The organism is Rhodopseudomonas pentothenatexigens (assembly GCF_900218015.1).
Classification (GTDB): Bacteria; Pseudomonadota; Alphaproteobacteria; order Rhizobiales; family Xanthobacteraceae; genus Rhodopseudomonas; species Rhodopseudomonas pentothenatexigens.
In genome coordinates this window covers 113,271-169,161 of record NZ_UFQQ01000013.1, presented here as the reverse complement: position 1 = coordinate 169,161, position 55,891 = coordinate 113,271, and the positions used below count along the sequence as shown (strand labels likewise).

Here is a 55,891-nt window from a genome sequence, read left to right as displayed (position 1 = left end):
GCGGCCGGGCGGCGTCCGCACCTTCCCGCTGCTGTCGCTCGGCGGCGGCGTGCTGTACTGGCTCGATCCGACCCGTCTGGTCGCCTTCACCGGCGGGCTGCTGGTGCTCGGCATCTGGCTGTCGATCTTCTACACCGTCCACCTGCGTGAGCGCGACGACCAGGGGGAGCGCAACGCCGGGCTGGTGGTGCTGCTGCTCAACATCCACGCCTACCTGCTCGGCGCGGTGACGCTGGCACTGCCGCACTGGGTCGCGGTCGGCGTCACCGTGACGGCGGTGATGCTGCTGACCAGCCGGGACTGGCTGCACCGGCTGGTGCGCAAGATCGACGCCCGCGAGATCACCACCGCGGCGCAATTTCTGATTCTCAGCGGCGTGGTGCTGCCGCTGCTGCCGGCCGAGCCGGTGACCTCGCTGACCAGCATCACGCCGCGCCAGGCGTGGCTGGCCCTGACCCTGATATCGGCGCTGTCCTATGCCAGCTATCTGGCGCAGCGCTATTGGCACCATGCCGCGCGGGCGCTGTGGATGCCGGCGCTGGGCGGACTGTATTCGTCGACCGCCACCACGGTGGTGCTGGCGCGCCAGGCCCGCTCCGACGCGTTCTCCCGCCGCGACGCGCTGGCCGGGATCACGCTGGCGACCGGCGTGATGTATCTGCGGGTGCTGGCAACGATCGCGGTGTTCAACCTGCCGCTGGCGCAGCAGCTCGCGCCGCCGATGATCGGGCTCGCCGCCGCCGCCATGGCGATCGCCACCCTGCAATACGTCCTCAGCGCGGCTCCGACCGGCGAGACGGTGGCGCCTGCGCAGAACGACAATCCGCTCGAACTCGGCTCGGCCGCGGTGTTCGCGGCGCTGTTCGTGGCGATCTCGCTGGCCTCGACCTGGGTGAAGAGCGAATTCGGCACCCAGGGCATCTATTGGCTGGCGGCGATCGTCGGTTTCGCCGACATCGACCCGTTCGTTCTCAATCTGGCGCAGGGCGGCACCGCCGGGCTCGGCGCGCATGCGGTGTCGATCGCGATCCTGATCGCGACCTCGTCGAACAACGTGCTGAAGGCGGCCTATGCGATCGCATTCGGCGGAAGGCGGACCTGGCCGAGCGCGGTCGTGCTGGTCGCGCTGGCGATCGGCGGCATCGCGCTGGCAGGCTGGCTGGCTTTGGCGACCTGAGTCCCCGGCAAAGCGCCTAGCTTCCCTTCAGCATCGACAGCAGCGAGTTGGTCGCCTTGTAGCTCTGCACCGCGTTGTCGCGGAACGTCGGCGTCCAGTTGGTCGCCGTGCGCTCCTCGGCGCTCATGCCCGCATAGGCGTTGAGCAGGCCGAGGCTGAAATCCGCCGGGTTGCCTGAGGTCTGGCTCTGCTTCAGCGCGGTGAGGATGCTGGCGCGGTTGCGGCTGTCGAGTTCGCGCTTGGCGGCGAACACTTCTTCCTTGGAGAACAGATCGTCCTTGTTGAGCGAGATCGCCGACAGCGCGCGATTGTCGAGCACCGACAGATCGGCCTGCTGGCCGGTCTTGCGCGCCGGATCGTACACCAGCAGCTTGCCGGCGGCGGTCGCCTGCTTGGCCTGATCGTCGAGCGCGGCGCGGGCCTGCTTGGCGACGCTGCCGAAATCCTGGGTCGTGGTGGTGCTGCCGGACGGATAGCGCGCCAGATAGGCGGCGACCGGGTCATTGCTGATGCCGGTCGGGATCTTCGACGGATCGCTCTGCGTCGCCGCCAGACCCTTGGTGATCGCGGCGCGCTCGGCCTGCCAGGTCGCGGTCGCCTTCTCTTCGCTGGAGGCGCCGTCGAGATAGCTGGCGGCGGCTTTGTACACGGTGCTGTAGTCGCCGATCAGCTTGGCGGTCTGCGTCGCCGGCGACAGCGCGGCATTGAACTGCGCGATCCGGTTGGTCGCCGCCAGCGTCTGCTCGGCGTCGGTGAACCGGCCGCCGGCGTTGGAGGCGATCGCGAACAGCGCCCGGCGGTCGAGCGTCGACAGGTCGATCGTCGGCTTGCCGCTGGCGTCGTAGGGCGCGGAGACGTTCGCCGCCTTGTACAGCTTGTCGATCGCGGCCCGGCTGTCGCTGATCGCCGCGGAGTAATCCTTGGAAGAGCCGCCGGCGAGCTGTGCCCGCGCCGCCGCCGACAGCGTCAGCTGGGTCGCCGCGTTGCTGGCGCTCGGCAGCACCTCGTCGCTGCCCGCGTTCAGGATGCTGGCCAGCGAGGTCTGGGTGCCCGCGGTCCGCGCATAGGCGGCGCCGTATTGCTGCGCGTAATTGGTCAACCCGTTGGTGATGCTGGTCATGGCAGGACGCCCCGCAGCCGAAAAACGAACGGTTAAGGAACCGTTACCGGCCGCCAACCTGTCAGGACATGGTTAACGCGCGGTTAATTGTTTCGCGATGTTGCCGATCGGTGCAGCTGTTGAGGGGATGCGGGGCTTCCCTCCACCGTCATTCCGGGATGCGTGCGACAGCACGCAGACCCGGAATCTCGCAGTTATCGCAAAGGGTGACGCCGCGAGACGCGAGGCGGGTGCCGTGCGCGACCACATCGGATTCCGGGTTCGCTCGCTGACGCGAGCGCCCCGGAATGACGCAGCGGTTAGTCCTGGATCTTCGAGAAGTCCGCCACCGCGCGGGTCGCGGCGCGGATTTCGTTCAGCAGCTTCAGGCGGTTTTCGCGCACGGCCTTGTCGTCGGCGTTGACCGTGACCTTGTCGAAGAACGCATCGACCGCCGGCCGAAGCCCGGCCATCGCGCTCATCGCCGCGGCGAAGTCTTCCTTGGCGACTACAGCGCCGGCATCCGCCTTGGCGCGGTCGATCGCAGCCGCCAGCGCCTTCTCCTCGTCCTGCGCGTACAGCGCCGCATCCGGCGCACCGTCGAAGGCGCGGCCGTCCTTCTTCTCCTCGATGCGCAGAATGTTGGCGGCGCGCTTGGTGCCGGCCAAGAGATTCTTGCCGTCGTCGGTGGCGAGGAACGCCGCCAGCGCCTCGACGCGGCGGACGATCATCAGGATATCGTCCTGGCCTTCGAGCGCGAACACCGCGTCGACGAGGTCATGACGGGCGCCCTGCTCGCGGAGTTGAACTTTGAGGCGGTCGGCGAAGAAAGAAAGGAGGCTGTCCGCGAGAGTGGACGTATGCCACCTCTCACCGCGCATGCCTCGCTCAGCCATTGCAGCAGCAAGTTTTTCTGCCACACCCTCTGGGATATTCATCACCTTTTCCGGATGCGCGACCAATTCCAAGAATGCATCAAAACGAAATCCGCCCTCTTGGGAGAGCTTCTCGACGGCGGCTACGTCTGAGTACACTTCCTTCGCTGTCTCATGATCCTGCTTTATTGCGCTCAAAATGCGCTGGTAAGCTGATTGCTCTTCGATTTCGAGATCGAACATTCGACGAACCAATACGACGTCGGCGAGTTTGATCCGCAGGTCGTTCTCCAAGACCAGCCTAATCACCCCCAGCGCCGCACGCCTCAGAGCATACGGGTCCTTGCTTCCCGTCGGCTTCTCATCGATCGCCCAGAACCCGACCAGCGTGTCGAGCTTATCGGCGAGCGCCACCGCGATGCTGACCGGATCGGTCGGGACGCGGTCGTTCGGGCCTTGCGGCTTGTAGTGCTCCTCGCAGGCGGCGGCGACGGACGCGTCCTCGCCCTGGGCGAGCGCGTAGTACTTGCCCATGAGGCCCTGCAGCTCGGGAAATTCGCCGACGACCTCGGTCAGCAGGTCCACCTTGCACAACCGCGCAGCGCGCTTGGTTTTTTCGACATCGGCGCCGACCAGCGGCGCGATTTCGGCGGCGAGGCGTTCGATGCGGGCGATGCGTTCAGCCTGGGTGCCGAGCTTTTCGTGGAACACGATCTGATCGAACTTCGGCAGCCGGTCTTCGAGCTTGGTCTTCAGATCGGTATCGTAGAAGAACTTCGCATCGCTGAGCCGCGCGCGGATCACGCGCTCGTTGCCGGCGGTGATGGCGGCGCCGCCGTCGCTGGCTTCGATATTCGCGGTCAGGATGAACTTGTTGGCGAGTTTGCCGGTCGCAGGATCGGCGACCACGAAGCACTTCTGGTTGGCGCGGATGGTGGCGCGGATCACTTCGTCGGGGATCGACAGGAAGTCCTCGTCGAACGAGCCCATCAACGGCACCGGCCATTCCACCAGGCCGGAGACTTCGTCGAGCAGGCCAGCATCCTCGACCAGTTCGTAGTTCTGCGCCTGCGCCAGCGTTTTCGCGTCGGCCAGGATGATGTCCTTGCGCCGGGCTGAATCGAGCACGACCTTGGCGGCGGCCAGCTTGGCCTCGTAGTCCTCGAAGCGTCGCACCTGGAACGCATCCGGCGCCATGAAGCGATGGCCGCGCGTGGTCTGCCCGGCTTCGATGCCGTCGACGGTGAAATGCACCACGTCGGGTTCTTCGGTTTCGATCCCGAAGGTGGCGACGATCGAATGCAGCGGCCGCACCCATTGCAGCGCGCCGGGCTTGGCCGAGCGCTCGCCCCAGCGCATCGATTTCGGCCACGGGAAGGTGCGGACGATCACCGGCAGAATCTCGGCCAGCACCTCGATCGCCGGCCGGCCCGGCTTCTCGATCAGCGCGACGTAGAAATCACCCTTCTTCGGATCGCGCTGGATCTTGGCCTCGTCCAGCGAAGCGAGCCCGGTGGCCTTGAGGAAGCCCTGCACCGCCGCATCCGGCGCGCCGACCTTCGGCCCCTTGCGCTCGTCCTTGAGATCCGGCTGCCGCGCCGGAATGCCGTGCACCGTCAGCGTCAGCCGCCGCGGCGTCGCGAACGCCTTGGCGCCCTCGTAGACGAGACCTTCCGCGACCAGTCTGTCGGTGACCAGCCGCTTCAGATCATCAGCAGCCTTCCCCTGCATCCGCGCCGGGATTTCTTCGGAGAACAGTTCGAGGAGGAGATCGGGCATTATTTGTCCTCCCCACGCACGGCTTCACCCTCCCCTGGAGGGGGAGGGTCGCCTGCCGCAGGCAGGCGGGGTGGGGTGACAGCGGTGGCGTTGTAGATGGCGTCCATCACGGCGTCGGTCTTGCTCATCACATCATTGTTCCAAAATCGGATCACCCGGTAGCCTTCCGACTGCAGCCATTTCGTTCGCACCTCGTCGCGCTTCAGGCCGTCTTCGTTGCCGTGCTGCGATCCATCAACCTCGATGATCAGTCGCTTCGCGAGGCAGGCGAAATCGGCGATGTACGGTCCGATCACCACCTGCCGTCTGAAGTGACTTCCTTCCACATTCATTTGTCGCAAACGCCGCCACAGGATGTCTTCGGCAGCAGTGCCGTTCGTCCGCAGTTTGTTTGCGGTGACGCGCTTGAAGTCGCTGATTGGACGCTTGACCATGTCGCAACCGCTGTCACCCCACCCCGCTCGCTTTCAGCGAGCGACCCTCCCCCTCCAGGGGAGGGTGAAGAAAGATCGCTCTTAATCCGCCCGTCCCGCTTCGGTATGCACCCAGGCTTCGCCGCAAGCTTTCGCCAGCTCGCGGACGCGGAGGATGTAGCTTTGACGTTCGGTGACGGAGATCACGCCGCGGGCGTCGAGCAGGTTGAAGACGTGGCTGGCCTTGATGCACTGGTCGTAGGCCGGCAGCGCCATGGCGTGGGCTTCCCGCTTGGCGCCGTCGGCGGACATCACCCAGCCGGCGTCGAGATATTTCCTGCAGGCGGCCTCCGCCATCTTGAACTGCTCGAACAGCATCTCGGTGTCGGCGACCTCGAAATTGTGCTTCGAGTATTCCTTCTCGGCCTGCAGAAAGACGTCGCCGTAGGTGACCTTGTCGGCACCGTCGCGGCCGTTGAAGTTGAGGTCGTAGACCCGGTCGATGCCCTGGACGTACATCGCCAGCCGCTCGAGGCCGTAGGTCAGTTCGCCGGCGACCGGCGCGCATTCGACGCCGGCGACCTGCTGGAAGTAGGTGAACTGCGAGACTTCCATGCCGTCGCACCAGCACTCCCAGCCAAGCCCCCAGGCGCCCAGCGTCGGGCTCTCCCAGTCGTCCTCGACGAAGCGGATGTCGTGCAGCGCGCTGTCGACGCCGATCGCGGCGAGCGATTGCAGATACAGGTCCTGGATGTTCGGCGGCGACGGCTTCAGGATCACCTGGAACTGATAGTAGTGCTGCAGCCGGTTCGGGTTCTCGCCGTAGCGGCCGTCCTTCGGCCGCCGCGACGGCTGCACATAGGCGGCGTTCCAGCGCTTCGGGCCGAGCGCCCGCAGCGTGGTGGCCGGATGGAAGGTGCCGGCGCCGACTTCCATGTCGTAGGGCTGAAGGATGACGCAGCCGTAATCGGCCCAGAAGCGCTGCAGCGTCAGGATCAGGCCCTGGAACGAACGTTCCGGGCGCATGTGCGGAGGCGTCGGGTCCATGATTCGGCTTTGGATTCGCGAGGATTTTTGGAAAAGCGGCCGGACCGTATCGGCCGCGCCCCGGCAAATCAAGGCGATGGACGGGCCAAATCGCCAGTTAACGGGAGCTTAACCCTGCGGCCAATGCTGCCGCCCCGGCCGCAGCCCGGCGGTGAAATCCGTCAGCAATTCCAAGGAAAATCCTCGCCGGCCGGACGGCCGACGCTTCAACCTGGACGATACGCGCCGGTCACCGGATCGGGCCGCAGCGTCGGCAGCGTCGCCCGGTCGACCTCGGCGAACACCGTGGCGCGGGCGACTTCCAGCTCCTGATTGACACGCCCGGCGGTACGGAATGCCCAGCGCACCATCGCGATGCCGATCAGACTTCCAGCCAATACGAGCAGCGGCGGCATCGTCCAACCTCTCTCTGAGTCGCGTCACGCCCCTGTTGCATCTTCGCTCAGTGGGCGTTCACTCGCAACTCACGCTGGCGGGACCAAATGGCGCGGCCCCGCCACCGAAGGCATCTCTCAAAAGCCGTATTTGGCCCAGATCGCCCGGGTTTCCAGCGCCGTGATCATCGATTCGGGCAGCGCCGCGACGCCGTCGAGCGCAGCTTCCGCCCCGCCGGATTTACGCGTCAGATTGGCGAGCAGACCGGTCGGCGGCGAGATCAGCGGGGTGCGGACCGTATCGCCGAACTTGCCGCGCAGCACCGCGCGCAGGTCGCCGATCGAATCGGCGAGGCCGAGCGACACCGAGGTGGCGCCGGCCCAGTACTCGCCGGTGAACAATTGCGACTCCTCACCCTTCAGCCGGGCGCCGCGGCTCTCCTTGACCAGCGCGATGAACAGCGCGTGGATTTCCTGTTGCAGCACCTTCAGCCGGGCGACCTCCTGCGGGTCTTCGGGCAGGAACGGATCGAGCTGCGCCTTGCGCTCCCCGGCGGTGTAGAGCCGGCGCTCGACGCCGATCTTCCTGATCATTTCCTGAAAGCCGAAGCCGCCGCCGACCACGCCGATCGAGCCGAGGATCGACGACGGGTCGCAATAGATCTCGTCCGCCGCGCAGGCGATCATGTAGCCGCCGGACGCCGCGACGTCCTCGACGAACGCGTAGACCGGCAGCTTCTTCTCGGCGGCGAGCGCGCGGATGCGCAGATAGATCAGCCGCGACTGCACCGGCGAGCCGCCCGGCGAATTGATCGCCAGCGCCACCGCCTTGGCGTTGCGGGTGGAGAACGCGCGGTCGAGCAGCTTGGCGACACCGGCCAGCGTCAGGCCCGGCCGCAGCGGCGTCACCGCACCGATCGTGCCCGACAGGCGGACCACCGGCACCACCGGAATGTCCCGCCGAAATCGCGCCGGAATCCAGTTGGCGAAACCAGCAAGCCAGCCCTGCTCGCTGCGACCGCTGACCGCAGCCTCGCTCATCGCTTCATCCTATTGTCGACCATCGCGGCTATCACCATTTGGTAGGTATGGAACGTGTTTTGCAACGCAGGCTTCATATAGGGACGAGGCTGCAACGACGCAGCGGAGGGACCGATGAAAATTTACCTGCTGATGCTGTTGATCGGAGCGATTTTGACGGCCGTTCACCTCACCAGGGCGCCCGCCAAGCACAACGAGCCGCAACCGCAGTGAGCCGAACCGAGCAGTTTTTGCCCAGCCGCTGATCAGGACTGCGCCAGCGGCAGAATTTGCTCCCCCGCCAGCACCGCCCGGGCGACCGGGTTCGGGTGCCCGGACAGGTCGTTCAGCAGCAGACTTGGTAGCAGGACCAGTGGCGCGCGTCCCCCTTTGGTCGCCCGGACCAGGATACGGATCGCCGGCTTGTCGGGATTGCCGTGCACCGGCTGCACCATCACGCTGCCGAAGCCACGACCGAGCACTCCCAGCACATCGGCAAGCCCGTCCGCCCGCCAGATCAGCGTCAGCGTGCCGCCCGACTTCAGCAGCCGCCGCGCCGCATGAACCCAGGCCTCAAGCGTCGTCCCGGTTGCCAGATGCGCCATCTGCCGTGCCGGATCGGGCGAGCCGCGATGCCGGGCAGCATCGTGAAACGGCGGATTCATCAGCACCACGTCGGCGCTGTCGGGACCAAGCCCGGCCGCTGCGAAGGCCTCGGCCGGGCCGGTAACATCGAGACAGACGATATCCGTCACCAGCCCGTTCAGGCGGGCATTGTCACGAGCGACCGCAGCAAGAGCCGGGTCGATCTCGACCAGCACTGCCGCAATCCCCTCGACGCGACGCGCCACCGCCAGTCCAGCGGCTCCGACGCCACTGCCGAACTCGACCACCCGTTCGCCCGGTCTCGCGCGGGTCGAGGCTGCCAGCAGGACGGCATCATGACCGGCGCGATGACCGGTAGCAAATTGCCGCAGCCGCAACCGGCCACCGAGAAAGCCGTCCTCGGTGACGCTCCGCTCCGCCGCGCCGGCCGTTTCAGCCATCGGGGGTGAGCTCGTGCGCCAAGCCGGCGTCGGTCAACAGCCGGCGCGCCGCCGCGAGATCGTCGTCAGGCACCAGGATCCGGCGCGGAATCACCCCGAGAGAGCCTTCGAGAATGCTCATGTTTTGGTCCAGCACCAAATGGTCGATCCCGGCACCGTCCAGCAGCGCGCCTACCGCCGAAAGCAGTACCGCGTCGTTGGTCCTCAGCAGTTGTCGCAACCTTGCCTCTCCTGTCATCCCTGCATTATAGCTCGCGCTGACCGTTGCGGGGGTCGATCGCCTCGTTGCAGGGTCGTTCCCGTGCTATACAGGAACCGCAATGAGGCGCGGAATGGTCGAGCCGGCCGGCGCCTCGGTGAGGACCAAGGCGCGGATGGCGCGAGCAGCTTCGCCGCATCCGCCCCCGGAATTTGGAGACCCAGCGTGGCCGTGATCGTACCCTTCGAGGGCCCCTCGACCGCCTCGATCGACCAGTTGGTCGAACTCGTCGCGGCGGACATGGAGCGGGTCAACGCCACCATCCTGTCGCGCACCGGCTCCGACGTCACCATGATTCCGGAAGTCGCCAATCATCTGATCTCGTCCGGCGGCAAGCGGCTGCGGCCGATGCTCACCTTGGCGATGGCGAACCTCACCGGCTACACCGGCGACGGCCACATCAAGCTCGCCGCCGCGGTCGAATTCATGCACACCGCGACGCTGCTGCACGACGACGTGGTCGACGAGAGCGAGATGCGCCGCGGCAAGAAGTCGGCGCGGATGCTGTGGGGTAACGAGGCCAGCGTGCTGGTCGGCGACTTCCTGCTCGGCCAGGCGTTCCGGATGATGGTGGAGGTCGGCAGCTTGCGCGCGCTCGACATCCTGTCGTCGGCCTCCGCCACCATCGCCGAGGGCGAGGTGATGCAGCTCGCCGCCGCCAAGAACACCGCGACCACCGAGGACGAATATCTGGCGGTGATCCGCGGCAAGACCGCCGAGCTGTTCGCCGCGGCCTGCGAGGTCGGCCCGGCGATCGCCAACCGGCCGAAGCCGGAGCAGTCGGCCTGCCGCTCGTTCGGCATGAACATCGGCATCGCCTTCCAGCTGATCGACGACGTGCTCGACTACGGCGGCAAGGCCGCCAAGCTCGGCAAGAACGTCGGCGACGACTTCCGCGAGGGCAAGATCACCCTGCCGGTGGTGCTGGCGTTCCGCCGCGGCAACGACGCCGAGCGCGAGTTCTGGATCAAGTCGCTGGAGCGCGGCGAGATTTCCGACGCCGACCTCGATCAGGCGATCAAGCTGATGACCAAGCATCGCGCGCTCGACGACACCATCCAGCGGGCCCATCACTACGGCGCGATGGCGGTCGATGCGCTGGCGCTGTTCCCGTCCTCTCCGATGAAGACGGCGCTGGAGCAGGTGGTAGCGTTCTGCCTGGCGCGCTCGCACTGAGCCTGCCCCATGCACCGTCATTCCGGACGCCGCGCAGCGGCGATCCGGAATGCCGAGATGTTCTGAACTGCGAGATCCCGCGGTTCGCGCTGGGCGCGCCCTGGGGTGACCGCCGCTGAAGCGGCCGTCAGCTCAAGCTGCCGGCGTGGACCCACCAGCCGGGCTGGGCGGCACGGAGCGCGGCGGCGGCGGCGCGGGCCGAGGCGTCATCGCCATACAGTGCAAAGCAGGTCGCGCCCGAGCCCGACATCCGCGCGAGCTGCACGCCGGCGGTCGCGCGCAGCGCCTCCAGCACGGTGCCGACCACCGGCTCGACTTTCAGCGCCGGCCTTTCGAGGTCGTTGGTGCCGGCCTCGAGCGCCGCGACCCACTCGGCAAGTGGCGCGCCGGCTTTGGGCCAGACTGGAGCCGCGAGTACGTCGGTGGCGCCGACCGTCAGCGATCCGGGCTTCAACCCGAGGGCGGTGAATACATCCTTGGTGGCCACCGGCACCCGCGGATTGACCATCACGGTCGGCAGCCGCGGCAGCGGCAGCGGCGCCAGCTTTTCGCCGACCCCGGTCATCACGCAGGCCTTGGACGGCAGGCAGACCGGCACGTCAGCTCCGGTCAGCCGCGCCGCCTCGACCAGACGCGGATCGTCGGCCGCCAGATCGTTGGCACGGGCGAGCAGCCGCAGCGCCGCGGCGGCGTCGGCCGAACCGCCGCCGATCCCGGCCGCGACCGGCAGATGCTTGTCGAGGGTGAAGGCGCCGGTGGTCAGGTTCGGCACCCGCTCGCCGAGCAGCCGCGCCGCCTTCAGCACCAGATTATCGGCGCTGTCGCCACAATCCTGCGCGCCGGGGCCGGTCGTCGCGAGGCTCAGCGCGGGGCCGGGCTGCAGCTTCAGGCGATCGGCGCAATCGGCGAACGCCACCACGCTTTCGAGCTCGTGGTAGCCATCGGGACGGCGGCCGACCACACGCAACGTCAGATTTACTTTGGCGCGCGCCTCGTCGCGCAGGCTCATCGCAGACCCGTCACTCACTGAAAATTCTCCCCGGAGCGCGGTTCTGATCTAATCCGGACCGAAGCTCCACCCCGCTTTTAGGAGCGTCCGCGCGATCGCGCCGCGACGCTTCAGCCGCCCTTGCCGTCTTCTTTCTTCTTGTCTGCGGAGGCGGCCGCCGGCTTGTCGTCGTCGGGCAGACCACCGGCGATCTTGGCCTCGATCTTCGGCAACTCCTCCGGATCGGGCTTGAGGTCGCGCGCATGCGCCCATTGAAAGCGCGCCTCGAGCGTACGCCCGACGCGCCAATAGGCGTCACCGAGATGATCGTTGATGGTCGGGTCTTCCGGCTTCAGCTCGATCGCCCGTTCCAGCGTCTTCACCGCGTTCTCGTAGTCGCCGATGCGGTAGTATGCCCAGCCGAGCGAGTCGACGATGTAGCCGTCATCGGGACGCTGATCGACCGCGCGCTTGATCATGGTCATCGCCTCGTCGAGGTTGATGCCCTGATCGATCCAGGAATAGCCGAGATAGTTGAGGACGTGCGGCTGGTCCGGCTGCATCTGCAGCGCCTTTTTCAGGTCGACCTCGGCCTTGGCCCACTGCTTGGAGCGCTCCTCGCAGATACCGCGGAAGTAGTAATACACCCAGGCGTTCTTTTCCGAGCCGGTGAGCGCATCGATGCCCCTGGAATAGGTGCCGGCGCAGTCGGCGAACTTCTTGCGGCCGCGCTCGATGTTGCCGAGCGCCATGATCGCTTCTATGTCTTTGCCGTCCTCGGAGATCACCCCTTTGAGGATATTGATCGCTTCTTCGCTGCGGTCCGAAGCGTCGAGATTGGTGGCGAGCTGGATCTGGGCGTTGCGCTTCAACGGCGAAGCCGCCGGCACCCGCTCGTACACCTTGATCGCCATCTGCGGCTTCTTCACCGACTCGTAGAGATCGCCGAGCGCCAGCAGCGCCAGCGCGTGGTTGGGTTCGAGGTAGAGAGCGAGCTGCAGATAGACCAGCGCCAGATCCTCGCCGCCGCGACGGGTCAGTGAGGCGCCGATGCCGTAAAGCGCCTCCGCAGCGCCGGCCTGCGGGCTGTCGACCAGCGGCGGCAGCTTTTTGCCCGCCTTGACCTCGCGGATGCCGTCTTCGATCAGCGGGTGACGGGGCAGCTTCTTGTCGAACGCCTGATAGACGGCGAGCGCCTCGGCCTCGCTCTTGTTGCGCGACAGCCAGCGCGCATAGGACTCGACCACGCGCAGCGCCGAATCGTCGAGCTTGTAGGCGCGCTCCAGCCGTTCGCCGGCATCCTTCTGACGATTGGCCAGTTCCAGCATCATGCCGGAATGCAGGTCCTTGAAGATCGGATACCACTCCGGTCCGGCGAGCTTGTCGATGCTGCCGACCGCGCCCTTGACGTCGCCGGCACCGTACATCGACCAACCGGAAATCAAGGTGGCGACCAGATCGGTGATCGGGCCGCGCACCGACTGGTTCACGTTACGAACCGCGGCGGAATATTTCTTGGTCTTCAGATCGCGAATGCCGATCACCAGCCGCGCAACCCGATTGGACTTGTCGATCTTCAGCACGCGATCGGCGAGCTTGACCGCCTCATCGATATCACCCTCGGCGAGCGAGGAGATGAAGGCGCGATCGAGCAATTCATTATTTTTCGGATCGGTGCGGAGCGCGGAGCGATAGAACGCCGCCGCTGAAGCCGCGTCGCGCTCGATGCTGGCGTGGCGTGCGGCCAGATAGCTGCCCGCGGTGGTCATCGACCGCAGATCCTCGCTGGTCGGAAACTGCGCCCCGCTGTCGGCGGGATGATCCGGGGTCTGCGCCAGCGCCTGTCCGGCGATCGGCATCGCCACCAGCGTGAGGGCAACGGCCAGCGATCGACGGATTCGAAGGGAAAGCATCAAGGTTGCCTAGCTCCAGGAAGAGGCTCGTTGGCCCGGCCGCCGAGCCGGCAGCATCGCATCGACAATGCCGCGTTTGGCGCTCAACCGCAAGGATAGGACCGCTGGCGCACGACGCCGCGGCCCCCGCACGCGCCGCGGCGGATGGGCTGATTGAGACGGTGGCAACATGGCAGGATCGTGACCAGGCGGCGGGGCATCGGCCTGTCGCCTGGTCACGGACACGTGGTCAAAGCTCAGCGGTCGACGGTGGGGGTTACATGCCCTGATAATTCGGGCCGCCGCCGCCTTCCGGCGGAACCCAGGTAATGTTGCCGTTCGGGTCCTTGATGTCGCAGGTTTTGCAGTGGACGCAGTTCTGCGCGTTGATCACGAAGCGCGGGCCGGTCGGCTCCTCGACCCATTCGTACACCGCGGCCGGGCAGTAGCGGCCCGACGGACCCGCATAGACGTCGTGCTCCGACGCCTTCTGCAGCTGCATGTCAGCGACCTTGAGGTGCACCGGCTGGTCTTCCTCGTGATTGGTGTTCGACAGGAACACCGAGGATAGGCGGTCGAAGGTGAGCTTGCCGTCCGGCTTCGGACCCTTGTGCGGCTCGTGCGACTTCGCCGGATCGAGCGTCGAGCGGTCGGGCTTGCCGTGCGACAACGTCCCGAACACCGAGAAGCCGAGCGTCGAGCACCACATTTCGAAGCCGGCCAGCACCACACCGACTGCGGTGCCGAACTTCGACCACAGCGGCTTGACGTTGCGGACCCGGAACAGGTCCTTGCCGACGACGGAATCGCGCCAGGCGTTCTCGTAGGCCGCGACCTCGTCGTTGGCGCGGCCTTCGGCCAGCGCCGCAGCGACGTGCTCCGCCGCCAGCATGCCGGAGCCGATCGCGTTGTGGACGCCCTTGATGCGCGGCACGTTGACGAAGCCCGCGGCGCAGCCGATCAGCGCGCCGCCCGGGAAAGTCAGCCGCGGCACCGATTGCCAGCCGCCTTCGGTGATGGCGCGCGCGCCGTAAGAGATCCGCTTGCCGCCTTCGAAGATCGGCGCCACCGACGGATGGGTCTTGAACTTCTGGAATTGCTCGAACGGCGACAGATAGGGATCGTCGTAGTTGAGGTGGACGACGAAGCCGACCGCCACCAGGTTGTCGCCGTAGTGATACAGGAACGAGCCGCCGCCGATGTTGTTGCTGAGCGGCCAGCCGAACGAATGCGCGATCCGCCCCTTGCGATGCTTCGACGGCTCGACCTGCCAGATTTCCTTCAGCCCGATGCCGAATTTCGGCGGATCCGAATCCTTGTCGAGCTTGTAGTTGGCGATCAGTTGCTTCGACAGGCTGCCGCGTGCGCCTTCGGCGAACAGCGTGTACTTGCCGAGCAGCTCCATGCCGCGCGTATAGGAGTCCTTCGGCTGGCCGTCACGGCCGATGCCCATGTCGCCGGTGGCGATGCCGCGGACTTCGCCATTGTCGCCATAAAGCACTTCGGTGGCGGCGAAGCCGGGATAGATCTCGACGCCGAGTTCCTCGGCCTTCGGCCCGAGCCAGCGGCACAGATCGCCGAGCGAGCCGATGAAGTTCTTGTGGTTGTCGAGCATCGGCGGCACCATGATGTTCGGCACCTTGAGCGCCTTCGACGCCGTCATGACGTAGAAGTGGTCGTCCTCGACATGCGTCTTGAGCGGACAGCTCTCGTCCTCGCGCCAGCTCGGCATCAGGCGGTCGAGCGCCGAAACGTCGATCACGGCGCCCGACAGGATATGGGCTCCGACTTCGGAGCCCTTCTCCACCACCACAACCGACAACTCGGGGTTGATCTGTTTCAATCTGATCGCAGCGGACAGTCCCGAGGGGCCGGCACCCACGATCACGACGTCGAACTCCATCGATTCACGGGGCGGCAGCGTTTCGTCACTCATCGTTTTTTCTCGCAGGACTCTCGGGGACGTTTCCTAGGATGTTCTTTCGCATTTTTAGAAGAAGAACAACCACCCAAATGTACCGGCTGGTTCATCTTTCCGGGCGGGCGACGGTGTTTGCGAAAATTGGTTTCGCGGTTCGAAATACACCATACAGAGACGCGCTGTTCTGTTTGCCGCATCCGGGATAAACCATCTCGCATGACACCTGATCCTGTGCCGAACCTGCGTCAATTGCTCGCGTTCTACGTAGACGCAGGGGTGGATTGCGCGCTGGCGGAAGATCCGGTCGACCGGATGCTCGACGACGTCCCTGTCGAGAGCACGACTCGTGAGGCGGCCGAGCCGCGCAGCATCGTCAAGCCGGCCTTACAATCGCCGCCGATCCCGGCATTGCCGCTAGGTGCACCGCCGGCGCCGGACGCCGCAATCATCTCGGCGCGCGAGGCCGCGGCGACCGCGCCGACGCTGGAAGCGCTCCGCGAATTGATGGCGCGGTTCGAGGGTTGCGCACTCCGGTCCACGGCGAAACAACTGGTGTTCGCCGACGGCAACCCGCAGGCGAAACTCATGCTGGTCGGCGAAGCCCCCGGCCGCGACGAGGACATCGAAGGGCTGCCGTTCGTCGGCCGCTCCGGCAAGCTGCTCGACCTGATGCTGGCGGCGATCGGGCTCGACCGCGGCAGCGTCTACATCGCCAACGTGATCCCGTGGCGGCCGCCGGGCAACCGGACGCCGACGCCGCAGGAAACCCAGATCTGCCTGCCGTTCATCAAGCGCCAGATCGAGCTGGTGAATCCGGAGCTGCTGGTGACGCTGGGCAACCCGTCCACCCAGGCGCTGCTCGGCACCCGCGACGGCATCATGCGGACTCGCGGTCGCTGGTTCGATTACGACACCGGCTCGCGGACGATCCGGGCGCTTCCGACACTCCACCCGGCCTATCTGCTGAGGCAGCCAACCTACAAGCGGCTCGCCTGGCAGGATCTGCGGGCGATCGCCACCGCGCTCGCCGCGCTGGCGCCGACCTCCTGACGAGCTATTGAGGCTGCTTCGGCCGCACGATCGCCCAGCCGATCCGCAGCAGGGGCTGACGCCCGGAAATCATCCGTTCGAACGCCCGCGGCAGCTCCGGCACGATGCCGGGGAAACGCTTGGCGATGTCGTCCGGCGGCTTGCCCGCAGTATCGGCGGCCCGCCAGACAACGACCCCGCCGTTGCGCTCGAAATCATCGCGCGTGACCCACGGGGTTCGCTCCGGCGCGGCATCGAGGAACAGATGTGGCCGTGACGGCGCCAGCGCTATCAGACTGGCGAGCTGCGGATCGCCGGCGACGGCCGGCAGCGGCTTCCCGGTGCGGCGCTCGAAGCTTTCGCCGAAGAACCGTGCGATCTCGTTCGCCGGCAGCGAGGTCGGCACCTCGGTGCGGCTGAGCCACGGCTGGACGACCGCTGCGAAGACGACCGCAACCGCCGGTGCCGCGATCAACGCCGCCCAGGCCGACCGCAGCAGCCGTTGCCGGTGCAGATTCAGCACGTTGCCGATCACCGTCATCACGGCGAGGCCGCTGAGCAGAACCGCAACCCCGGCCCCGCCGACAACATGGCCAAGGCCGTAGACCGCCGCCGCGATGGTGGCGACGATCGGCGGCACCAGCGCAAACACGTAGACGAACTGCCGCGCCAGCGGGTCGAGCGGCGGGCGCGCGATCATCGGCGCATCGTGATGCTTGGGCGCGAACCGGCCGATGTTGAGGACAACCAGCAGCCCGATGCCTGCCAGCGAGACTAACAGGCCGCCGAACAGCTGGAGTCCGAGCAGCGCGCGGTCGCCGAGCTGCGCCGTCGACGGCAGCGGCGGCAGCGCGAATTGATCGGCGCGCAGCAGCCAGATGCCATAGGGCAGCACCAGCACCGCGATCACCAGCAGCGCGAACGCCGTATCGAGCGACAGCAAGGCACGGCGGCAGCGCGCATTGGCGAGCGCGAAGACGAGTGGCAACACCAGCAGCGCCGGCGCCGCGACTGTGGTGAGCAGGAGCAGGCCGATCTCGATCGACAGCGCGAACCACGCGGCGCGGCGGTGCTGGCCGATCACCTGCCAGCCATGCCACAGCACCAGCGCCCACAGCGGGCGGGCCAGGACCAGGGGGCCGAACTCGACGCCCGAGCCGGCGAACGCAGTCACCGTGGAGGTCAGCAGCACCGCGACCACCGCGTATTGCGGGCCGACCAGGCTGCGGGCGAGCTGATACAGCGCGTAGAACGTGACGATGAAGCAAAGTTGCGCCAGCACGTAGACGCCGATGATGTGGCCGCCAGCGGCACGATAGGCGATGTCGGCGAGCCAGAACGCCAGCGGCGGACCGAGATCGGTGCCGACCTGGTATTCGCGGCCATAAGCCAGCACCATCGCAACGGCGCCGGGCGGACTGGCGTAGAACAGCGTCGGCACCAGCACCCACAGCAGCGCCTGAGCGCACACCACCAGCCAGAACACCAGCAGCGGCCGTGCGCGGATCAATTCGACGATCAGGGAGGCGAAGCGCATGTGGGGCCAGCGAAATTCGGTCTGACCGTGATAGAGCCCGGCGGCCGCACACGCAACCGGCCCTGCCGCCCTCACGCCGTGGCTTCGATCGGGATGTCGGCTTCGAACAGGTCGTGGATCTGGGGCGGCGGCGCGCCTTCGATCTTTTGCCAGGCGGCGGCGACCGGCGCGAAGAAGCGACGGTGATGCACCGTCGGCCCGAGCCGGGCCAGAGCCTCGAGATGCTCCGGCACGCCATAGCCCTTGTGAGACTCAAAGCCATAGCCGGGGCACTGCTCGGCGAGCCGACACATCAACCGGTCGCGCGAAACCTTGGCGACGATCGAGGCCGCTGCGATCGACGCGATCAGGCCGTCGCCGCCGATCACGGCCTCGCAGTCGCATTTCGTCGCCAACCGATCGCGGCCGTCGACGAACACGTGCCGGGGCATCTCCGGCAGCGCGTGCACCGCGCGGGTCAGCGCCCACAGCGAGGCGCGCAGGATGTTGTCGCGATTGATCCGCTCCGGCGACGCATAGACCACCGACACCTGCGCGGTGGCGCAGATCTGCTCGAACAGGTCCTCGCGCCGCTCCGCGCTCAGCCGCTTGGAATCGTCGAGTCCCATGGGCACGCGCTTCGGATCGAGCACCACCGCGGCGGCCACCACCGGGCCGGCGAGCGGACCCCGGCCGGCCTCGTCGCAACCGGCAATCGGCCAGATGCCGCGCTTCATCAGCGCCCGCTCACGTCGAAAGCTTGGCGGCGCCACCGCGATCACGCCCTTGCCGAGGGCCTTGGTAAGGCCCTTCGCCGAAGCGGATTTCGCGACCGCGAGCGCGGCCTTCTTCTTGGCCGGAACTTTGATCGACGTCTTGCTGTCTCGAATCATCCGGCGATGCTGCGGGCAGACGCCGGCGGGCGCAATCGGAACTGCCTATCAATTCCCGCTATTCAGCATCGTCATTCCGGAATCGTGACCCGCCGGTCGTCCCCGACTTCGATTCCGGGCGCCACCACCGCTTCCCAGACGTGGCCGCTGGGATCGGCGAAATAGCCCGCATAGCCGCCATAATGCGTCGCGGCGGCCGGCTTCAGGACGGCTGCGCCCGCCATCGCGGCGAGCGTCATCACCGCGTCGACCTCGTCGTGGCTTCGGCAGTTCCACGCCAGCGTGACGCCCCGAAAGCCGGCGGGTGCGGGGGAAGGCTGCGCCGCCTCCGCCGCCAGCGCCGCCGACGGATACAGCGCCAGCACCGACGCGCCGGTCTCGAAGAAAGCCACCTTCTCTCCGGCCGCCTGCGAGCGCCGGGCAAATCCCAGCGCCTCGTAGAACTTGAGGCTGGCGCTCATATCGTCGGCGCCGAGCGTGACGACTGTGAGCCGCGGTGTCGGTCGCTCGGCGAGCTTCATCGATTGGCCCTCTGTCACTGGCCCTCTGTCCGATCAGAACAGGCTGAGCTGCTGCCCGGCCTTTTCCGGCTTCTCGAAATGCTCCATGGTCAGCTTGGAACGGCGCTTGTTGAGGCCGAGCCTGGTGCAGGCGGTCTCGAATCTCCGGCCGATCATCCAGGCGATCGGACCGGTGCCCTTCATCCGCGTGCCCCACTGCGAATCGTAGTCACGGCCGCCGCGCATGTCGCGGATCAGGGTGAAGACGTGGCGATAGCGGTCCGGATAGTTCGCCATCAGCCATTCGCGGAACAGGTCGCGCACTTCCAGCGGCAGCCGCAGCAGTACGTAGCTCGCTTCCTTGACGCCGGCATGGGCAGCGGCATCGAGAATCCGCTCGATCTCCATGTCGTTCAGCGCCGGGATCACCGGCGCCACCATCACGGTGGTCGGGATGCCGGCGTCGGCGAGCAGTTTCAATGCCTCCAGGCGTTTGGCCGGGGTCGAGGCGCGCGGCTCCATGCTGCGCGCCAGCTTCGGATCGAGCGAGGTGACCGACAAGGCGACCTTGGCGAGCTGGCGCTTTGCCATCCGCGCCAGGATGTCGATGTCGCGCACCACCAGTGCGGACTTGGTGACGATGCCGACCGGGTGGCCAGTCTTTTCCAGCACCTCGAGAATGCCGCGCATGATCTTTCGTTCGCGCTCGATCGGCTGATACGGATCGGTGTTGGTGCCGATCGCAATCGTCTTCGGTTCGTATTCGGCCGCCGCCAGCTCCTTTTCGAGCAACGCGGGCGCGTCCGGCTTGGCGAACAGCCGCGACTCGAAATCCAGCCCCGGCGACAGCCCGAGATAAGCGTGGGTCGGCCTGGCGAAGCAATAGACGCAGCCGTGCTCACAACCGCGATACGGGTTGATCGAGCGGTCGAAGCCGATATCCGGCGACTCGTTGCGGGTGATGACCTTGCGCGCGGTATCCAGAGCCACCGTGGTCTTGAACGGCGGCAAATCGTCGAGGCTCTGCCAGCCGTCGTCGAAGGCGGTGCGCGCCTCCGCCTCGTAGCGGCCGCTGGCGTTCGACTGTGCGCCGCGACCACGCCGCCGCTGCTGATCGACCGCCGTCTCGATGGCGGGGAAAGGAGAAGGCGCGCCCACCGGCTCGGAGGGCGCCGTGACCGGCAGGCGCTTGAGGGCATTGGATGCTCTGCTCATGCGTCCAAGATAGCGAGTCGACAGAACAAAGCAAGAACAAACGTAGGTCGCGCACCATCGGTCCGCAGCGCGCTGCGCGACTTTGCCCTGATCATGGGCATCGCGCAATTCGCGGCTGATTTCGTGGCAGTGAGGTGCTAAGCGTGAGCCCATCTGTCGTCATAGGGTCACCCGCCGGACATGTTGAGCGTGATCGTTTCCACCGAAGGGGTCGAGCGGACCGCCGTCGCCACGTTGGCGTCGCTGGTGCCTGGCGCTGCGGCCGGCGTGGTCAGCGATGTCACCCTAGTCGATCGCGGTGGCAGCGACACCATCGCGCGGGTCGCCGATGTGGCGGGCTGCAACTATCTCGCCTTTGACGGCAATCGCGCCGAGGCGCTGGCCGCGGGAGCCCGTCGGGCGCGCTCGCCATGGTTGATGTTTCTCCATGCCGGCGCCGTGCTCGATCCCGGCTGGATCGAGGAGACCACGCAGTTCATCGAAGGTGTGATGGCCAGCGGCCAGCCGCGCGCCGGCATCTTCCGCTATGCCCGATCGCCGTATGCGCCGGCCGGCTGGCGGGATGGCGTGATCTCGCTGGTTCGCAGCCTCACCGGCTCCGGCGCGGACCAGGGCCTGGTGATCGCCCGCGACCATTACGACCGCCTCGGCGGCCACGCCGGCCGCGGCACCGAAGCGGCCCTTCCGCGCGATCTCGGCCGCTCTGCCCGCACCCTGCTGCGCAGCCGCGTCATCCTCGCCGCCTGATCCCCTCTCGGCCTGCTCCCGGTTCAAGCCCGGCAATATAGTTGCTCTAGGCAATCGATTTGTTGACGAAAGCAATTGATTGGGCTGTGATGGCTCCGTCGGCTCGGCCGCTCTCTGCCCCGGCGGAGCGTTCGCCTGAAATCACATAGGGAACGAAAACGAATGCAGACGCGAACCGTGCAGCAGCAGTCCGGCGAAGGCGACGAGGTGGCGCTGGTGCGGGGGTTCAACCGGTTCTACACCGCGCGGCTCGGCGTGCTCGAGCAGCGGCTGATGGACAGCCCGTTTTCGCTGACCGAGGCGCGGATCCTGTACGAGCTGGCGCACCGCGAATCCCCCACCGCCAAGGAGATCGGCACCGAATTGAAGCTCGATCCCGGCTATCTGAGCCGGATCATCCAAGGTTTTGCCGACGACGGCCTGTTGAAGCGGTCCCCCTCGCCGGCCGACCGGCGGCAGCATTTGCTGACGCTGACCGCCAAGGGCCGCGCCGCCTATGCCAAGCTCGAACGTAGTTCGCAGAACGAGGTCACCGGCATGCTGGCGGCGCTGCCGCCTGCCGAACGCAAGCGGCTGACGGCGGCGATGTCGACCATTCAGGGCTTGCTCAGCACGGGTAGCGCCGCGCCGCCGATCCTGCGCAGTCCCCGCCCCGGCGATGTCGGCTGGGTGGTGCAAAGCCATGGTGCGTTCTACGCCGCCGAATACGGCTTCGACGCTTCGTTCGAAGCGCTGGTGGCAGAGATCGCCGGACAATTTCTGGCGTCGCACGACCCAAGCCGCGAGCGTTGCTGGATCGCCGAGCATGACGGCGTTCAGGCAGGGTCGCTGTTTCTGGTGCGGGGCAGCGACGACGTCGCCAAGCTGCGGCTGCTGTTGGTGACGCCGCAGGCCCGCGGCCACCAGCTCGGACGCAAGCTGGTCGACGAGGCGATCAGCTTCGCCCGCCACTGCGGCTACCGCAAGGTCACGCTGTGGACCCAGAGCATCCTGGTCGCTGCACGCAGGATCTATCAGGAGGCCGGCTTTCAGCGAGTCGGCACCGAGCCGCATCGCAGCTTCGGCCAGGACCTGATCGGCGAGACCTGGGAACTGGCCTTGTAATGCGTCCGCGGGGCCACCAGCCGCCTCGCGTCACCGCCGAACTGATCGCGTTCCACGCCCGGCGTGGACGGGCGCTGCAGCGCGCCGCAATCGCGGCCGCCGTGCGAGGCTTGCTCCGGTGGCTGCGCGCAGCGCTGAACCGGCGGCGGTGACGGCGGGTTACGCCGCCCGGTCCGCCACCAGGGTTTCGGCGAATTGCGGATAGCACTCGGCGAGTTCATCGGTGACGCGGCCGCGCAGCAGCGCCAGCGTCTCCGCATCCGGCTCCGGCGTGACCGGCACCCGGGCGGGCGCATCGTAGTCGAACCCGGTGGCGGCGCGGATATCCTGCGCCGAACTGCCCCGATGCGCGCTGCGCAAGCAGAACCGTTTGCGCGACTTGTCGAAGTCGAACAGCGCCAGCCCGGTCAGCAGCGCGTACGGACCGCCGCTGCGATAGATTCCCTCGCTCGCCCCTGGCGCGCTGACAAAGTCGACCTTGTCGACCAGCACCCGCGGCGAATGCTCTTCGCGAAACAGGATCACCCGCGGCACCAGATAGTACATGAATGCCGAGCCGAACGAGCCCGGCCAGCGCACGCTGCTGGCCGGATAATCGCCGGTGCCAACCAGATTGATGTTGGCCTGCCCGTCGATCTGGCCGCCGCCGAGAAAGAACGCGTCGATCCGGCCCTGCGCGGTGGCGTCAAACAACTCGAACGAGCCGTTGGTGAAGAAATTGTGCTGGCGCGATCCAAGAACGATCACCCTCACCGGGTCGCGGCCGCGGCGCTCGTTGCGGGCGCGCAGCAGCATCGCGCCGGCGGCGGGGATCGGCGACGATGCGCCGACCGCGACGGTGCGGACGCCGTCGAGCAGATCGGCGATGGTGGCGATCAGGATTTCGCGGGAGGTCGCGGGCGCTGTGCTCATGCCACCGCCTCGAACTTCTGAGCGAAGCCCTGCATGTAGGCGGCGAAGCCCTCCGCGGAGCGCGCCATCTTGGCGTAACGCGCGACTTCGGCCGTGTCGGTGGTATATTCGCCGCCGAGTCCGAGCGGCCACGCACCGTTCCGGGCCTCGGAGATCGCGCCGACATACAGCGCCGGCAATACGCCGGCAGCGCTGCGCTCGTCCGCCAACAACGAGGTCTCGACGATGCGCTCGACCGTCACCAGCGTGGTCTTGGCCGCATAGGCCATCGCAGCCAGTTCGGTCTGGCGACCGATCCGAACATTGCCGAACCGATCCGCTTCCGGTGCATGGAAGATCGCGACGTCGGGCCGTATCGCCGGCACCACCACGATCGGATCATCGGGCGTGAACGGATTATCGATCACCTTCCAGTCGCTGCGCATCTTCAGCACGTCGCTGCCGATGATGCCGCGGATCGGCATGAACGGCACGCCCTTCTGGCCGGCGACCAGACCGGCCAGGATCGCCGGGCAGGTCGCGTCCTTGATCGTGAATGCGCTGCTACGAATGCCCTCGGCGAACCGCGGCGCGCCGCCGGCCTCGCCGAGCGTGATCGCGCTGGTTTCGACGGTGCCGACCAGGCCCTCGCCGATCAGCATGTCGGCCTGGATGCCGCTGATCGGGACGCAGACGAGATGCAGGTTGCGAGGGCGGGCGGCGACGATCGCGGCCGTGGCGGCCATCGCGACGCCGCCATTGTCGGACGGCAGCGCCACCGTCATGCCGTCGCGGATCTGCGCGGCGAGCGCCTCGATCGATACGATCTGACCCAAACCATCCTCCCATCGTCGCTGCGCGACTTCTGCGCGTTGTGATTGGCGGCGATGGTTCCGTGGCGCCGCACCGCTGTCAAGGCGCGGGCGCGCAGACGCTCATGAGCGAGGATCAGCTCTTGGCGCGGCGCAGGTGCTCGTCGAGCCGCGGCATGATCTCGACGAAGTTGCACGGCCGCGTGCGATAATCGAGCTGCGCTGCCAAAATGCCGTCCCAGCCGTCCCGGCAGGCGCCGGGCGAACCCGGCAGGCAGAAGATGTAGGTGGCGCCGGCAACGCCCGCAGTGGCGCGCGACTGGATGGTCGAGGTGCCGATCTTGGCCCAGCTGATCATGTGAAACGCGATCGAAAATCCGTCCATCCGTTTTTCGAACAGCGGCTCGATCGCCTCCGGAGTCACGTCGCGCCCTGTGAAGCCGGTGCCGCCGGTGGTGATGATCACGTCGACGCCGTCGTCGGCGATCCAGCGCCGGATGATGGCGCGGATCTTCTCGACGTCGTCGGTGACGATCTCACGCGCCGCCAATTTGTGCCCCGCCCCGCCCAGCCTCTCGACCAGCGTCGCGCCCGACTTATCATCGTCGAGCGAGCGCGTGTCCGACACGGTGAGCACCGCGATGTTGAGCGGGATGAATTGCTTTGGTTGCTCTTTGCTCGCCATAATCGCCCTGTCGAATCGATACCTGCGTCATGGCCGGGCTTGTCCCGGCCATCTAAGTCTTGATCACATCGCGAGACGTGGATTCCCGGCGCAAGGCCGGGCATCGGATATTCGTCGTGCGCCCGGGCCTTACAGCCGCTCCGCCGCGAAGGTGTTGCACGACTGGATGGTACCCTGCTGGTAGCCGGTCATGAACCAGCGTTTGCGCTGCGCTGCGGAGCCATGGGTGAAAGAATCCGGCACGACTTCCCGACCGGCTCGGCGCTGCAGCGTATCGTCGCCGATCGCCGCCGCCGTGGTCAGCGCCGCATCGATATCGCCGTCTTCGAGGAAGTTCGGACGTTTCTTCTTTTCGCGATTGACCCAGACGCCGGACAGGCAGTCGGCCTGCAGTTCGACCTGCACCTGCAGCGCGTTGGACCGCGCTCCTTCGCCGTATTGCCTCTGCTTCTGATTGACCTTGTCGAGAATGCCAAGCTGGTTCTGGACGTGATGGCCGACCTCGTGGGCGATGATGTAGGCGGCGGTGAACTGGCAGGCCGAGCCGGAGCAGCCGCGGAAGCGGGTTTCGACCTGCTTGAAGAACGAGGTGTCGATGTAGATCTGGCGATCCGGCGGACAATAGAACGGCCCCATCGCCGCCTGCGCCATGCCGCAGCGTCCGCCATTGGTGCGGCCGCGGAACAGCACGATCTTGGGACCGACATATTTCTGACCGCTGTCCCTGAAGATCTCGCTCCAGCGGTCATCGATCTCGCCGAGCACGCCGGAGATCATGCTGCCCATCTCGTCGGTCGGCGCGCCCTGCTTGCCGGAACGGCTGTCGGCTTGATGTTGCTGCGTCGACTGGGAAATCATCTCGGCGCCGCCGATCAGCAGCCGCGGATCGATGCCGAGCGCCCAGCCGACGATACCGAGCACCACGATTGTGCCGATGCCGAGCCCGCCGCCGCCCATCGGAAAACCGAAACCGCCACCACCCCCGCCGCCACCGTCTTGATCACGGCGGTCGTCGATATTGTCGCTGCGACGGAAGTCATCGAAACGCATCAGCCTGTCCTCGATCTGGCGGCACCGGCGATTCGGCGCCGGTCGCGGTGTGCAGCCGATCGGAAGAAATCGGCGACAATTAGCATTAACCTGCCCGGCAAATATTGCCTAGTGCACAGCGCCGCCGCCGGCAGCCGGCGCGGCATCGCGCTCGTCCGACCGGAGGCCGTGCGTAGACACCGACCGACGAGAGGTCGCACGTTCCCGATCGTGGATATGCCGGCAGAGAGAACCGTTCCTCCGGACGTTCGTTCCGTGGTCACCAAACTGCAATCCAATTAAGTCGATTTTTACTTTGCCGGGGCAATGTATCGCCTAGTCGGTTTGTTGGTCCCGCGTCGCCGACGGCGTCACATGAGTCAGGTTAGTTGAGTCATGGTTGTGTCGCGTCGCGGGGCGTCTGCAAAGGCGCCCCGCACTCAATTTGAATACGAGCCCGAGAGCAAAATCATCGTCGGTGATTGCATCGCCGAGATGGAAAAGCTCCCGGCGAAGTCGGTGGATCTGGTATTCGCCGATCCGCCGTACAATCTGCAGCTCAAAGGTGCGCTGAAGCGTCCCGACGAATCGGAAGTCGACGCCGTCGACGACGATTGGGACAAATTCGCGTCTTTCGCCGCTTATGACAACTTCACCCGTGCCTGGCTGCTCGCCACGCGCCGGATCATGAAGCCGTCGGCGACGCTGTGGGTGATCGGCTCGTACCACAACATCTTCCGCGTCGGCACGATCATGCAGGACCTCGGGTTCTGGGTGCTCAACGACATCGTCTGGCGCAAGTCCAATCCGATGCCGAATTTCCGCGGCCGCCGTTTCACCAATGCGCACGAAACCATGATCTGGGCGGCGCGCGACGAGAACGCCAAGGGCTACACCTTCAACTACGATGCATTGAAGGCTGCCAACGAGGACGTTCAGGCGCGCTCCGACTGGCTGATTCCGCTGTGCACCGGCGACGAGCGGCTGAAGGGCAAGGACGGCAAGAAGGTGCACCCGACGCAGAAGCCCGAACAGCTTCTGGCGCGCGTGCTGCTGAGTTCGTCGAGGCCCGGCGATCTGATCGTCGACCCGTTCAACGGCACCGGCACGACAGGTGCAGTCGCCAAGCGTTTGCGCCGCAACTACATCGGCATCGAGCGCGACAAGACCTACGCCGAAGCGGCGCGCGAACGAATCTCTGCGATCGAGCCGCTGCCGGACGATACGCTGAAGCCGTTCGTCACCGCCCGCGATGCCCCGCGGGTGGCGTTCTCCGAACTGATCGAACGCGGCATGATTTCGCCAGGCGCCCGGCTGGTCGATTCGAAGAAGCGGCACGGCGCCCTGGTACGCGCGGACGGCGCGATCATGCTCGGCGACAAGGTCGGCTCGATTCACCGCATCGGCGCGATGGCTCAGGGTTCGGAAGCCTGCAACGGCTGGACGTTCTGGCACGTCGAGACCAGCAAAGGTCTGCGGCTGATCGACGAACTGCGCGCCGAGGTTCGCAGCATGATGATCGCCTGACGAATCAGAGTACTTCCGGTTCTGATCGCCTCAGAACCGGAGCTCCGGTTTGTCCCCGACGCGCTATCTGAATGCGACGAGAGTCCAGTTTACAGGCGCATGCTTCAGCTTCCGCCGACAAACCGGCCTATCCGGTACTTCGGCAGCAGGGCGTCGGCTTCGGGCGAATGCTTGCGGCCCTTGGTCTTGGTGTCGTAGGCCTCGGTCGCTTCCTTGCCGCACCACGGCTCGATGATGCTCGGCCGCGACGGATGATCCGGAAGATACGCCGTCAGGTCGTAGACGCTGCCGTGGATCGCCATCCAGCAATCGTCCGGCTTGGCGTGCCCGGCGAGTTCGGCAGCGCCGATCGAACGCTCGGCGGCGGTCGCGGTGGGCTCGGTAGCCGGCGACAGTAGATCGCCGATCCAGAATCCGGCGACGGCGACCCAGAACGCGGCGGTCGAGACGTAGAACAGCTTGCGCATCATCTGAACTCGAAGTTCTCGTAGTGGACATGCCGTGCGGTGACGCCCCGGGCGGCGAGCGCGGATTTCAGCGCGACCACCAGACCGGGCGGTCCGCACACATAGCACTCGGCACCTGACAATTGGCCGGCATCGGGCAGCAGCCGGTCGAGGTCGGGAAGATCGTCGCCGGTAGCGACGGCGTGAAGCGTGAAGCGCTGATCCGACGCCGCGAGTGCTCGCAGTTCCGGCAGGAAGGCGGCATCGGCCTCGCTGCGATAGAGATACAGCAGCCGCGTCCGATGCAGCAGCGGTCCGGCGTTCAACAAAGCAACGAATGGCGTGACGCCAATCCCGCCCGCGACCCAGAATTGCGACGCCGTCTGGTGCGGATCGACGAAACCACCGAACCCGCCGATCACCCGGACCGCAACGCCGGGCTCGATCGCCAGCATCCGAGTGGTGCAGTCGCCGAGCGCCTTGATGGCGAGATGCAGTTCGTGCTGCCGTGCGATCGTGCTGACCGTGAAGGGGTGGAATTCCCCGCAGCCGCGATAGCGGTGACCGTTGCCGAACTCCGCCAGCACGAACTGGCCGGCCGCCACCAACGCCGGATCGCCGAGCGGACGCAGCACCAATTCGACGGATCGCGCAGCCAATGGCCGCACCGCCGTCACCACATAGGGCCGCGCCCCGAGCCCGAGATCGCCGCGGAGCAGCCGCCAGCCGAGGATCGCCCCGGCCACCGCGAGAATCGGCAGCACCGGCTTGTCGATGCCGAGCAGCATCAGGTGCACCAGTCCGGTCAGCACGCCGACGCCGAGCAACGCGTGCAGCCATCGCCAAGTGCCGTAGCGAATGCTTCGGATGAAGGTGGTGACGAGGCCGCCCATCAGCAGCAGCAGGCCGAGCCAGCCGGACCACACCTGCCAGCTCTCGGTGACCGGCGACAGCGTCTGCCAAGCGACTCGGGCCGATGGAAGGTTGTTGGCGGCGAGCAGCAGCGGATGCAGCAGCAGCAACACATAGGCGGCGACGCCGGCCGCGTGGTGCCAGCGATACATCCGCTCCAGGCCGCCCAGCCAGCCGGCAAGCCGCGGCTCGCGCAGCATCAGCAGCAGGCTGACCAGCAACAATCCGCAGCCGAGCCAGCCGGTGACGATCCCGGCGGCGCGGATCGGCGCAAGATCTTCAGGAAAGGCCCAGAGCGCGAATCCGGAAGGCACCGCCAAGGTCAGCAGCGGGATCGACCAACGCTGCAATACTGAACCGGCGGGCGACACCGGCTCAATCCGCCCGAAGTTTGAGATGATCGCAGAAATCGCGGCCGCCACCTGGCAGGTCGAGACCACGCTCGCGCGCCCGTTGCACCATCAGAGCGTGGTGTTCGGCACGATAAGCCTCGCATGCGGTGTAGTCGATGAAGCCTCGGACTCGCGCCTGATGCTCGATCCGCTCCTGCGGCGACATCAGCATCCAGCCGCGGGTGTTGCCCTCGCTGGCGCGCCACGGCGCCGCGGATGCCGAGGTTCCACCCGCCGCCAGACCGATGAGGTTGATCATCACGGCCGCATAGGCCGCTAAGCGGATGCTGAGCATGACCGTCATCCCGCTGCGATGCGATGCCGCAGCTTAGCGCGACCGCGACGGTTGCGATGATGATTCAGATCAAGCAGTGGGCGAGATTGGCGCGTGCCCCACCCTCTCCGTCATGGCGAGCGCAGCGAAGCAATCCAGCCTTTTGCATCAAGTCCTGGGTTGCTTCGCTGCACTCGCATCGACGAGGAAGGTCAGTGTTCGAAGCTGTTACTTCTTGTCGGACTTCTTCGCCGCCTCGCGGGCGTCCTTGATCGCCTGCTTGAACAGCGCGACGTCGAGCACGCCGGGAACCCGGAACCGGCCGACGATGAACGACGGCGTTCCCTGGAACCCGAGCGCCTTGGCCTGCGCGTCGTTGCGCTTGAGGATGGCTTCGATCGTGCCGCGGTTGGCGTCGAGATCCTTGGTGGCGCGAGCCACGTCGATGCCGCCGCTTTTCAGCGTCTCGTCGAGGTTGGACTCGGTCAGCTTGGACGGCGCGCGGATCAGCGCCTCGTGCGCCTCCAGAAACTTGCTCTGGTATTTGGACGCAAGCACCAGCTTCGCCGCATCGGTCGAGACGCCGCCGAAGATCGGCCAGTCTTTCAGCACCAGCCGAATCTTTCCGTCGTCCTTCACCACCTGCATCAGGTCCGGAGCCACCTTCTTGCAGTAGGGGCAGCGATAGTCCGACCATTCGACGATGGTGATGTCGCCCTTGGGATTGCCGGCGACCGGAATCTCGGCGTCGAACAGCACCGCATTGGTCGACAGCACGTCTTCCTCATCCGACGCCGTCGGCGCCGCCAGGATTTTGCTGGTCGCGAGCGCGGGAGCCAGCGCCAGCGCTGCGGTTACGGCCGACCGTCGGGTAATTATCATCGGTTCCAATCCTCAGGACCGCCCAAGGTTCAGGGGGCGGCCCTGTTGTGCCTCGGATCGCACCGCAGCGCCATCACTTTGCGGTGGCCGGCGGCGGTGTCGGCGATTTGTCGCGCAGCACGATGTAGATCGCCGGGATCACCAGAACCGTCAGCAAGGTTGACGATGCCAGACCGAACAGCAGCGAGATCGCCAACCCCTGGAAGATCGGGTCGAGCAGGATCGTGGCCGCACCGATCATCGCCGCCAATGCGGTGAGCAGGATCGGCTTGAACCGCACCGCGCCGGCTTCCAGCACGACCTCGCGCAACGTCTTGCCGGCCCCGCCGGAATGGCGGATGAAATCGACCAGCAGGATCGAGTTGCGCACGATGATGCCGGCGAGCGCGATGAACCCGATCATCGAGGTGGCGGTGAACGGCGCGCCGAGCAGCCAATGGCCGATCAGGATGCCGATCAGCGTCAGCGGGATCGGCGTCAGGATCACCAGCGGCAGCTTGAAGCTCTTGAACTGCGCCACCACCAGCACGTAGATGCCAAGGATCGCCGCACCGAACGCCGCGCCCATGTCGCGGAACGTCACCCAGGTGATCTCCCACTCGCCGTCCCACAGCAGCGTCGGCTTGGATTCGTCGGACGGCTGGCCGTGCAGGCTGATCGCCGGCTTCGGCAGTTTGCCCCAATCATGAGTTTCAATCAGTTTGTCGACGTCGAGCATGCCGTACAGCGGCGCTTCGAACTTCCCGGCGAGTTCGGCCATCACCATGTCGGCAAAGCGGCCGTCGCGGCGGAAGATCAGCGGCGAGCCGACCTCCTTGGTAGCCTGCACGAGCTGGCCGAGTTCGACCACGGTCTTGGCGCCGGGCAGCGAATTGGCCGGCACCGGCGTCGACGCCAGTGCCTCGTTCCACTCGAGGTCGCGCTTCGGCAGCCCGACCGTGATGGCGATCGGGTTGCGGCCTTCACCGCGGTGCGAGTAGCCGATCGAGGTGCCGCCGAACAGCGTCTGGATGGTGTCGTAGACGTCCTTCTGCTCGACGCCGAAGAACTCCAACCGGTCCTGGTCGATCGACAGCCGCAGCCGCGGCCGAGGTTCGCCGATCGAATTGTCGACGTCGACGATGAACGGCACCTGCTTGAAAATCTTCTCGACCTCGGTGGCTACCGCACGGCGGGTGGAGGCGTCGGGGCCGTAGATTTCCGCCAGCAGGGTCGACAGCACCGGCGGGCCGGGCGGCACCTCCACCACCTTGAGGCTCGTGCCTTCCGGCAGCTTCAGCGCCTGCAGCCGCTTGCGCAGGTCGAGCGCGATGTCGTGGCTGGCGCGGCTGCGCTCGCCACGCTCCTGCAAATTGACCTGCAATTCACCGAGTTCGGGCCGCTCCCGCAAGTAATAATGCCTGACCAGGCCATTGAAATTGAACGGCGCCGGCGTGCCGGCGAAGGTCTGCACCGAGGTGATCTCGGGCAGGCCGCGGGCGATGTCGGCGGCGGCGAACAGGGTACGCTCGGTATCCTCGAGAGTCGCGCCCTCGGGTAAGTCGAGGACTACCGCGATCTCGCTCTTGTTGTCGAACGGCAGCAGCTTGACCGTGACCGACTTGGTGTAGAACAGCGCCATCGACATCAGCGTTGCGATGCCGACGCCGAGCAGAAAGATCCACGACGCGCGCTTGCTGGCGACGATCGGCGCGGCGAGACGGCGGTACAGCCGGCCGAGCCGGCCTTCGTCATGATCGCCGTGCGAAGCCATCGCCGCGCCCTGCTTCGGCGCCAGCTTCAGCATCAGCCACGGCGCCACCATCATGGCGACGAAGAACGAGAACAGCATCGCGGCCGAGGCATTGGCCGGGATCGGCGCCATGTACGGCCCCATCAGTCCGGACACGAACAGCATCGGCAACAACGCTGCGACCACTGTCAGGGTCGCGATCACGGTCGGATTGCCGACCTCGGCCACCGCCTCGATCGTGGCCTGCAGCCGAGGCCGTCCGTCCTTCATTCCCCAGTGCCGGGCGATGTTCTCGACGACCACAATGGCGTCGTCGACCAGGATGCCGATCGAGAAGATCAGCGCGAACAGGCTGACGCGATTGATGGTGTAGCCCATCAGGTTGGCGGCGAACAGCGTCAACAGGATCGTGGTCGGGATCACCACCGCGGTGACGATCGCCTCGCGCCAGCCGATCGCGATCGCGATCAGCACCACGATCGAGATCGTGGCGAGACCGAGGTGGAACAGCAGCTCGTTGGCCTTCTCGTTGGCGGTCTCGCCGTAGTCGCGGGTGATGGTGACGGCGACGTCTTTCGGAATCAACGAACCTTCGAGGGTCGCCAGCCGCGCCTTGATGTCGTGCGATACCACCACTGCGTTTGCGCCGGCACGCTTGGCGAGCGCGACGGTGACAGCCGGCACGCGGTCCCATTTGCCGCTCGAGTCACGGGCATCGTTCCACACCCGATGCTCGGCCATGTTCGGCCCGATGATCACCGAGGCGACATCCTTGACATAGACCGGGCGATTGTCGCGGGTCGCGACCAGCAGCAGACCGATGTCGGGAATTCCCATCAAGGTCTGACCGGCCGAGACGCTGCGCATCGTGCCGGCGTCGCGGACGCTGCCCGCCAGGAACGAACGGTTGGCGTCCTTCACCTTGGCGACGAGCTGTTGCAACGTGACGCCGTACAGCGACAGCTTTTCCGGATCGGGCTCGACCCGGATCTGCTGCGCGCCGCCGCCGGAGATGTAGGTCAGGCCGATGCTGTCGACCTTCATCAATTCGGAGCGCAGCTTGTCGGCGACTTCGTACAGATCCTTGTCGGTCCAACGCGCCGCAGCTTCCGGCTTCGGCGATAGCGTCAGCACGGTGACGGCGACATCGTTGATGCCGCGGCCGACGATCAGCGGCTCGGGGATGCCGACCGGGATGCTGCCGATATTGGCGCGGATTTTCTCATGCACCCGCAGGATCGCGTCTTCGGCCTTGGTCCCGACCAGAAAGCGGGCGGTGACCATCACGCGGTCGTCTTCGGTCTGGCTGTAGACGTGCTCGACACCGTCGATGCCTTTGACGATCGCTTCCAGCGGCTTGGTCACCAGCTCGACGGCGTCCGGCCCGCGCAGCCCGTCGGCGTTGATGCGGATGTCGACCATCGGCACACTGATCTGCGGCTCTTCCTCGCGCGGGATCGCGGCAAGCGCGATCAGCCCGGCGATCAGCGACGCCAGCAGGAACAGCGGAGTCAGCGGCGACCGGATGGTGGCCTTGGTCAGATGGCCCGAAATTCCCAGGTTCACGGCTGCACCAGTCTGTCGCCATTGCGCAGGCCCGAGAGGATCTCGAGCCCGTCGGGCATCGCTTGGGTCGGGTGTTCGCGGCCGCGCTGCACCGGCACCGCCACAGTCTTGCCGGGCTCGCCGACATGGACGTAATCGATGCCGAACTCGGTTGAGACGAACTTCGCCGGGATCACGAACGCGTCGCGCTCGCCCCCCGAGATCCACACCCGCAGCCGATCGCCGACGAAATATTGCGGCAGCCCCTCGACGCTGGCGTCGGCGACGACACGACCGTCCTCGATCTGCGGATACACCAGCTCGATCGTCCCGAACTTCGCCACCTGGTCGCCGAATTCATTGCCGTCGACGCGGATCTTGTCGCCGGCCTTGAGGAAGCGGGCGTGCCGCTCCGGCACCCGCAGCCGCAGCTTGTAGTGCTGCTGCGCCACGGTGACGATCGGATCGCCCTGCAACACCACCGAGCCGACGGTGACCATCTTCTTGAGCACGCGGCCGTCGTCGGGGGCCAGCACCTGGCCTTCCTTGAACTGCTGCTGCACCACCGACCGCTCCGCGGTCTTGGCGCGCAGATTGTTCTCGGCGACGTTGAGCGCGGTGCGCGCTTCGTCGAGCTTGGTGCGCGGCAGCGTGCCGCGCTCGACCAGACCGCTGGTGCGATCGTAGTCGATCTGCGCCTGGCTCGCCTGCGCCTGCAGCGCCTGGATCTGGGCGTCGAGCGAATTCATCTGCAGCGTCAGCTTGTCGTCGCCGATCGTCGCGATTTCCTGGCCGGCCTTGACGCTGTCGCCCTCGCGAACCTTCAGCGCCACCACCGTGCCGCCGATCCGGGCGCGCGCCGGCACCACGCTGATGCTCTCGACGGTCGCGAACACCGCCTTCTCGTCGGAGATCTTGGTTTCCGCCACCGTCAGAGTGCCAGCCGCATTCGCCACCGCGACGCCCCACAGCATCGCCGCGACCACACCGCCCGTCGTCCATCCGCCCATTCGCATGTCATGCCCTTGCAGGTTTGCGACCCGTCTTCTCCAGCGGCTGACCGGGACAGTACACCCGATACAGCGTCGTCAGGAGTTCACGCGCCGGTTCGCTGGCGATCGAGTAGAAGATCGACTGGGCGTCGCGCCGCGCCGACACCAGCCCGTCTTTGCGTAGCAGCGCGAGATGCTGCGACACCGTCGAATCGCGCAGGCCGATCACCTCGGCGAGCTCGCCGACCGAGCGCTCGCCACCGATCAACTGGCAGATGATCAGCAGTCGATGCCGGTTCGACAACGCCTTGAGAAGCTCGCTCGCCTCGTCCGCGGCGGCCATCATGGGATCGACCTTTATTTTCATAGTTGCGTATATACGATTATTCGAATATAACGTCAACACGAATTCGGAACCGGGACCGCACGACGGCCCGGGCAATTGAGAAAGGGGCAGTTCATGAATCTCGATCAGACCGTACTCGCCTTCGCCGGCACAGTCGTGCTCGTCAGCCTGGCTCTCGGCTGGCTGGTCAGCCCGTATTGGCTGCTGCTGACGGCGTTCGCCGGCGTCAACATGATCCAGGCGTCGTTCACCGGCTTCTGTCCGGCGGCGATCGTGTTCAAAAAGCTCGGCCGTCCGGCCGGCAACGCGTTTTCGTAAGCTCGCGCCTCATCGAGCGCGTCATTGCCGGGCTCGACCCGGCACTCCATCACGAGACAATCGCTCCGTCTTTGCGAGTCAACGGGTCGGCGCGAAGCGCCGATCCGGGTGCTCCTCCTCATGGTGATCGAGGAGCGATCGCCTAAGCCTGCCTCAGGCCGCGCGGCCGCAATTGCAGTTGCAGCCGCCCTCTTCTTCCTCGTCGTCATGATCGTGCGGCGCCGCCGGCGCCAGCGATCCGGCAAGGTAGTTCTGGATCGCGGTGACCGGATCGGTCTCCGAGGTGGTGATGGCGACCACGCCGCGGGCGGCCATCCGGTTGAGGAAGCCGGGACCGGCGCTGCCGGCGATCACCACGCTCACCTTGTCGAGCGGGTGCGCGCCGTCTTCCTTGAATTCATGGATCGACATCTCCTTCGGCAGGTCGAGCCGGTCGACCTCATGCGGCGGGCGGCACGGCGCCGCATCGAACACCAGGAAACGGCGGGTCTTGCCGGCGTGGCCGGTCACGGTGCGGAAGTTCTGGCTGGCGACTGCGATCAACATGGCTATCTCTCGTGCAGCGATGGGACAATAGAACGACGCGGCGGCCGCGCATCATGGCGCGGCCACGCGGGTCGGATGCGTGGCGTGACTGGGGGAGGTCGAACCTTCAGCGCCGCGCCGGAGCGCGGCGCCCGAAGGACAGAACAGCTACCGAAACAGGCGCGAGGCCCGCTCAGGTCTCACCGATAATGATCTGGGTGTCGCTGGCGAACTTGTACGGCACCAGGGCGAGGTTGAGCGGCGCCGGGCCGAGCCGGATGCGGCCCGAAGCGTCGTATTGCGAGCCGTGGCACTGGCAGAACCAGCCGTCGTAATTGCCCTGATGTTCGGTCGGGACGCAGCCGAGGTGGGTGCAGATCGCCGACACCACCAGCCACTGCTCCTTGCCCGGCTTGACCCGCTCGGAATCCGGCTGCGGGTCGCGCATGCTGCGCCAATCCGCCGTCTGCGCCGACTGGATTTCCTTCGGCGTGCGGTGGTTGATGAAGATCGGCTGGCCGCGCCAGAACACCTTGACCACCTGGCCTTCGGCGATCGGCGCCAAATCGACTTCGAGCGGGAAGCCGGCCGCAATGGTGCCGGCGTCCGGGTTGAGCTGCGATATGAACGGCCACACCAGGGCCGCGGTGCCGACCGCGGCCAGAGCACCGGTCGCCAGATACAACACGTCGCGCCGGTTCGGCTGTTCAGAAGTAATTGCGGTCATTTTCGTCTCCTGAAGAGTACCGTGCCGGATTGCTGGTCCGGCACCTGGTCGATTGCGTCGTCCAATTGACGCGGGTCGCCCCGCGCCTGCGTCTTGCGAAGCTCGCCGGCGGCGCGCGCGAGAATCGCAACAAGTTCTGCTTCGTTGTCGGGGTCCTTGGCGATCTGCCGGATCGCCACCTCGCGGAGGTTGTCGAGCGCGGCGCGCAGCAGCGGCGGCAGATCGCCGCCGTCCGCGCCACCCTCGGCGTTCTGTTGCCGCATCATCTCGCCGAAGGTCGCGAGACGGTCGAACACCGCGTCGGCCAGCGCGCGATTGGCGGCGAGGTGATCGCGGCCGTCGTCGGTGGCGACGTAGAGCTTCTTGGCGCCTTCCGGCTGGGCGACGACGTGACCGGTTTCCTCGAGGAAGGTCAGGGTCGGATACACCACCCCCGGACTCGGCGCGTACCAGCCGGCGGTCTTCTCCTCGATCACCTTGATGATGTCGTAGCCGTGGCGCGGCTGCTCGGCTATCAGCGCCAGCGCGATCAGCTTGAGGTCGCCTTGCGCCAGCATCCGGCCGGCGCGCATCATCTCGCCGCCGCCCATGCCGCGCGCGCCCATCCCGCGGCGCCCCCAACGGCACCCCGGCATCCCAAACCCGCATCGTCGCGGGCTGTTATCGACGCCGTCCATGACAACCTCCTGAAAGATATATCTTACGTAGTGACGACCCCGGCCCAAGTAAAGATATATCTTTGGCGCCGAGATCAGTTTTGACGTGCCGATCGAAGAACGGTGTCTCGCTACTTATCCCGTTCCAGGACCGGTGGTTTTCCGATACTGACAGTTGATCCAAATCAAACTTAGAACCAGCCCAAAATATATCGTCCGCTCGCACTCAAATGTTCCCAACATTTGGGCCCAGGTGGCGCGCCCTGCGCTTGCCTCGGTCGGGAGGCTGAACAGCCCCGGCGAAGAACAGGAGAAGATCATGATCAAGGTTGCGGTTGTGCTTTGGATCATCGGCGGAGCGACCCTCGCCGGCATGATGATGGTCGCGGTGCTGGTGGTGCCGAGCCTGTCCGAACAGGCGATGCACTGGATTCCGATCGCGGTCGGCTGCGGCTTCGTGGTCGCGATGCCGATCTCGTTCCTGGTCGCCCGCAAGATCGCAAGCCCCTCGGTCCGCTGAACGATCGGGGCCGAGACGCTGGCGCGAGTGTCTCGATCCAGCCTGGCAGATCCCGCATGATTTCGCCCGGAGACGGCCTGCCCCTCTCCGGGGGCGAAGCTCCAGCGAAAGCCTCCCATGACAGACACCAATATCGAAGGACCGCTCTATGCGGCCCGCAAGAAGGTCTATCCGCAGGCGGTCCATGGCCGCTTCCGCCGGATCAAATGGACGCTGCTGGCGATCACGCTGTCGATCTACTACTTCACCCCGTTCCTGCGCTGGGACCGCGGCCCCGGCCTGCCTGATCAGGCGGTGCTGATCGATCTGCCGGCCCGGCGGTTCTATTTCTTCTTCATCGAGCTGTGGCCGCAGGAGGTGTACTACTTCACCGGCCTGCTGATCATCGCCGCATTGGTGCTGTTCCTGATGAACGCCCTCGCCGGGCGGGTGTGGTGCGGCTACCTGTGCCCGCAGACGGTGTGGACCGACCTGTTCTACGCCGTAGAGCGGCTGGTCGAAGGTGACCGCCGCGACCGGATCGCCAAGGACAAGCACGGACTGACCGTGCGCCGTGTCGGCGAGATCGCGCTCAAGCACTTCATCTGGCTGATGATCGCGTGGTGGACCGGCGGCGCCTGGGTGCTGTATTTCGCCGACGCGCCGACGCTGGTGAAGGAGCTGGTCACCTTCCAGGCGCCGATGGTCGCCTATGTCTGGATCGGCATCCTGACCTTCACCACCTACACCCTCGCCGGCTTCATGCGCGAGCAGGTGTGCATCTACATGTGCCCGTGGCCGCGCATTCAGGCGGCGCTGACCGACGAATGGGCCCTCAACGTCACCTACAAATACGACCGTGGCGAGCCGCGGATGTCGGTGAAGAAGGCCGAGGTGGTCCGCGCCCATGGCGAGACCGTCGGCGATTGCATCGACTGCCATCAATGCGTCAACGTCTGCCCGACCGGCGTCGACATCCGCCAGGGCCTGCAGCTCGGCTGCGTGCAGTGCGGCCTGTGCATCGACGCCTGCAACACGGTGATGAAGCAGGTCGGCCGTCCGCCGGATCTGATCGCCTACGACACCGATATCAACATCCAGCGCCGGCTCGTCGGCAAGACCTCGGTGTACCGCCCGATCCGCGCCCGCACGCTGCTGTATTCCGCGCTGATCGTTCTGGTCGGCGCCGTGATGGTCTATGCGCTGGCGACCCGCGGGTCGCTCGACATCAACGTGCTGCACGAGCGCAACCCGCTGTTCGTGACCCTGTCAGACGGCAGCGTGCGCAACGACTACACCGTGCGGCTGCTCAACAAGCGCCCGGCCGGCCGCGTGATGCAGGTGTCGGTGAGCGGCGTGCCCGGCGCGCGGCTGCAGGCGGTCGGCATCGATCCCGACGTCAAGGACCGGCTCGACGTTGAAGTCGGCCAGGATCAGACCCGCGAGTTGCGGCTGTCGGTGATGGTGCCGAGCAACGAGGTACCGAGCAAGTCGGTCAACATCACCTTCGAAGTGAAAGACCCGCAGACTGGCGAGTTGGCGACGGCGGTCGACCATTTCGTGCCGCCGACGTCGAACTGAGCACGGTGGCGGGGCGACGCGTTACGCCGCCCCGCGCAGCATATGCGACAGCCTCTGATACAGCAGCGCCACCGAGACCACGAACAGCAGCACATAGGCGATCCGATAGAACAACCCGGTCGGGGTCCGCTTCACCAGCCAGATGCCGGCCATGTTGGCGGCGGCGGCGAGCGGCAACAGCGCCAGCGAGGTGCCGAGATTGGCTGGCGTGAACTGCCCGAGCAGGAAGTAAGGACCGATCTTCAGCGCGTTGATGATCGCAAAGAAGATCGTGGTGGTGCCGACCAGCACCAGCTTCGGCAATAGCTGCGGCAGCATATAGACCTGATACGGGGGGCCGCCGCCTTGGGTCATGAACGAGGTGAAGCCCGACACCGCGCCCCAGAACACGCCGGCGGCGTCCGACAGCTTCACTGCGGAGGCGTGCGGCCGCAGCCAGACGTTGAGCACGAACACCAACCCGACGCCGCCGACGATCAGCCGCACTGCGTCGTCGGACACGATCGACGCCGTCCACCATGCGATCGCCATCCCGATCAGCGCGCCCGGCAGCATGATCTTGAGACTGCGCGCGTCCCAATGACGCCGGTATACATACAGCGAGATCAGATCCTGGGTGATCAGCACCGGCAGAAGCAACCCGGCGGCTTCGAGCGGCGGCAGATACAGCGCCAGCAGCGGCGTCGCCGCGATGCCGACGCCTGAGAAGCCGCCTTTGGCGAGCCCGAGCAGAAACACCGCGGGGATGGCGACGGCATAAAACCAGGGATCGAGAATGAGCGACAACGCTGAGGGCTCGAACTGTCGGAGGAATGCCGCGCGAACGGCGACACTCCCGCTGTACAGAGGAAAGTCAGTCCCGGCAAATCCGTGCGGCGCATGCGGCATTGCGCTTGCGCCCGCATGTGAATTGGAACAATATTTTCGTCAGAACTAAGAACCAGGGAGGAAGCGGCCGGCGCAAGCATGCGCCGAGGCGTGCATTGGTTGCGCGCGATCGACATTGATGCTCTCCACCGTCCGCACGCCTCCTTCTCGACAAGACTCGCCGCCGCGGGATTGTCGGCTTCAGCGGTACGAAGCCATCGTCCGGTTCGCTCCACCAGCCTCCTCATCAAGCCGATCCATTGCATTCGCTATTCCACCGCGCCGCCTTGCCGAGGCTGCGCGGCATTCGCCTATCCATCATGCACAGCCGGACCAACCGGCGCAGACATCAAGAGAGAGACCGAGTGAGCGCAACCAACCAGAAGACCTTCGGCGGGCGGATCGGCAGGACGATTGCCGATTCCAAACCATGGTGGCCAGAGCCACCGTCGGCGCCGGCGGGTGCACCGAACATTCTGGTCGTACTGTTCGACGATGTCGGCTTCTCCGACTTTGGCTGCTACGGATCGCCGATCGCGACCCCGACGATCGACCAGCTCGCGGCCGAAGGCCTTCGCTACACCGGCTTCCACACCACGGCGATGTGCTCGACAACACGCGCCGCCTTGCTGACCGGGCGCAACCATCACTCGGTCGGCGTCGGCTGCCTGGCGAATTTCGACTCCGGCTATCCAGGCTATCGCGGCAAGATCGCCAAGGAGGCCGGCACGCTCGCCGAGATGCTGCGCGCTCACGCCTACCGCAACTACATGGTCGGCAAATGGCACGTCACGCCGCTGACCGAAACCGGCGCCACCGGCCCGTTCGACGGCTGGCCGCTGGGGCGCGGCTTCGACCGCTTCTACGGCTTCCTCGACGCCGAGACCGACCAGTTCTCGCCCGAGCTGGTGTCGGACAATACGCCGATCGATGCGCCCGGCACCTACGAGACCGGCTATCACCTGACCGAGGATCTCATCGATCAGGCGATCCGCTTCATCGCCGATCACGCCGCCGACCGGCCCGAACTGCCGTGGCTGACCTGGGTGGCGCTCGGTGCCTGCCATGCGCCGCATCAGGCGCCGATGGACATCATCAAGGGCTACGACGCCACCTTCGCGCATGGCTGGGACGTCGAGCGCGAGCAGCGAATAGCGCGGCAGAAGGCGATGGGCATCGTGCCCGAGACCACCGACATGCCGCCGCGCAACGACGGCGTGAAGCCCTGGAACGAGCATACCCCCGACGAACAGCGCGTGTTTACCCGGCTGCAGGCGGCGTTCGCCGGGATGCTCGACCATGCCGACCGCCACCTGAAGCGCCTCGTCGATTTCCTCGACGCCTCCGGGCAGCGCGACAACACGCTGATCCTGGTGCTGTCCGACAACGGCGCCAGCCAGGAGGGCGGACCGCTCGGCTTCATCAACGCGATGGGGCCCTATAACTTCCGGCTCGAACCGATGCCCGACAAGATCAAGAAGATCGACGACATCGGCGGACCGAACTCGCATTCGAACTTCCCGCACGGCTGGGCGATGGCGTCGAACACGCCGCTGCGGCGCTACAAGCAGAACACCCACGGCGGCGGCATCCGCGATCCGTTCGTCGTCAGTTGGCCGACGCGTTTGCCGGCCCGCGGCGAGCTGCGGCATCAGTTCGTCCACGCCAGCGACCTGGTGCCGACGCTGCTCGAGCTGATCGGGGTCGAAGCACCAGCCGAGATCGGCGGGTTGAAGCAGATGCCGCTGGAAGGCGAGAGCTTCGCACGGTCGCTCACCGAGCCCGGCGTGCCGTCGAAGTCCTCGCCGCAATATTTCGAGATGTTCGGCCACCGCGGCATCTGGCATCAGGGCTGGAAGGCGGTCGCGTATCATCCGCCCGGCAAGCCGTTCGACGACGACAAATGGGAACTGTTTCATCTCGACCGCGACTTCTCCGAAGCGCACGATCTGGCGGAGGCAGAGCCCGCGCGGCTCGCCGAGCTGATCGAGATGTGGTGGGCCGCGGCGGAGCGACATCAGGTGCTACCGCTCGACGACCGGTTCGGACCGCGGTTCGCCGAGAACGCCGCACGCTTTCACGGCGCCCGCAAGAACTTCGTGTTTCACCGCGGCATGGGCCACGTCCCGACCGACGTCGCTCCCGACGTCCGTAGCCGCAGCTACACCATCGAGGCCCACATCGAACTCGAAGCCGCCAGCGAAGGCGTGCTGATCTCACACGGCGATATGACGTCCGGCTACAGCCTGTACATCAAGGACGGCCGGCTGGTGCACGACCTCAACATCGGCGGGCACCATCACGTCGTCACGTCGGAGCGAACTCTGCAGCCGGGGCCGCGCCGGCTCGGCGTCAAGGTGGAGCGGCTCCGCCGTACTGAGCCGCCGGCCAAGGGCTCTCGCACCGGCGTCAGCCGCTACACGCTGACCATCGACGGCGAGCCGGCGGGCTCGATGGAGACCGGCCTCGCCTTCCACACGCTGATCTCGTGGTCCGGCCTCGACATCGGCCGCGACCGCGGCAGCCCGGTATCGCATTACGACGCGCCGTTCGAATTCACCGGACGGATGCTGCGGGTCGAAGTGTCGATGTTCACCGACCAGGATCTCGACGGCGAAGCAGTCGGCAACGTCGAGATGGCGAGGCAGTAACACGTCGGTTATTCCGGGTTCGCGCTTCGCGCGCCCCCGAATGACTCGTTTCTGCTACCCTCGCTCCTTCAGCCCGTGCTGCTGCAGGCGCCACAGCAACAGATCGAGCCGATCCTGGCCGAAGAACGGCTCGCCGTTGAACACGAAGGTCGGCACACCCCAATGGCCGGACGCGGCGTGGTCGCGCTCGTTGCTGCGGATGGTTTCGTCGTACTTGTCAGGATCGGCGGCGATCTCGGCTTCGAGCTGCGCCAGATCGAGCCCGGCCCGCTGGGCCGCTTGGGCGAGATGATCGCCCTCGTGCCAATTGTCGACAGCGCCGCCATACAGCACCGAGCTGACCTCGCGGATGAACGGCAGGCCGCGGCCGGCGAGCTGGGCGGCAGCGCCGAGCCGCGTCAAGCGCCTGATGTACGGCTGCTCGGCGGCGACCTCGAGCGTCTGCATGTTCTGCACGATCGGATCGGGCCGCGGGAAGCGAAACGGAATCCCCTCCTTCTGCGCCACCCGAAAACTGTCGAGCACGACGTAGCGCGCAAACCTCGGATCGGTGCGCTTGAAGAAGGTCGGATCGCGCACCGCCAGCGGATACACCGGCCGCGCATTGATGGCGAAGTCGTATTGCTCGACCAGCTTCACCGCCTTGGGCAGCGACAGATAGCTGTACGGGCTCCGGAACGACCAGAACAGATCGACGCTGAGACTCATCGGCCGGTCACCAACCCCAATGCGACAGCCGACCTGCCGCATCGCAACCTCAACTGCACCAATTTCCGCCCGGCGGGCTTCGGGAGCTTTGCAACAGCCGTGATTAGTTTCATGAATATCTCCCTCGCCTGCCGCGCCGCTTCGGGCGTCTATCGTTTCATGAACTAATCGTAAGGTGCGGACCTGCGATTGCAATCCGTTTCTGCATCGGTTGAGATGCCGCCGTCGCGGACAGACGACGAAGACCGGAGGAGACCGAGGATGAGCGAGACCGCCACAATCGCAGACGATGCGCTTGCACCAAAAGATGCCTCCGCACCTGTGATCGCCCGCCACGCCGCAGTGCTGAACGAGCTGCCATTCTCCGACACCACCGATTTCGACGATGCCGCGCGCGGGTTTATCGGCAGCATCGATCACGCCGCGGTCGAATCCGCCCAGGGCCGCACGGTGTGGAGTCTCGAACCCTATGGTTTCCTGCTAGACGATACCGCGCCGCCGAGCGTCGATCCGAGCCTGTGGCGGCAGTCCCGGCTCAACATGCAGCACGGGCTGTTCGAGGTCGTGCCGGGCGTGTACCAGGTCCGCGGCTTCGACATCGCCAACATGACGCTGATCGAGAGCGACAGCGGCGTGATCGTGGTCGACACCCTGACCTCGATCGAAGGCGCCCGCGCGGCGATGCAGCTCTACGCCCGCCACCGCGGCGACAGGCCGGTGGTGGCGGTGATCTTCACCCACACCCATGCGGATCATTGGGGCGGCGCCCGCGGCGTGCTCGACGACGACGCACTCGCCAACGGACGGGTGCCGATCATCGCACCCGATCTGTTCATGGAGCACGCCGTCTCCGAGAACATCATCGCCGGACCGGCGATGCTGCGGCGCGCGCAGTATCAGTTCGGGCCGCTGCTCGCCAAGGGGCCGCGCGGCCATGTCGATTGCGGCCTCGGCAAGACAATGGCCGCCGGCAGCACGGCGCTGTTGCGGCCGACCGACCTGATCAAGGCGACCGGCGATACCCGCCGCATCGACGGCGTCGATTTTGAATTCCAGATGGCGCCGAACTCCGAGGCGCCAGCGGAGATGCACTTCTACATTCCGCGCTACAAGCTGCTCAACCTCGCCGAAAACTGCACCCACAACTTCCACAATCTGCTGCCGTTCCGCGGCGCCGACGTGCGCGATGCGCTGGCGTGGTCGGGCTATCTCGGGGAAGCGCTGCAGCTCTGGGGCGGCAAGGCCGAGGTGATGTGCGGGCAGCACCATTGGCCGGTGTGGGGCACCGAACGGATCGACCTGATGATCCGGCAGCAGCGCGACATCTACAAATTCGCCCACGACCAGACGTTGCGGCTGATGAACCACGGCCTCAACGCCGCCGAGATCGCCGAAACCATCCGTCTGCCGAAGAGCCTCGATGGCGCCTGGCACGCCCGCGGCTATTACGGCCACATCCGCCACAACGTGAAGGCGATCTACCAGAAGTATCTCGGCTGGTACGATGCCAACCCGGCCAATCTCGATCCGCTGCCGCCGGTCGACGCCGGGAAAAAGTACGTCGAGTACATGGGCGGCGCGGACGCGCTGCTGGCGAAGGCGCGCGCCGACTTCGACCGCGGCGAATTCCGCTTCATCGCGCAGGCGCTCAGCCATCTGGTGTTCGCCGATCCCGACAACCAGGAAGGCCGGCATCTTCTCGCCGACACGTTCGAGCAGCTCGGCTACCAGTCCGAGAGTGCCACCTGGCGCAACGCCTATCTGTTCGGCGCCCAGGAACTGCGCCACGGCATGCCGAAGATGCCGGCCCGGCCGGGGATGCCGCGCGAGACGCTGTCGGCGCTCAAGACCTCGCAGATCTGGGATGTGCTCGGCGTCCGGCTCAACGGGCCGAAGGCGGAAGGCAAGACCATCGTGCTGAACTGGCAGTTCACCGACACCGGCGAAGACTGGGTGCTGACGCTGGAGAACTGCGCGTTGACCTATGTGGCGGGCGTCCAATCGGCCACAGCAGACGCCGGCTTCGCGTTGCCGCGCAGCCTGCTCGACGAGGTGATCGCCAAGCAGACCTCGTTTCCGGAGGCGGTGATGGCCGGCAAGATCAAGGTCAGCGGCAATCCGATGAAGCTCGCCGAACTGATGGGCCTGATGGACGAATTCCCGCGCATGTTCGAGATCGTCGAACCGCGGCGCAATCCGGTCAGTTGAGCCAGCGCCCCTTTGCCAGCCCCCAATGGTCGATGAGCGCCGATTAGGAACGGCGCAAGCGGAGCCGCGTTGGCGCCTCAGCCAGCGAGGGATTCGCCATGCGTGGAAAGAAACCGCCAGCTCGAGCGTTCGAGACCATCAGGAAACTCACCCCGACAGGCCGCATGCTGTCGCGGCTGGCGGCGACCGCCAGCCACGCAATGATGGGCGCCGCGATCGGGCTCGGCTTCGCATTCGTGGCGACGCGGTCCCCGCACTTCGGCGTGACGCCGGCACTGCTCGGCCTGCCCGCGTTCCGGCTGTTCGATTTCGCCCTGACCTCGGCGGTCGGTTTCGCGATCGTTGCGACGCTCACTGGCCTCGCAATGGGCGACGCCGAAGAAAGCTGAGCTTCAAGCCGCGGACCGCGCCGATGCTTGGTCGACCGCAAACTCCAGCCGCAGCGGGCTGCGGAAAGTCGACGACGGCATCCAGTTGAGCTGCTGCTCGGTGCGTGTGTAGTCCGGCACCACCCTGTGGAACTCATCGAATGCGATCCTGATCGCCATCCGGGCGATCGCCGAACCGAGGCAGCCGTGCACGCCGCCGCCGAAACCGAGATGGCCCTTGGGCTTGCGCGTGATGTCGTAGACGTCCGGATTCGGGAATTGCCGTTCGTCGCGATTGGCCGAGCCATAGGCGAGGCAGACGAAGTCGCCGGCCTTCATGGTGACGCCGTGCAGCGTCAGGTCGCTCTGCAGGCAGCGTTTGAACCGCTGCGCCGAAGTGTTGTAGCGCAGCGATTCTTCGACCGCATCCGGCAGCAGCGCCGGATCGGCCACCGCGGCGCGGCGCGCGTCGGCGAAATCGGCCAGATTCAGCGCCAGCATGCTCATGAATCCGCCGAGCGATTCGATGCCGGCCATGATCAGCGTGGTGGTGGTGAGCAGCACCTCGCGTTCGTCGAGCTTATCGCCGTCGATCTCCGCCATGCTGAAATGCGAGATCAGATCGTTCTTCGGCTCGGAACGGCGCTGTGCGATCACGCTCGACGCGTAGTCCTGCATCCAGGCGTAGGCAGCCAGATGCTCCGGCCCCTTGGCGCGGGTGACCGGATCGCTCTGCACCATCAGCACCGCCTTGTCGCGCACGGTCTGCTCATCGCCCATCGGCAGGCCGAGCGCCGCGAACAGCACCCGCACGGTGAACTTGGACGAAAAGTCGCCGATGAAGTCGAACTGGTCGCGGCCGCGCAAGGCTTCGGCGGCATCGCGGGCGATTTCACGCATCGGTTCGGCGAGCGCTTCGAGATTGCGCTTCATGAAGGCGTGCTGCACCAGCCCGCGCAGCCGGTCGTGGCGCGGTGGGTCGGTGGTGCCGAGCGTGGCGCCGGCGCGGTTCGGCAGCTCGGTCATCAAATTGCCCTTGGCCGAGGAGAACACCTGCCAGTTGCTGCCGGCGCCGGCGACGTCGAGATAGCGCGACAGAATCCACATCTGCGCCGGCTCGCTCCAGTACACCGGATGTTCGTCACGCAGCGTCTTGTAGAGCGGGAACGGGTCGGCATCGACGACGGGCGAATACGGATCGAAGCTGAACATGAGCTGATTTCCTCTCTTGTTGCGGCCGCCCGGTTCGTTGGTGGTCTGTTAGTTGCGGCAATCGTCGGAGTGTAGTTGCCACCACCTCTCCCCGTGAGACGCCGCGGTGACAAAAACTTGCACTTTTCCGACGTTCGGTCTTAGCTGCGGAATGGCTCGCGCACGCCGCAAAGCAGCAATTCCGATCTTCGCGCTGTACGGCGAGACACCGCCGGCGCCGGTCGACATGCTGCATGTCGAAGCAATCCAGTCGCGCAGCCGGTTGTATCAGTGGCAGATCGACGTCCACACCCACCGCAGCCTGCACCAGATCCTCTGGATCGGCTCCGGGACGGCGACGATCGCGCTCGATGAGCAGCGCGTGCAACGCGACGGGCCGGTCGCGGTGATCGTGCCGCCCGGCGTCGTTCACGGCTTCAAGTTCTCGCCGCACACCGAAGGTCAGGTCTTCACCTTCAATCCGCATGCGATGATCGAGGGCGACGTGCCGGCGACCGGCCAGGCGCTCCGCGACCTGTTCGCCGCGGCGCGTATCCTGGAGTTCGAGCCGGACGGTGCCGCAACTGCGCGGATCGACAGATTATTCGCCGAGCTTGCCGACGAATTTGCCTCGCCGGATGCCGGCAATTCCCCGGTGCCGCTATGGCTCGGCCGCGCCATCGTCTGGCGGCTGGCGCAGCAGAGCGAGCGGCAGGCGCGCTATGCCGCGCGCGGCGCCGATCAGTTCACCCGCTTCCTACTGCTGGTGGAGGCGCATCATTGCGAGCACTGGCCGATCGCGCGCTATGCGGGCGAACTCGGCATGACGCCGGAACGCCTCAACCGGCTGGCGAAAGCGGAGACCGGTCAGAGCGCGCTTGACGTGGTGCATGCGCGTCTGACCCGAGAGGCCTGCCGCCGGCTGACGTATATCGCGGCGCCGATCTCCAAGCTCTCGTTCGAACTCGGCTTCGAGGACCCGGCGTATTTCTGCCGTTTCTTCAAACGGCGGACCGGACATAATCCGCGAGATTATCGGCGGATGGTGAGTGAGGAGGCGTGAACGACGAGGCGGTGAGCTACAGGCTTGAGTAGTGAGCCTCCGACGCTTCCTCTCACACTCCGTCATGGCCGGGCTTGACCCGGCCATCCACGGCCATAACCACCGCCTTGCGTGAATTCGTGGATGCCCGGGTCGAGCCCGGGCATGACGATTTTTGTGTAGCGGCGCCGCGGCCCAACATCACTTCGCACTGTAGTCGCCACCTGCACCAACCTCATCCTGAGGAGCCCCGGCGAAGCCGGGGCGTCTCGAAGGATGGGCTCCGAGCACACGCGTAGCAGCGCATCGGCCTCGTGGTTCGAGACGCCCCGGCTTCGCCCTACGGGCTTCGCCGCGGCTCCTCACCATGAGGGACTAAGGCCTCGGACGCACAAAGGCCCTACGCCGCCTGCGCCAGCCTCGGCCGGTTCTCGATCAGCATGATGCCCGACGCGGTGTTGGAGATCGGCAAATGATAGTTACGGTGCAGCTCGTGGACGTCGCCGAGCAGCGCGCCGCGCATCGCGACCCAGTTCATCACCTCGACGCCCTGGCTGCCGGCGAGCTCGACCAGTTCGTGCGGGTCGATGCCGAGCAGGCTCTCGATGTCGCCGGTCATCGCGTCCATGCAGCGGCGGTCGAACGCGGTGTTGATGAAACCGGCACGCTGGCCTTCGAGCTGATGCGACAGCCCGCCGGTGCCGATCACCACCACTTTCAGATCTTCCGGATAGCTCTCGATCGCGCGGCCGATCGCCTGGCCGAGCTTGAAGCAGCGCCGCAGCGACGGCAGCGGATGCTGCACGGTGTTCACCACCACCGGCACGGTCGGAATGTCGTGCGCGCGGCCACGCAGGAACAGCTCCATCGGCAGGCTGTAGGCGTGGTCGACCAGCATCTCCTGACAGGTGACGGGGTCGAATTCGGATTCCACCAGCGTCTCGATGATGTGCCACGACAGTTTGGTGTCGCCCTTGAACGGCGCCATCACAGGGATGCCCCAGCCTTCGTCGTCGTTGCGATACTCAGGCGCGGCGCCGACCGCGAAGGTCGGCATCTTGTCGAGGAAGAAATTGAGCCCGTGATCGTTGTAGATCACCACCGCGGCATCGGGCTTGGCCGCCTCGAGCCAGCGGCACGGCGCCTCGAAGCCGTCGAAGAACGGCGCCCAGTACGGATCCTTCTGCAGGCCCTTGGCCATCGCCCCGCCGATCGCCGGGACGTGAGATGCGGCGAGGCCGCCGATGATCGTCGCCATGTCAGGTCCCCCCGCTCAATTGTCCCGCGCCGCCAGAAGTTTCGCCTTGAACTGCTCGACCGTCATCCCGGTCTGCAGCGCGCCGATGTCCTGCATGTTGAGGCCGAGGATGCCGGCGAATTTGGCGAGGTAGTAGGCGTTGCCGCCCTCGTCGAGCAGCTTGAGCAGATCGCGCTCGAGGATCGCTTCGGTCTGCGCCGCGGTGAGCCCGTAGCGCGCGCAGTATGCAGCCTCGTCCTCGACGAACTCGGCGCGCGCGCCGGCGTCGTTGAACGAGAAGCACATCTTGTTGAGAGCGTAGCCCTTCTGCGCCGCTTCGGGCCCGAAGATCGGCGTCCCGAAAATCTCGCGCTTGGCGCGTCCGGCGCCAGCCGCCAATGCCTCACTCATGGCATCCCCTGATGACGTTTCCTGCCTACGGCCTTGCGGCCAAATTTCGCGAACGATAGGCGGCGGCAGGAGCGCTTGATTGACTTGAATCAAATGTCAGGAAACTCCTGACAGCCGCGATCCGCTCGGCGGAAGGCGGTCAGGAGCGCGGTGCGCCGCGCAGCCATCGCCGCAACCGCTGCAGCATCGACAGCGGCGGCTCGGTTTCGAGCACCTCGGAGGGCAGCTCCAGCGCCAGCGACGGCGCCTCGGCGAGGTCGGTGACGGTCTCGCCCTCGGTCGGCAGCGGGCTGGTGGGACAGCGCGGAGGATGCGGCGCCGGCGCCGTCGCAGCCGTGCCCCCGAACGCGACGTGCCCGGCCGCTTCCAGCACCAGTGGTCCCACCTGCGTCAGGAAGGCTTGCTCATAGCCGCGCGACAGCCGCGCGATCGCCTCGTCGAGCCGCAGCCAATCGACCGCGCGGATGTCCTTCATCAGCGGCAGCGTCTGCTCCGCCTCCGCTTCCATCCGCCAGAAATGCACCACCTTGGAGCGGCCGCCGGAGTCGTAAACCAGGGTGCCGATGAACTCATGCACCGCGACGACGTGGCCAGTTTCTTCGAGCACCTCGCGCTCGGCGGCCACGCGCGGCGTCTCGCCGTGGTCGAGTTTGCCCTTGGGCAACACCCAATCATTGCGCTTGCGCATTCTGACGACCGCAAACAGCGGTTCATTGCCGCGCCGCAAAACAATTCCGCCTGCTGCCAGCACCGGAGTTCGCAATCTACCGCCCTTCGTCGTGGGGAAATCAACCTCCACAATATAGGATCGGGCAGGCGTCAAGCGAGACGCGCCGAGCCACGTCGCCTCAGAATTCACCCGGACTGCGCCGGGAGCCGGATTACGGCGCCGGCGGCGGCGTCACCACCGGATAGCTGCGATCCGGCGTCAGCATGCAGCGATACACGCGCCTGTTGCGGGTCTGCCAAGCCTCCACGATCCGGCCGCAACTGGCGCACTGCAGATTGCCTGGCTCACCTTCGAGCGTTTCGGATTCGGCGCAGCGGTAGAGTGCGCCACACTCACATTCCACGTCGGACAATCTCATCGCTTCTTCCCTGGTATTCGTCAGCGGCGGTTCCCGCCGTCGCGGCTTGAGTCTAGGCTGCGATGCTGACGCGACGATGTCAGCGCGTCGCTGACTCGAGTCAAATCGTTGCCTGCCGGCAGTTCCCTCGCCGACTGGCGGTCGACGACATCAACGGGATATAATTACCGCGGCGCTGAGAACAGCCGCCGGACGATCGCGGATCGCAACCGCGACGTCCCCACGATCAACGAGGAAACACCCATGAGGTTCTGGCCCGAGGCCGGCATCGGCGGCGCGCTGCGCCGCGAAACTCACTACGACGGCCGGTCGATGTTGTGCTTCTCCGAGCGCCCCGTCCATCTGGCTGCGATGTTCGATGATCTGGTCGCGCGGTTCGGCGACCGTCCGGCAATCGTCGACGACCGTGCGCTCAGCTATCGTGAGCTCGATCGCCTGGTCCGCAGCATCGCGGCCTCGCTGACCGCGCTGGGCATCGGCAAAGGCGACCGGGTCGCGCTGTTCCTCGGCAATTGCTGGGAGTTCCTGGCGGTGACGCTCGCCTGCAATCGGCTCGGCGTCCTGGTGGTGCCGATCGGCATCCGGCAGCGCCGCGCCGAGCTGGAATTCCTGCTGAACAACAGCGGCGCCAAGGTGGTGGTGTTCGAGGCCGAGCTGGCGGGCGAGATCCCGGCAGCCGCCGAGGTGCCGCAGCTCGCGCATCGCTTCGCGGCGCACGGCCCGGCCGATGGCGCGCGGCCGTTCGAGGATCTGCTCGCTGGCGATCCGGCGGCCGCATCGCTCGCGGCGATGCACGAAGACGACACCGCGGTGATCCTCTACACCTCGGGCACCACCGGCAAGCCCAAGGGCGCCGAGCTGACCCATCTCAGCATCCTGCATTCGTCCTACGCGTTCGCCCGCGCTCACGAGCTGACTGAGCACGACCGCGGGCTGGTCGCGGTGCCGCTGTCGCATGTGACCGGGCTCGTCGGCGTATCCTACGCGACGATCGCGGCCGGCGGCTGCGTGGTGCTGATGCGGCAGGCGTTCAAGACCGCGGACTTCCTCGCGCTGGCGAGCCGGGAGAAGATCACCTGGTCGATCCTGGTGCCGGCGATCTACACGCTGGCAGTGATGCATCCCGGCTTCGACAAGCACGATCTGTCGGCGTGGCGGATCGGCTGCTTCGGCGGCGCGCCGATGCCGGTGCCGACCATCGAGATGCTGGCGAAGCGGCTGCCGAACCTGCAACTCCGCAACGCATACGGGGCGACCGAGACCACCTCGCCGACCACGATCATGCCGCAGGCCTACTGGCGCGATCACATGGACAGCGTCGGCCAAGTGGTTCCTTACTCGCATGTGCGCGTGCTCGACGCGTACGACAACGAGGTCGCCCCCGGCGACCCCGGCGAATTGCTGATCTCCGGCCCGATGGTGGTGCCGCGCTATTGGCAGCGGCCCGACGCCAACGCCAGGGAATTTGTGAACGGCTATTGGCGCAGCGGCGACATCGGCTCGATCGACAAGGACGGCTTCGTCCGGGTGTTCGACCGCAAGAAGGACATGATCAACCGCGGCGGCTTCAAGATCTTCTCGGCCGAGGTCGAGAATGTGATCTGCGGCCTCGACGGCGTGGTCGAGACCGCGATCATCGGCACGCCCGACCCGGTGCTCGGCGAACGCGTCAACGCCATCGTGGTGACCAGCGCAGATGCCAGCTTAAGCGAGCGCGACGTCGCCGACTGGTGCGCGGCACGGATGTCGGACTACAAGGTGCCGGAAAGCATCATCATCCGCACCGACCCGCTGCCGCGCAACGCCAACGGCAAGATCCAGAAGACGGTGCTGCGCGAGACGATCGCGGACCGGGCGGCGAGTTACAGCGGGACGTAGTCCACGAAGCCAAAAAGCAAGGCGTCGCGTAAATAGGGACCGTCATGCGTGGAGTTAGCACACCCTCGCCCCGGCGGCAGCGCAACCTCTCCCGCTTGCGGGAGAGGTCGACGCGCGAAGCGCGGCGGGTGAAGGCACCCCTCTCCGCGAGTGGCAACTCACTGCCCGGGAGGCCCTCGCCCCAGCCCTCTCCCGCAAGCGGGAGAGGGAGCGCGCCTCGCCTGTGGAACGGCGCGACCCTGCAGCTAATTATTACTTCGCCGGCGTGATCCGCACCTGCACGTCGCGCGGCTTGGCGGTGTATGGCGCCGAGGTGACGAGCACCTGTGCGCCGGCCTCTGCGTAGGCTGCCGCGTTGCCGGCGTTGACGCCGCCGGCCACCGCGATCACCGGGCGAGCCGGCCGCGCAGCGAGTTGCTGCACCAGCGTCGCGACGTCGGCGGGGGCGAACTTCTCGAGCTGCAGCACATCGAAGCCGGCTTCGGTCGCGGCGAGTGCGGCGTCGACCGACGACACTTCGGTGATCAGCTTCTTCTCGGGCAGCGTGGCACGCAGCCGCGCCACCGTGCCCGCCAACGGCTCGTCGAGAAAGCCGCGGTGCTCGCCGAACACAAGGACGGTCTCGGACAGGCCGAGCCGGTGCATGGTGGCGCCACCGGCTTTCACGGCGGCGACCGCGAACCGCTTGGTGCCCGGCGAGTTCTTACGGGTGCAGGCCACCGCGATGGTCGGCGACACCGCGCGCGCCGCATCGACGATGTCGCGCGCCGCGGTGGCGACGCCGGACCAGATCTCGATCAGCGTCTGCGCCACCTTCCAGCTGCGCAGCAGTCCGGAGGCGCTGCCATGAGCGGTCAGGATCGGCGCGCCCGCCGCCAGCCGGCTGCCCGACGAGGCGGCCAGTTCGACCTCGCATCCGCACAGCCGGATGATCGCGGCGGCGTCTTCGGCGAGCGCCAGCACCATCGGGTCGCGGGCGGCGAATTGCATCACGCCGGGCGCAGCGCCGATGCCCAGCGCCTCGGTGGTCAGATCGCCGCAAGGCACATCGTCGTCGAGCAGGCGCTCCAGTTCGGCAAGGGTGGCGGCAGGCATAGAGCAGGTCCTCGGTGTGGCGGTTAGCGCTCGGGATGCGCGGGGGGTCCGACGCAACATCCCCATTTCCCACCGTTATGTCTATGACTATACAACGCCGTCAGGTTTGCGACGAACCCTCGCGGGCCGTGACGCGCAGCGAAACGTTCAAAGAATCAACCGCCTAGCCGATGCGAGCGGGAATCGTGAACCGGCACGGCGCTTGCTAACTCAACACGAGGCACCGATCGGAGAGTGCAAAGATGACGTACAGCAGCGTCGAGGCTCCGCGGATCGCGGCGATCGTCTATCGCGCCGAGGACGACGTCGACACCTTGCTGGCGGATTTCGCGTTCGGGCGGATCGCGGCCGGAGACCGGCTCGGCGGCATCGTGCAGCGAAACGTCAAGGACGCCGCCGGCAAGAAGATCGACATGCAGCTGATCGATCTGATGACGGGCGAGGCGATCGGAATTTCGCAGACACTCGGCAGCGGCGCGGGATCGTGCAAGCTCGACGCCAGCGGCCTGGCGGCCTCCGCGCAGGCGGTGACGCGGGCGGTGGCGAACGGCGCCGCGCTGGTGGTGATCAACAAATTCTCCAAGCAGGAAGCGACCGGCCACGGGCTGCGCAACGAATTTGCCGAAGCGATCGTGGCCGGCCGGCCGCTGCTGACCGCGGTGCCGGAGAAATGCGCCGACGCCTGGCGCGCGTTTATCGGCGACGAAGGCGCGATGCTGCCGTGCCACCGTGAGGCGATCGAAGCCTGGTGGGCCGTCACTGCGCCGCGGCTGTTGCCCCCCCGCGATGGGCAATGGCAGCGACGACGACTGGCTGTGGAAGACGATCTGCTGAAGGAGACGCGGTGATGGCCAACGTCGTGTTCTATGAGAAGCCCGGCTGCGTCGGCAACGCGCGGCAGAAGGCGCTGCTCGCCGCTTCGGGCCACCAGCTGGAGGTCCGCAACCTGCTCGCCGAGCCGTGGACGCGGGAGACGCTGCGGCCGTTCTTCGGCGACAAGCCGCTCGCGCAGTGGTTCAATCAGTCGTCACCGAAAGTGAAGGCGGGCGCGATCGACTTCGCCGCGCTCAGCGAGGACGCAGCGCTCGATCTGATGATCGACGATCCGCTGCTGATCCGCCGCCCGCTGATGCAATCGGGCGACCGCTGCGAGGTCGGCTTCGATCAGGCCGTCGTCGACGCCTGGCTCGGACTGCGGACCGGAGCCCCGCGCGTATTCGACGGCTGCGCGATGGACGACTGAAACCTCCGGCTATTTCGGCTTCCACCCGATCAAATCGATCAGCGCAGATAGTCCGGCGTGAGCGGCGCCTTCGGCGACTTCGCTGTCGTGCTCGCGAATGCTGAGGTTGTCGAAATCTCCGAACGCGTCCTCCAGCAATTCGCGGGTGTACAGGTTCTCGGCACAGCTCGGGCCGCCGGTCTTGTAGACCAGTTGCTTCGGCCGATAGCCTTGGATCAGCAGCAGCCCACCGGGCTTCAGCGCGTCGCGGATGTTCTGGAACACCGCCGGGCGCTGCTCCGATTCGACGAACTGGAAGAAGATGCCGACGATTACGTCGAAGCCGTCCGGCCACTGCCAACTCAGCAGGTCCGCGGTCCGGGTCTCGATCGTCACGCCGCGCGCCGCCGCCAGCTTGTGCGCCTTGGCCTGGGCGGTCGGCGAGAAGTCCACCGACAGCACCGACAGCCCGCATTCGGCGAGAAATACCCCGTTGCGTCCCTCGCCGTCGGCGATCGCCAGCGCCCGTCCCTGCTTCGGCAGCAATTCGCGGCATGACGCCAGGAACGCATTCGGCGCCGTGCCGAACAGATAGTCCTCGCCGCCGAAGCGGTTTTCCCACATCTCGAAGTGCTGGGATGCCATGAGCGTCCGATTTCCTTCTCACTCGCCTGCGCCGCAGCACGCGGCGGCGCGAGCTTGGCGGCTGCGCGGGAACTGCGCAATTCCCAATCGGGTGATGCCCGCCCTGCGGCGACGCCGCGGTGACATCGTCACAGACCGCCGATGGCGGCCGTGCGACCAGGGAGATGCAGGCCGCATGTGCCGTGCCAACAGGAACCTCGAGGGATGCGAAATATCACCATCGTCGGCTCCGGCTTCGCCGGTCTCACCGCCGCCCGCGAGCTGCGCAAGCGCAAGGTCGACGCCACGATCACGATGATCTCGCCGCGGCGCGAATTGCACTTCCTGCCCAGCTCGATCTGGCTTCCCGCCGGCATCCGCCAGGGCGAGCGGCTGAAAGTGCCGCTCGACCATTTCCTGAACAAGCATCGCATCGACTTCGTCGAAGCCTCGGTCACCG

Annotated in this window: 54 protein-coding genes and 1 pseudogene (2 of these 55 only partly in view); 17 read left to right on the top strand and 38 right to left on the bottom strand. The window is 66.2% G+C overall.

The annotated features are described in order from the left end of the window. Positions 1-1,177, top strand: the 3' portion of a protein-coding gene (locus DWA33_RS14370) for an MgtC/SapB family protein (RefSeq protein ID WP_114358753.1). Its footprint begins 101 nt before the window's first position; the window shows 1,177 of its 1,278 coding nt (coding positions 102-1,278); its start codon lies off the left edge, out of view; the stop codon is at positions 1,175-1,177. 16 nt (positions 1,178-1,193) lie between these two features. On the opposite strand, the gene DWA33_RS14365 is transcribed toward DWA33_RS14370, so the two are convergent. The 8 genes from DWA33_RS14365 to DWA33_RS14330 form a co-directional block, all read right to left on the bottom strand. After that, entirely contained in the window at positions 1,194-2,297 is a 1,104-nt protein-coding gene (locus DWA33_RS14365) for a hypothetical protein (protein ID WP_114358752.1), read from the bottom strand. A gap of 299 nt (positions 2,298-2,596) precedes the next feature. Beyond that, entirely contained in the window at positions 2,597-4,930 is a 2,334-nt protein-coding gene (gene glyS / locus DWA33_RS14360) for a glycine--tRNA ligase subunit beta (RefSeq protein ID WP_114358751.1), read from the bottom strand. Next, positions 4,930-5,364, bottom strand: a complete 435-nt coding sequence (locus tag DWA33_RS14355) for an endonuclease domain-containing protein (protein WP_114358750.1) — start codon at positions 5,362-5,364, stop codon at positions 4,930-4,932. Before DWA33_RS14355 ends, glyS begins: the two co-directional genes overlap by 1 nt. An 81-nt stretch (positions 5,365-5,445) precedes the next feature. Next, positions 5,446-6,390, bottom strand: a complete 945-nt coding sequence (locus DWA33_RS14350; protein ID WP_114358749.1) for a glycine--tRNA ligase subunit alpha — start codon at positions 6,388-6,390, stop codon at positions 5,446-5,448. A gap of 206 nt (positions 6,391-6,596) precedes the next feature. After that, entirely contained in the window at positions 6,597-6,785 is a 189-nt protein-coding gene (locus DWA33_RS14345) for a DUF4234 domain-containing protein (protein ID WP_114358748.1), read from the bottom strand. Positions 6,786-6,902: 117 nt separating this feature from the next. Beyond that, positions 6,903-7,805, bottom strand: coding sequence for a S49 family peptidase (locus DWA33_RS14340; RefSeq protein ID WP_114358747.1), 903 nt, complete (start codon positions 7,803-7,805; stop codon positions 6,903-6,905). 245 nt (positions 7,806-8,050) lie between these two features. Next, complete coding sequence (locus DWA33_RS14335; RefSeq protein WP_114358746.1) at positions 8,051-8,830, bottom strand: tRNA1(Val) (adenine(37)-N6)-methyltransferase; 780 nt, start codon at positions 8,828-8,830, stop codon at positions 8,051-8,053. Continuing rightward, positions 8,823-9,050, bottom strand: a complete 228-nt coding sequence (locus DWA33_RS14330; RefSeq protein ID WP_114358745.1) for a putative signal transducing protein — start codon at positions 9,048-9,050, stop codon at positions 8,823-8,825. Before DWA33_RS14330 ends, DWA33_RS14335 begins: the two co-directional genes overlap by 8 nt. Before the next feature lie 204 nt (positions 9,051-9,254). Between DWA33_RS14330 and DWA33_RS14325 the strand changes: the two genes are divergently transcribed. Further along, complete coding sequence (locus DWA33_RS14325; protein ID WP_011156573.1) at positions 9,255-10,265, top strand: polyprenyl synthetase family protein; 1,011 nt, start codon at positions 9,255-9,257, stop codon at positions 10,263-10,265. 127 nt (positions 10,266-10,392) lie between these two features. Here the strand turns inward: DWA33_RS14325 and DWA33_RS14320 are convergent, their stop codons facing one another. The 3 genes from DWA33_RS14320 to DWA33_RS14310 all read right to left on the bottom strand — a co-directional run bounded on the left by DWA33_RS14320 (position 10,393) and on the right by DWA33_RS14310 (position 15,081). Beyond that, positions 10,393-11,274, bottom strand: a complete 882-nt coding sequence (locus DWA33_RS14320; RefSeq protein ID WP_181902414.1) for a 4-(cytidine 5'-diphospho)-2-C-methyl-D-erythritol kinase — start codon at positions 11,272-11,274, stop codon at positions 10,393-10,395. Positions 11,275-11,384: 110 nt separating this feature from the next. Beyond that, positions 11,385-13,166, bottom strand: a complete 1,782-nt coding sequence (locus DWA33_RS14315; protein ID WP_114358743.1) for a tetratricopeptide repeat protein — start codon at positions 13,164-13,166, stop codon at positions 11,385-11,387. A 256-nt stretch (positions 13,167-13,422) separates the two neighbouring features. Beyond that, entirely contained in the window at positions 13,423-15,081 is a 1,659-nt protein-coding gene (locus DWA33_RS14310) for an electron transfer flavoprotein-ubiquinone oxidoreductase (RefSeq protein WP_114358742.1), read from the bottom strand. A gap of 201 nt (positions 15,082-15,282) precedes the next feature. Between DWA33_RS14310 and DWA33_RS14305 the strand changes: the two genes are divergently transcribed. Beyond that, on the top strand, positions 15,283-16,116 hold the full coding sequence (locus tag DWA33_RS14305; protein ID WP_114358741.1) for a uracil-DNA glycosylase: 834 nt from the start codon (positions 15,283-15,285) through the stop codon (positions 16,114-16,116). 4 nt (positions 16,117-16,120) lie between these two features. Here DWA33_RS14305 and DWA33_RS14300 read toward each other — a convergent pair whose 3' ends face one another. From DWA33_RS14300 to DWA33_RS14285, 4 genes are all read right to left on the bottom strand, one after another. Next, positions 16,121-17,632 carry a glycosyltransferase family 39 protein gene (locus DWA33_RS14300; RefSeq protein ID WP_114358740.1) on the bottom strand — a complete coding sequence of 504 codons (1,512 nt, stop codon included), beginning with the start codon at positions 17,630-17,632 and terminating at the stop codon, positions 16,121-16,123. A 71-nt stretch (positions 17,633-17,703) separates the two neighbouring features. Continuing rightward, entirely contained in the window at positions 17,704-18,504 is an 801-nt protein-coding gene (gene rnhB / locus DWA33_RS14295; RefSeq protein ID WP_114358739.1) for a ribonuclease HII, read from the bottom strand. Positions 18,505-18,575: 71 nt separating this feature from the next. Beyond that, positions 18,576-19,025: a VOC family protein gene (locus DWA33_RS14290; protein ID WP_114358738.1), complete on the bottom strand. Its 450-nt coding sequence runs from the start codon at positions 19,023-19,025 to the stop codon at positions 18,576-18,578. Positions 19,026-19,058: 33 nt separating this feature from the next. Next, positions 19,059-20,219 (bottom strand): PA0069 family radical SAM protein, encoded by a 1,161-nt coding sequence (locus DWA33_RS14285; protein ID WP_114358737.1) that lies wholly within the window; start codon positions 20,217-20,219, stop codon positions 19,059-19,061. A 180-nt stretch (positions 20,220-20,399) separates the two neighbouring features. On the opposite strand from DWA33_RS14285, the gene DWA33_RS14280 reads away from it, so the two are divergent. Both DWA33_RS14280 and DWA33_RS14275 read left to right on the top strand, forming a co-directional pair. After that, the gene (locus DWA33_RS14280) at positions 20,400-20,966 is read left to right on the top strand and encodes a glycosyltransferase (protein WP_114358736.1); all 567 of its coding nucleotides are present in this window, start codon (positions 20,400-20,402) and stop codon (positions 20,964-20,966) included. Between the two features lie 162 nt (positions 20,967-21,128). Next, positions 21,129-22,070, top strand: a complete 942-nt coding sequence (locus DWA33_RS14275; RefSeq protein WP_114358735.1) for a bifunctional helix-turn-helix transcriptional regulator/GNAT family N-acetyltransferase — start codon at positions 21,129-21,131, stop codon at positions 22,068-22,070. Positions 22,071-22,229: 159 nt separating this feature from the next. Here the strand turns inward: DWA33_RS14275 and DWA33_RS14270 are convergent, their stop codons facing one another. The 4 genes from DWA33_RS14270 to ypfJ form a co-directional block, all read right to left on the bottom strand. Beyond that, a complete protein-coding gene (locus tag DWA33_RS14270) occupies positions 22,230-22,982 on the bottom strand; it encodes a CoA-transferase (protein ID WP_114358734.1) in 753 nt (250 codons plus the stop codon). Next, positions 22,979-23,797: a CoA transferase subunit A gene (locus DWA33_RS14265; RefSeq protein ID WP_114358733.1), complete on the bottom strand. Its 819-nt coding sequence runs from the start codon at positions 23,795-23,797 to the stop codon at positions 22,979-22,981. The genes DWA33_RS14270 and DWA33_RS14265 overlap by 4 nt, the downstream gene beginning before the upstream one ends. 112 nt (positions 23,798-23,909) lie before the next feature. Next, the gene (moaB, locus tag DWA33_RS14260) at positions 23,910-24,458 is read right to left on the bottom strand and encodes a molybdenum cofactor biosynthesis protein B (protein WP_114358732.1); all 549 of its coding nucleotides are present in this window, start codon (positions 24,456-24,458) and stop codon (positions 23,910-23,912) included. Between the two features lie 129 nt (positions 24,459-24,587). Beyond that, positions 24,588-25,508 (bottom strand): KPN_02809 family neutral zinc metallopeptidase, encoded by a 921-nt coding sequence (gene ypfJ, locus DWA33_RS14255; RefSeq protein WP_114358731.1) that lies wholly within the window; start codon positions 25,506-25,508, stop codon positions 24,588-24,590. A 375-nt stretch (positions 25,509-25,883) separates the two neighbouring features. On the opposite strand from ypfJ, the gene DWA33_RS14250 reads away from it, so the two are divergent. Next, a complete protein-coding gene (locus DWA33_RS14250; RefSeq protein ID WP_114358730.1) occupies positions 25,884-27,014 on the top strand; it encodes a site-specific DNA-methyltransferase in 1,131 nt (376 codons plus the stop codon). A 104-nt stretch (positions 27,015-27,118) separates the two neighbouring features. Here the strand turns inward: DWA33_RS14250 and DWA33_RS14245 are convergent, their stop codons facing one another. The 7 genes from DWA33_RS14245 to DWA33_RS14215 form a co-directional block, all read right to left on the bottom strand. Next, complete coding sequence (locus tag DWA33_RS14245; protein WP_114358729.1) at positions 27,119-27,484, bottom strand: cytochrome b5 domain-containing protein; 366 nt, start codon at positions 27,482-27,484, stop codon at positions 27,119-27,121. Further along, positions 27,481-28,743, bottom strand: a complete 1,263-nt coding sequence (locus DWA33_RS14240; protein ID WP_114358728.1) for a ferric reductase-like transmembrane domain-containing protein — start codon at positions 28,741-28,743, stop codon at positions 27,481-27,483. The genes DWA33_RS14245 and DWA33_RS14240 overlap by 4 nt, the downstream gene beginning before the upstream one ends. 4 nt (positions 28,744-28,747) lie before the next feature. After that, entirely contained in the window at positions 28,748-29,059 is a 312-nt protein-coding gene (locus DWA33_RS14235) for a hypothetical protein (RefSeq protein WP_114358768.1), read from the bottom strand. A 207-nt stretch (positions 29,060-29,266) separates the two neighbouring features. After that, a complete protein-coding gene (locus DWA33_RS14230; RefSeq protein ID WP_114358727.1) occupies positions 29,267-29,920 on the bottom strand; it encodes a DsbA family protein in 654 nt (217 codons plus the stop codon). A 73-nt stretch (positions 29,921-29,993) separates the two neighbouring features. Next, positions 29,994-33,218, bottom strand: a complete 3,225-nt coding sequence (locus tag DWA33_RS14225; RefSeq protein WP_114358726.1) for an efflux RND transporter permease subunit — start codon at positions 33,216-33,218, stop codon at positions 29,994-29,996. Then, positions 33,215-34,213 (bottom strand): efflux RND transporter periplasmic adaptor subunit, encoded by a 999-nt coding sequence (locus DWA33_RS14220; RefSeq protein ID WP_114358725.1) that lies wholly within the window; start codon positions 34,211-34,213, stop codon positions 33,215-33,217. Before DWA33_RS14220 ends, DWA33_RS14225 begins: the two co-directional genes overlap by 4 nt. 1 nt (position 34,214) lies before the next feature. Then, on the bottom strand, positions 34,215-34,535 hold the full coding sequence (locus DWA33_RS14215; RefSeq protein ID WP_013500960.1) for an ArsR/SmtB family transcription factor: 321 nt from the start codon (positions 34,533-34,535) through the stop codon (positions 34,215-34,217). 114 nt (positions 34,536-34,649) lie between these two features. On the opposite strand from DWA33_RS14215, the gene DWA33_RS14210 reads away from it, so the two are divergent. After that, positions 34,650-34,853 (top strand): YgaP family membrane protein, encoded by a 204-nt coding sequence (locus tag DWA33_RS14210; protein WP_013500959.1) that lies wholly within the window; start codon positions 34,650-34,652, stop codon positions 34,851-34,853. Positions 34,854-35,006: 153 nt separating this feature from the next. On the opposite strand, the gene DWA33_RS14205 is transcribed toward DWA33_RS14210, so the two are convergent. The 3 genes and pseudogenes from DWA33_RS14205 to DWA33_RS14195 all read right to left on the bottom strand — a co-directional run. Then, the gene (locus DWA33_RS14205; protein ID WP_114358724.1) at positions 35,007-35,399 is read right to left on the bottom strand and encodes a NifB/NifX family molybdenum-iron cluster-binding protein; all 393 of its coding nucleotides are present in this window, start codon (positions 35,397-35,399) and stop codon (positions 35,007-35,009) included. Positions 35,400-35,571: 172 nt separating this feature from the next. Next, complete coding sequence (gene petA, locus DWA33_RS14200; RefSeq protein WP_114358723.1) at positions 35,572-36,105, bottom strand: ubiquinol-cytochrome c reductase iron-sulfur subunit; 534 nt, start codon at positions 36,103-36,105, stop codon at positions 35,572-35,574. A gap of 92 nt (positions 36,106-36,197) precedes the next feature. Further along, a pseudogene (locus tag DWA33_RS14195) lies at positions 36,198-36,782 on the bottom strand (PadR family transcriptional regulator); the annotation flags it as partial. A gap of 298 nt (positions 36,783-37,080) precedes the next feature. On the opposite strand from DWA33_RS14195, the gene DWA33_RS14190 reads away from it, so the two are divergent. Together DWA33_RS14190 and ccoG are read left to right on the top strand one after the other, a co-directional pair. Then, positions 37,081-37,281 carry a hypothetical protein gene (locus tag DWA33_RS14190; RefSeq protein ID WP_114358767.1) on the top strand — a complete coding sequence of 67 codons (201 nt, stop codon included), beginning with the start codon at positions 37,081-37,083 and terminating at the stop codon, positions 37,279-37,281. Between the two features lie 117 nt (positions 37,282-37,398). Next, complete coding sequence (ccoG, locus tag DWA33_RS14185; protein WP_114358721.1) at positions 37,399-38,841, top strand: cytochrome c oxidase accessory protein CcoG; 1,443 nt, start codon at positions 37,399-37,401, stop codon at positions 38,839-38,841. Positions 38,842-38,862: 21 nt separating this feature from the next. On the opposite strand, the gene DWA33_RS14180 is transcribed toward ccoG, so the two are convergent. Then, on the bottom strand, positions 38,863-39,627 hold the full coding sequence (locus tag DWA33_RS14180; protein WP_114358720.1) for a sulfite exporter TauE/SafE family protein: 765 nt from the start codon (positions 39,625-39,627) through the stop codon (positions 38,863-38,865). 446 nt (positions 39,628-40,073) lie between these two features. Between DWA33_RS14180 and DWA33_RS14175 the strand changes: the two genes are divergently transcribed. Next, positions 40,074-42,359, top strand: a complete 2,286-nt coding sequence (locus DWA33_RS14175) for an arylsulfatase (RefSeq protein WP_114358719.1) — start codon at positions 40,074-40,076, stop codon at positions 42,357-42,359. 54 nt (positions 42,360-42,413) lie between these two features. Here the strand turns inward: DWA33_RS14175 and DWA33_RS14170 are convergent, their stop codons facing one another. Further along, on the bottom strand, positions 42,414-43,067 hold the full coding sequence (locus DWA33_RS14170; RefSeq protein ID WP_114358718.1) for a 2-hydroxychromene-2-carboxylate isomerase: 654 nt from the start codon (positions 43,065-43,067) through the stop codon (positions 42,414-42,416). 261 nt (positions 43,068-43,328) lie between these two features. Here DWA33_RS14170 and DWA33_RS14165 point away from each other — a divergent pair, with 261 nt between their 5' ends. Further along, positions 43,329-45,275 carry an alkyl/aryl-sulfatase gene (locus DWA33_RS14165; protein WP_114358717.1) on the top strand — a complete coding sequence of 649 codons (1,947 nt, stop codon included), beginning with the start codon at positions 43,329-43,331 and terminating at the stop codon, positions 45,273-45,275. A 98-nt stretch (positions 45,276-45,373) separates the two neighbouring features. After that, entirely contained in the window at positions 45,374-45,664 is a 291-nt protein-coding gene (locus DWA33_RS14160; RefSeq protein WP_147270248.1) for a hypothetical protein, read from the top strand. A gap of 3 nt (positions 45,665-45,667) precedes the next feature. Here the strand turns inward: DWA33_RS14160 and DWA33_RS14155 are convergent, their stop codons facing one another. Beyond that, positions 45,668-46,855 (bottom strand): cytochrome P450, encoded by a 1,188-nt coding sequence (locus DWA33_RS14155; protein WP_114358715.1) that lies wholly within the window; start codon positions 46,853-46,855, stop codon positions 45,668-45,670. 151 nt (positions 46,856-47,006) lie between these two features. On the opposite strand from DWA33_RS14155, the gene DWA33_RS14150 reads away from it, so the two are divergent. Further along, positions 47,007-47,897 (top strand): helix-turn-helix domain-containing protein, encoded by an 891-nt coding sequence (locus DWA33_RS14150; protein ID WP_114358714.1) that lies wholly within the window; start codon positions 47,007-47,009, stop codon positions 47,895-47,897. 379 nt (positions 47,898-48,276) lie between these two features. On the opposite strand, the gene DWA33_RS14145 is transcribed toward DWA33_RS14150, so the two are convergent. The 4 genes from DWA33_RS14145 to DWA33_RS14130 form a co-directional block, all read right to left on the bottom strand. Further along, on the bottom strand, positions 48,277-49,134 hold the full coding sequence (locus DWA33_RS14145; protein WP_114358713.1) for a class III extradiol dioxygenase family protein: 858 nt from the start codon (positions 49,132-49,134) through the stop codon (positions 48,277-48,279). Positions 49,135-49,149: 15 nt separating this feature from the next. Further along, on the bottom strand, positions 49,150-49,524 hold the full coding sequence (locus DWA33_RS14140) for a protocatechuate 4,5-dioxygenase subunit alpha (protein ID WP_114358712.1): 375 nt from the start codon (positions 49,522-49,524) through the stop codon (positions 49,150-49,152). Between the two features lie 139 nt (positions 49,525-49,663). Next, positions 49,664-50,326 (bottom strand): NUDIX hydrolase, encoded by a 663-nt coding sequence (locus DWA33_RS14135; RefSeq protein WP_114358766.1) that lies wholly within the window; start codon positions 50,324-50,326, stop codon positions 49,664-49,666. A gap of 79 nt (positions 50,327-50,405) precedes the next feature. Further along, positions 50,406-50,612, bottom strand: a complete 207-nt coding sequence (locus tag DWA33_RS14130; RefSeq protein WP_114358711.1) for a hypothetical protein — start codon at positions 50,610-50,612, stop codon at positions 50,406-50,408. Positions 50,613-50,855: 243 nt separating this feature from the next. On the opposite strand from DWA33_RS14130, the gene DWA33_RS14125 reads away from it, so the two are divergent. After that, complete coding sequence (locus DWA33_RS14125) at positions 50,856-52,490, top strand: class I adenylate-forming enzyme family protein (protein WP_114358710.1); 1,635 nt, start codon at positions 50,856-50,858, stop codon at positions 52,488-52,490. Between the two features lie 252 nt (positions 52,491-52,742). On the opposite strand, the gene modD is transcribed toward DWA33_RS14125, so the two are convergent. Then, positions 52,743-53,585: a ModD protein gene (gene modD / locus DWA33_RS14115; RefSeq protein ID WP_114358709.1), complete on the bottom strand. Its 843-nt coding sequence runs from the start codon at positions 53,583-53,585 to the stop codon at positions 52,743-52,745. Positions 53,586-53,827: 242 nt separating this feature from the next. On the opposite strand from modD, the gene DWA33_RS14110 reads away from it, so the two are divergent. Together DWA33_RS14110 and DWA33_RS14105 are read left to right on the top strand one after the other, a co-directional pair. Then, positions 53,828-54,433, top strand: a complete 606-nt coding sequence (locus DWA33_RS14110) for a DUF2478 domain-containing protein (RefSeq protein ID WP_114358708.1) — start codon at positions 53,828-53,830, stop codon at positions 54,431-54,433. After that, a complete protein-coding gene (locus DWA33_RS14105) occupies positions 54,433-54,828 on the top strand; it encodes an ArsC/Spx/MgsR family protein (RefSeq protein ID WP_114358707.1) in 396 nt (131 codons plus the stop codon). The genes DWA33_RS14110 and DWA33_RS14105 overlap by 1 nt, the downstream gene beginning before the upstream one ends. A 9-nt stretch (positions 54,829-54,837) precedes the next feature. On the opposite strand, the gene DWA33_RS14100 is transcribed toward DWA33_RS14105, so the two are convergent. Beyond that, complete coding sequence (locus DWA33_RS14100; protein WP_114358706.1) at positions 54,838-55,452, bottom strand: SAM-dependent methyltransferase; 615 nt, start codon at positions 55,450-55,452, stop codon at positions 54,838-54,840. 204 nt (positions 55,453-55,656) lie between these two features. Between DWA33_RS14100 and DWA33_RS14095 the strand changes: the two genes are divergently transcribed. Then, positions 55,657-55,891, top strand: partial view of an NAD(P)/FAD-dependent oxidoreductase gene (locus DWA33_RS14095; RefSeq protein ID WP_114358705.1) — the 5' portion only. 893 nt of this gene lie beyond the right edge of the window; only the first 235 of its 1,128 coding nucleotides appear in the window; the start codon lies at positions 55,657-55,659; its stop codon lies beyond the right edge, outside the window.

Coding starts and splice junctions, on each gene's coding strand:
- DWA33_RS14365 (WP_114358752.1), bottom strand. CDS start 2,297: ATGACCAGCATCACCAACGGGTTGACCAATTACGCGCAGCAATACGGC.
- glyS (WP_114358751.1), bottom strand. CDS start 4,930: ATGCCCGATCTCCTCCTCGAACTGTTCTCCGAAGAAATCCCGGCGCGG.
- DWA33_RS14355 (WP_114358750.1), bottom strand. CDS start 5,364: ATGGTCAAGCGTCCAATCAGCGACTTCAAGCGCGTCACCGCAAACAAA.
- DWA33_RS14350 (WP_114358749.1), bottom strand. CDS start 6,390: ATGGACCCGACGCCTCCGCACATGCGCCCGGAACGTTCGTTCCAGGGC.
- DWA33_RS14345 (WP_114358748.1), bottom strand. CDS start 6,785: ATGCCGCCGCTGCTCGTATTGGCTGGAAGTCTGATCGGCATCGCGATG.
- DWA33_RS14340 (WP_114358747.1), bottom strand. CDS start 7,805: ATGAGCGAGGCTGCGGTCAGCGGTCGCAGCGAGCAGGGCTGGCTTGCT.
- DWA33_RS14335 (WP_114358746.1), bottom strand. CDS start 8,830: ATGGCTGAAACGGCCGGCGCGGCGGAGCGGAGCGTCACCGAGGACGGC.
- DWA33_RS14320 (WP_181902414.1), bottom strand. CDS start 11,274: ATGAGCCTGCGCGACGAGGCGCGCGCCAAAGTAAATCTGACGTTGCGT.
- DWA33_RS14315 (WP_114358743.1), bottom strand. CDS start 13,166: ATGCTTTCCCTTCGAATCCGTCGATCGCTGGCCGTTGCCCTCACGCTG.
- DWA33_RS14310 (WP_114358742.1), bottom strand. CDS start 15,081: ATGAGTGACGAAACGCTGCCGCCCCGTGAATCGATGGAGTTCGACGTC.
- DWA33_RS14305 (WP_114358741.1), top strand. CDS start 15,283: ATGACACCTGATCCTGTGCCGAACCTGCGTCAATTGCTCGCGTTCTAC.
- DWA33_RS14300 (WP_114358740.1), bottom strand. CDS start 17,632: ATGCGCTTCGCCTCCCTGATCGTCGAATTGATCCGCGCACGGCCGCTG.
- rnhB (WP_114358739.1), bottom strand. CDS start 18,504: ATGATTCGAGACAGCAAGACGTCGATCAAAGTTCCGGCCAAGAAGAAG.
- DWA33_RS14290 (WP_114358738.1), bottom strand. CDS start 19,025: ATGAAGCTCGCCGAGCGACCGACACCGCGGCTCACAGTCGTCACGCTC.
- DWA33_RS14285 (WP_114358737.1), bottom strand. CDS start 20,219: ATGAGCAGAGCATCCAATGCCCTCAAGCGCCTGCCGGTCACGGCGCCC.
- DWA33_RS14280 (WP_114358736.1), top strand. CDS start 20,400: ATGTTGAGCGTGATCGTTTCCACCGAAGGGGTCGAGCGGACCGCCGTC.
- DWA33_RS14275 (WP_114358735.1), top strand. CDS start 21,129: ATGCAGACGCGAACCGTGCAGCAGCAGTCCGGCGAAGGCGACGAGGTG.
- DWA33_RS14270 (WP_114358734.1), bottom strand. CDS start 22,982: ATGAGCACAGCGCCCGCGACCTCCCGCGAAATCCTGATCGCCACCATC.
- moaB (WP_114358732.1), bottom strand. CDS start 24,458: ATGGCGAGCAAAGAGCAACCAAAGCAATTCATCCCGCTCAACATCGCG.
- ypfJ (WP_114358731.1), bottom strand. CDS start 25,508: ATGCGTTTCGATGACTTCCGTCGCAGCGACAATATCGACGACCGCCGT.
- DWA33_RS14250 (WP_114358730.1), top strand. CDS start 25,884: ATGGTTGTGTCGCGTCGCGGGGCGTCTGCAAAGGCGCCCCGCACTCAA.
- DWA33_RS14245 (WP_114358729.1), bottom strand. CDS start 27,484: ATGATGCGCAAGCTGTTCTACGTCTCGACCGCCGCGTTCTGGGTCGCC.
- DWA33_RS14235 (WP_114358768.1), bottom strand. CDS start 29,059: ATGCTCAGCATCCGCTTAGCGGCCTATGCGGCCGTGATGATCAACCTC.
- DWA33_RS14230 (WP_114358727.1), bottom strand. CDS start 29,920: ATGATAATTACCCGACGGTCGGCCGTAACCGCAGCGCTGGCGCTGGCT.
- DWA33_RS14220 (WP_114358725.1), bottom strand. CDS start 34,213: ATGCGAATGGGCGGATGGACGACGGGCGGTGTGGTCGCGGCGATGCTG.
- DWA33_RS14215 (WP_013500960.1), bottom strand. CDS start 34,535: ATGATGGCCGCCGCGGACGAGGCGAGCGAGCTTCTCAAGGCGTTGTCG.
- DWA33_RS14210 (WP_013500959.1), top strand. CDS start 34,650: ATGAATCTCGATCAGACCGTACTCGCCTTCGCCGGCACAGTCGTGCTC.
- DWA33_RS14205 (WP_114358724.1), bottom strand. CDS start 35,399: ATGTTGATCGCAGTCGCCAGCCAGAACTTCCGCACCGTGACCGGCCAC.
- petA (WP_114358723.1), bottom strand. CDS start 36,105: ATGACCGCAATTACTTCTGAACAGCCGAACCGGCGCGACGTGTTGTAT.
- DWA33_RS14190 (WP_114358767.1), top strand. CDS start 37,081: ATGATCAAGGTTGCGGTTGTGCTTTGGATCATCGGCGGAGCGACCCTC.
- ccoG (WP_114358721.1), top strand. CDS start 37,399: ATGACAGACACCAATATCGAAGGACCGCTCTATGCGGCCCGCAAGAAG.
- DWA33_RS14170 (WP_114358718.1), bottom strand. CDS start 43,067: ATGAGTCTCAGCGTCGATCTGTTCTGGTCGTTCCGGAGCCCGTACAGC.
- DWA33_RS14165 (WP_114358717.1), top strand. CDS start 43,329: ATGAGCGAGACCGCCACAATCGCAGACGATGCGCTTGCACCAAAAGAT.
- DWA33_RS14160 (WP_147270248.1), top strand. CDS start 45,374: ATGCGTGGAAAGAAACCGCCAGCTCGAGCGTTCGAGACCATCAGGAAA.
- DWA33_RS14155 (WP_114358715.1), bottom strand. CDS start 46,855: ATGTTCAGCTTCGATCCGTATTCGCCCGTCGTCGATGCCGACCCGTTC.
- DWA33_RS14150 (WP_114358714.1), top strand. CDS start 47,007: ATGGCTCGCGCACGCCGCAAAGCAGCAATTCCGATCTTCGCGCTGTAC.
- DWA33_RS14145 (WP_114358713.1), bottom strand. CDS start 49,134: ATGGCGACGATCATCGGCGGCCTCGCCGCATCTCACGTCCCGGCGATC.
- DWA33_RS14140 (WP_114358712.1), bottom strand. CDS start 49,524: ATGAGTGAGGCATTGGCGGCTGGCGCCGGACGCGCCAAGCGCGAGATT.
- DWA33_RS14130 (WP_114358711.1), bottom strand. CDS start 50,612: ATGAGATTGTCCGACGTGGAATGTGAGTGTGGCGCACTCTACCGCTGC.
- DWA33_RS14125 (WP_114358710.1), top strand. CDS start 50,856: ATGAGGTTCTGGCCCGAGGCCGGCATCGGCGGCGCGCTGCGCCGCGAA.
- modD (WP_114358709.1), bottom strand. CDS start 53,585: ATGCCTGCCGCCACCCTTGCCGAACTGGAGCGCCTGCTCGACGACGAT.
- DWA33_RS14110 (WP_114358708.1), top strand. CDS start 53,828: ATGACGTACAGCAGCGTCGAGGCTCCGCGGATCGCGGCGATCGTCTAT.
- DWA33_RS14105 (WP_114358707.1), top strand. CDS start 54,433: ATGGCCAACGTCGTGTTCTATGAGAAGCCCGGCTGCGTCGGCAACGCG.
- DWA33_RS14100 (WP_114358706.1), bottom strand. CDS start 55,452: ATGGCATCCCAGCACTTCGAGATGTGGGAAAACCGCTTCGGCGGCGAG.